Consider the following 55,354-nt stretch of genomic DNA (forward strand, 5'->3'; position numbering starts at 1 on the left):
GAGCTCAACGAGCAGCTCACCTGGGGAGAGCTCTACCGCTTCGTAGAACTGGCGAAGCGCGAAGGCCGACGTCTGAATGAGCAGGTCCGCACCGAGCCAACCGAGAACGGGACCGGCGTAAGCGCGTTCTTCCTCTATCTGGATGACGAAGCACAGGCCGCCGCGACCTTGCTCCCCAAGACGGAACCGGTCCTGAAAAGAGCCAATCCCGCCTAACGGGGCAAGCCGCAGCGGGGAGCCGAGGTCGATCAATCAGCGCACCGTCAGGATGAGGTGGCGGCACGCTCGGCGGCGCTGCGCTCGACGCAGAACTCGTTGCCCTCGATGTCGGCGAGAGTGACCCACCCGGAGCCGTCGGGGCGGCGGTGGTCGCCGACCAGAGTGGCACCAAGGGAGAGCAGGCGCTCGACCTCCTCGTCGCGACCGCGGTCGGTGGGCTGGACGTCGAAGTGGATCCGGTTCTTGACCGTCTTACCGTCGGGCACGGCGACGAACAGAAGAGTGACGCCCTCCGCCTCGACCAGGGCCTCAGGGTCGCCAGGGTGATCATCGTCACCGAGCTTGGCTTCGAGCACCTCCGCCCAGAACGTCCCGAGCCGATAGGTGTCCGCACAGTCGATGGTCACATGACGCACACGAGAAGCCATGGGCAACAGTATGACAAATGACGCATATCAGGTCAGACAGCCACGTCCTAGGGGAACCGGGGATCAGTGCGCATGATGCCAGGGCCGCTGCCTGGCGGAATCGTCGAAATATGGCCGCACTGCTCGAACCAGATGCCAGAGGGGTCGAAATACGCGATTCCACGACGAGCATCACTGATCGCCCGGCGACGGGTCCAGGGTGCAGACCACTGCCTGACCTGGCTTCTCGCACGATCGAAGCCCGTCAGCCGGCCGACGTCGCACGCGCCGGTGTAGCGCCGCAGGAACGGACCTGTGGTCCCGAAGATGGTCACTCCTTCGCCAGCGCGAACGGTCAGCACACGTCACAGTGTCAGTCGACTGTCTGGTTTCAGATCGGCGGTGGATCAGTGGCGAGGTGGCGTGCCGATCGGCAGAAGGGGTCGGCCGCGCGCCCAAGCCGGTGCGCGTCGTCCATACGGCATCAACGCTCGGGGCAACCTGCCCCCATGCAAGCTGGAAGGTCGCGACCAGCCAACCACACATGTTCGTTTCCGAACGCGAGCCTGACCACGAGCCTGGTTGTGGCGTGAACGTGCAGATCTTGAGGGCCAGGCGCACCTGGCGAAGTCCCGGGTGGGTGTTTCGCAGGGCTCACGGGGTGATGCATTCGACTGAGCTCGTACCGAGCGGGCATCGGCCCGGCGGCATGCCCTCTTAGGAGCGGGGGGCCAGGTCCTGAAGGCCGACGACCCGCAGTAGTTCGAGCCGCTGATACGTCTCGGTGCCCGGCCGCGCCGAGTGCACGACGAGTTGCTGGCTGTGGCCGTCGCTGACCAGCACCTCGCAGTCGAGGTCGAGGACGCCGACCACGGGGTGCAGGAAACGCTTCGGCGACGGGCGGCGCACCACGACGTCATGCGACTCCCAGAGTTGCTCGAACTCGTTGGACGCGGCGCGGAGTTCGGCCACGAGGGATGCGGGGCCTGGGTCGTGGGGGCGTGCCGCAGTGACTGCACGCAGGCTCGCCACGTGCGCGCGGGCATGCTCCTCGTGGTTCTCGTGTGGGGCCAGGTCCCGTGCGCCCGGCACCGTGAACCAGCGGCGGATCATATTCGACCCCACGTGGTCGCCGGTCACGGCCACTGACATGGTGTTCTGTGCCAGCATCTGGCCCCAGTCGCTCAGTACCGACGCCGGGATATCGTGCAGCCGGTCAAGGATCAGCAGCAGCCCCGGGCGGACGTGGTCTGAAGAGCCGACGGGGCGGGGCGGCTCCTGGCCCGCTAGGTGGAACAGGTGGTCGCGCTCCGCGTCCGTGAGCCGCAGGGCGCGGGCGAGAGCGGTGAGCATCTGCCGCGACGGGTGAGAGCCGCGGCGCTGTTCCAGCCGCGTGTAGTAGTCCGTAGACATCCCGGTGAGCTGCGCCACCTCCTCGCGGCGCAAGCCCGGAGTGCGGCGCCGTGGACCCGTGTTCAGGCCCACGTCGGAGGGGGCCAGGCGGATGCGGGCGCGGCGCAGGAAGTCGGCGAGCTCGGTACGGTCCACTGTTCGAGGATGCCCTGCTCACGGGCTTGTATCCAGGGTGTGCCGGTCCCTGGATGACCGCGTCTCTCCCGCCGTTCCCCGTCCTTCCGCACGCTTCAAGGGTGGCTACGACGACGAGGAGGCGGCCATGCTGACTTTGGTGACAGGAGCGACCGGCCAGGTCGGGCGGCGGTTCGTGCCGCGGCTGTTGCAGAACGCGGCGCCCGGCGACGAGGTACGGGTCCTGGTGCGGGACGCGGCGCGCGGCGAGCGGTTCGCGGAACTCGGCGCCCAGGTGCTGGTGGGCGATCTGCGGGACGCGGAGGTGCTTGGCAAAGCCACGGCCGGCGTGGACGCGGTGGTGAACGTCGCCGCCGCGTTCCGCGGGGTGCCGGATGAGGAGGCACGGGCGGTCAACCGGGACGCCGCCATCGAACTCGGCCGGGCCGCGGTGGCTTCGGGCGTGCGGCGGTTCGTGCAGGTCAGCACCGGTCTCGTGTACGGCGCGGGGCGCGGCAGGGCGCTGGTCGAGAGCGACGAGACGGTTCCGGGCGATCACCTGTGGGGCGCCTACCCCGAGTCGAAGTGGGAGGCCGAGCGTGCGCTCAGGGCGACGGACGGCCTCGACGACCTCCGCATCGCACGCTTGCCGTTCGTCTACGGCGACGGCGACCCGCACCTGGCCGACGCCATGAAATGGGCGCCGAACTGGCCCGCCATGCAACGCCTGCACATGGGCCACCACCTGGACGTGGCACAGGGCCTGCGGCGACTGCTGTACGCGCCCGGGGCACACGGCGTCTACAACATCGCCGACGACGCCCCGGTCACCATGGTCGACCTCTTCCAGTTCCACGGGCTACCGGTGCCACAGGACGCCTACGACAGGGACACCCCGGATCCGTGGCACAGCGTGATGTCGACGACTCGCATCCGCCACGAACTGGGCTACCGCCCGCTGATCCCGTCGGTATGGACGGCGCGGGACGCGGGAGTGCTGTAACCCCAGACCGGGCGGCGGCCGAGGGTGCGCGCTGCAGCACGCAACGAGAAGCCCAGGCAGATGATTCGTTTCTGACCTGGGCTTTTACCTGGGTGGAGCCTATGGGTCCTGATCTTGGCCGACTCGCTTCGGTGTCGCCTCTCAGGGGTCGTACAAATTTCTGTCGGACTCGAATGCCAGGATCTCCATGGTTCGTCCCTGGAGAGAACAGGATTCCCATGAGCGGCTACGACTGGCTCGATGACGACGCGTTCTGCGCGATCTTCGTTCGCGGCCTCACCCCGCACGAAGCGCTGACCCGCCTTGGCATCGACGTGTTCGACGGCGATGACGAAGAAGGCGAGATCGACGAAGGCCTCATCTGTGCCCGATCGGCCGAGGGCGGGACCATCCTGAACGAGTGGAACGGCTTCGCCGGCACGCTGGACGAGGTGATGCGGCCCTTGTCGGCCGGAACGGCCACGGCGAGTGTCTTCGTCAACGTGAACAGAGTTGCGTCCTTCGACCATTACCTGGACGGCCGCAGGATTCTGTCCTTCGATCCGCTGTACCCCGGCGACGAGGATGGCATCTCGGAGGACTACCTGGCCGACCGGGTCGAGCTCGGGCTGGTTGGCGACAAGTCGGAGGGCGGGCTCGCCGCCGCGCTGCAGCTGGCCGAGCGCATCACCGAGGTGCGGCCGAACGCTTCAAGTGACATCGTGGCCGCCCACGGCGTCATCGAGTACTGAGCAGCAGTGCTCGCAAGCACGGGCTTCGAGAATGAGACGTGGGTAAGCCCGTTACGTGAGCGATCTTGAGAACGGCATCCGGCGCCACTGGGAGGCGTCCGAACGCGGCGACATCGTGGCCGAGCACGCCATCTACGCCGAGGACGCAATCTTGGAGTATCCGCAGTCAGGCGAACGGTTCGAGGGGCGGGCACGCATCCAGGCCCAGCGCGGCGGGCATCCGGCCGAAAGGCACTTCACGGTACGCCGCATCCAGGGCTGCGGCGATCTGTGGGTGAGCGAGTGCCTCATAACCTATGACGGCAAGCCGACCCACTCGGTCAGCATCATGGAGTTCACCGACGGGCTGATCACCCGCGAGACCCAGTATTTCGCCGACCCCTTCCCGGCGCCCCCCAGTCGGTAGCGGTCACCGTTGGACGAGCAGGACCCCACCCGAGGGGACCGCGACCCCATCCGCGAGGGCACCGGCCTGATCGACGGCGTCTGGAACCGCCGCGAGGTCGGCCCCTACCGGTTGCGGGCGGCGACCTCGCCGCGGCAGACCGACTGGCCGCAGATCGCGGCGCCCTACCTGTGGCTCGAACGGCTCAACCCGACCCCGCCCGTACGGCCGGGACCCGCTGATCCGGCACCGCGAACGGGCGGTCCGCGCCCACCTGCTCCAGCTGACCCGCGACGCGGTGGCCGGAGTCGGTCGGGTGGCCGGCCAGGCGAAGCCGTAACGGAAAATGGGCTTTGGCGAGCGAAGCGAGGGCCCTACCAGGGAGCGCGAGGGCCGGAGCGCGACCGCGCTGCCGCAGCCGCCTCGGCTGTGGCACCCCTGTCGATCGTCGTATGCATGGGCACGGCCGTGGCCAGCGGTCCCGGCGACATCGCGCCGACGGGCGGAAGCGTCGCCTACCTCGTCTCGCTGGCCGCGGGTTGCCTCGCCGGGGCGTGGGCGCTCATCACGTCAGCCCGTCCTTCGGCGGTGCGCTGGCTGCTGTACGGAGTGCTCGGTTAATACGCCGCGATCGGCGTGACGCTCGCGGTGACCTGGACCGGGGCCGTGCTCCGCCCCACAGGCCCACTGATCTCCGGTCTCGCCGTGGCCGCTGTCACCGCCGTCATCGGGGTCGCCTGGTGGCGGGCGTCCTCCGCGCTGACGAGGTTCGCCGTACCGGTCGTTCCCCAGCCCGCCGAGCCACCGGCGCCCCTGCGGCCAGGCACGGAGTCGCCACCCGGCCTCGAAGTGCTCAGCCCGCGTGAGCGCGAGGTTCTCTCCCTCGTCGCCACGGGCGCCCGCGATGCGGCGATCGCCGAGCACCTGCACCTTTCGCAGCGCACCGTCGAGACACACCTGCGGCGCATCTTCACCAAACTCGGGCTCGAAAGCGCCGACGGCCGCAATCGGCGATTGCTCGCCGCCCGCGCCTGGCTGGAGGCCGTGGGCACCGACGCACAACACGCTGACGATCGAACGGGCCCAGGCGGTCCTGCCGAAGGGCCGGGCCTAGCCGCGGAACGTGTGCCGGTAGGCCGTGGGGGACACGCCGATCACGGTGGTCAGGTGCTTGCGCATGGACGCGCCGGTCCCGAAACCGGCCTGCTCGGCGACGCGGTCGACGGGGAGGTCGGTGGTCTCGAGCAGGTGGCGTGCGCGTTCGACGCGCTGCTGGATCAGCCACCTGCCGGGAGTCATCCCGACCTCGTCGCGGAAGCGCCGGGTGAAGGTGCGGACACTCATCCGCGCCCGTCCGGCCATCTCGGTGAGCGGGATGGGCCGATGGAGTCGTTCCAGCGCCCAGACGCGGGTCTCGGAGGTGGTGGCCGCCGACGGTTCGGGCACCGGACGTTCGATGAACTGCGCCTGGCCGCCGTCCCGCCACGGGGGCACGACGCAGAGCCGGGCGACCCGGTTGGCCACCTCACTGCCGTGGTCGCGACGCACGAGATAGAGGCACAGGTCGACGCCGGACGCGACTCCGGCCGCGGTGAGCACCTCACCGTCGTCGACGAACAGCACGTCGGCGTTGACCTTGACGCTGGGGAACATCCGCTGAAAGTGCTCCGCTTCGGTCCAGTGGGTCGTCGCCGACCGCCCATCGAGCAGGCCGGCGGCGGCCAGGACGTAAGAAGCGGTGCAGATCGACACTATGCGGGTGCCCGGCCGGAGACGGTCGAATATCCCGGCGACCTCGTCGGAGAGCCGCGCTCTGTCGTCGAGGGGGCCGCAGGAGAACGGGGGGACGACGAGCGTGTCCGCCGTCGCGAGGATCTCGCTGCCGTTCTCGACCGTGACGCTGAAATCGGCGGCGGTCCTGACAGGTCCCCCATCGACGCTGCAGGTGAGCACTTCGTACAGCGGCTCCTCATCGGGGCCGACGGCAGTGCCGAAGATCCTCACCGGAATGCTGAGCTCGAAGGGATAGACCCCGTCGAGCGCCAGGACGACGACGCGATGCATGGCCAGATCCTTGCAAACATTGGCAGTCGGGCCAATCGCCGGGGTGCCCCGGCCTTGGCAGCCTGAGGGACATGAGAATGCGCGCGATCGGCCAGGACTCCCTCGGCGGCCCGGAAGTGTTGAAGATCGTCGAGGTGGGCCGGCCGGAGCCAGGCCCCGGCGAGGTGCTCGTCCGAGTACACGCCACGTCGGTCAACCCGACCGATTTCTGGCACCGGGTGACCGGAGGGCTGGCGGGAGGGCCGATCCGGCTCGGGTGGGACGTCTCCGGCGTGATCGAGGAGGTCGGGTTGGGCGTGACCCTGTTCGAGCCCGGGGAGGAGGTGTTCGGCATGCCGTTGCAGCCACGGCCCGCCGGCACCTACGCGGAATACGTGGTCACCCCCGCACGGCACCTGGTCCGCAAGCCGGCTTCGTTGTCCCACGTCCAGGCCGCCGCGTTGCCGTTGGTCGCGCTCACCGGATGGCAGGCGCTGGTCGACACCGCCCGCGTCCGCCCCGGCCACCGTGTACTGGTCCATGCCGCGGCGGGCGGGGTCGGCCATGTCACGGTGCAGATCGCCAAGGCGCTCGGCGCCTACGTCATCGGCACCGCCAGCGGCCCCAAGCACGATTTCGTACGGGGCCTCGGCGCCGACGAGGTCATCGACCACACACGCACCGACTTCGCCTCGGCGGCCGGTGACGTCGACATCGTGGTCGACACCATCGGCGGCGAATACGGCCCACGCTCTCTCTGGACCCTGCGCGAGGGAGGCATGGTCGTCTCGCTCGCGTCTCCGGCCGAGACCGGGCTGGCGGTCCACGCACGCGCCCTCGGCTTCCGCTCCACCTTCATGATCGTCGAGGCCGACCACGCGGGCATGCGGGAGATCGCCGCTCTGGTGGACTCCGGTCGGCTGACGCCCGAGATCCAGACGGTCCTCCCGCTGGAGCAGGCTGCCAGGGCCCACGAGATCGGCGAAACCGGCCGGACGACCGGCAAGATCGTCCTCACGGTCGCCGACTGACCCCGCCGCCCTGGCCAGGGAGATCGATCGGCAGAAGCGCATCGCCGAACAAGCTGGCGAGGAGCAGCCGTCGTGATGCTGCTGCGGCAGGCCATTGACCGTTTCCGGCGCCCCAAGGGCAACCACCACACGGGCTCGTCCCGGACGGCCCGCCGGGACCGGCGCATCGACTCCTACTCCAGGCACCACTTCGCCGACGAACTCAACGGTGAACATTCCGACTAACTGGTGATTTGGCTGACCTGGCAATGCCAGTTCTGCGCGATGGCTCAATGGCCGATCGACAAGCCCCCGTGGTCACCGCCGCCACTCCAAAGGCCCTTTCGCCCTCACTCCCGAACCGGCGTCCTGTCGCCTCATTGACCGCACAGCTGATGATCAGGCAGCCAGGGGAGTCGGGTGACTGGCTGGGCGAAGCCGTACAGAAAAGGAGCTTTGACGAGCGAAGCGAGCGCTTCCCGAGCGAAGCGAGGCCTTGCCAGGGAGCGCGAGGGGGCGGAGCCCTATCGCAGGGAGCGCAGCGACCCGGAGCGACAGCGACGCCGGACGCGAAGCGGCCAGGGGGAGCGCGAGGGGGCGAAGCCCTCTCGTATCGGGGGGTTCGGGGGGTCGTCCCCCCGTATAAACGAACGAAACGGCCCGTGAAAGCCGCCCCGAAGGGGCGTCGACCACGAGCCGTGAAGAGAGTGGAGCCTAGGAGATTCGAACTCCTGACATCCTGCTTGCAAAGCAGGCGCTCTGCCAGCTGAGCTAAGGCCCCGATTGCGCCCGCGGCGAGCAGACGTCGCTACACGGTAGCAAGGATCTCGATGTGCCCGCCACTCACCGGACGGCGGCCACGTCGCTCCCCATCACGACGGCCGGAAAATCGGCAATCGACTCCAGTATGTGGGTGGCCCCGCCGGCGGTCAGCCGATCGCGGCTGTGCACCCCTGTCAGCACTCCGGCCACCACGGAGGCGCCCGCGCGGCGGGCGGAGAGCATGTCGCTCTCGGTGTCGCCGGCGACGGCGACCTCGCGGACGTCCTCGATTCCCAGCTTCATGACCGCGGTGAGGATCATGTCGGGGTAGGGCCGCCCACGGCCGCAGTCTTCGGGCGAGAGGGCGAGGTCGACCCGGTCGTACCAGCCGAGGGAGCCCAGGATGCGTCCCATGGTTCCTCGGGAGAAGCCGGTCACCAGGGCGATCTTGATGCCGGCGCCGCGCAGCTTCTCGAGTGCTTCGACCGTTCCGGGGAGCGGCGTTACGCCGGCACGCTCAAGCGATCCCTCGTACGAGCGCTCGAAGGTCAGGTTGGCGGCCTGGGCCTGCGCTTCGTTGTCGGGGAAGATCCCCCGGAATACGTCGATCTTGGGGCATCCCCGGGACCGGTGCACATGCACCATCGCACGTGCGTATGCACTGGTCCCGGGAACGATTCCCTGCGTCGCGATCGACTCGGCGAACGCCCGTTCGACCAGGGCGATGTCGCCGATCGTGGTGCCCGCCAGGTCGAGGCAGGCCAGCTTGATCACGAAGATCAGTTCTCGCTGCCGGTCGCCTCGGTCCAGAGGTCGAGCTCGGCCCGATCGGCCTGGACCTTGCGCCAGAAGAGCAGACCAACGACGGCAACGATGGCAAGAAGCAGCAGCTTCTTCATAGTGATGACCCCATTTCCCGGGTGAGACAAACGCCCGGTTCCGCCCCCGGGCCGCGCGCCGAATACAACACTTTATCCCCCCGATGATTTCAGCCGCGAAAGCCGTACCGAGGAGGGCTCTGCTATCAGCGAAAGAGACGAGACCCCAGGTGAGCCACGAGCTTAGCCCCGCACCAACCCCTGCGTCAGCCGCACTCCGGTCCCTCCGGAGGCCCCACGAATCCCGCCGATACCGGCTCCCACACTCCCACAGTCGCCCACGCGATCGGCACCGAACCGGCCCATCCGGGACATCCGGCTTGACGCCCGAGACCGATTCCAGGACTCGAAACGAACAGGCCGAGACCCGTGTCCAGGACCTCAGTCCATCATCGCGTCATGGAAGGCGGCCCGTAGTTCCTCGCAGCCGATACCTGTACAGGACCTCCGCACTGCTCTGCGGCTCCCCCTCCGCATAGCATCACGCAGTCGCGGAGCACCCCTGTATCAGTCTGCGATACGAACCTCAGCCCTCACGTCCTCATCCTGTAACCAACTGCGCAGACTCAGGCAATACACCAGGCTCAACGAGATTCGTGCTGCCGCGACTACGACGCGCCGCTCATCTGCAACGTGCGCCTCCAGCTTCGGGTGCGCCTCCAGCTTCGGGTGCGCCTCCTTCGGCTACAGCGCTCTTGCACCCCTCGTCTCTCAAAGGCTGCGCCTCTCAACTTGAGGGTGCTCCGCGCCGCTTCAGACGTTACGTCTCCCAGCCTTCGGTGATTGAGGAAACCCGAGGCACCAACCAGAGACACCGCCCGGCGGCACCCCGGTCACCACCTTCAGCCCCGGAATAACGCCAGACATGTTCGCCGACTTCACGGCATCAGCCCCGCGACAACCCCACCGTCAACCGCACCGTAGTCCCCTCAGGCGCCGTGCTCACCACGATCGTCGTCAGCCGGTGCATCAGCCAGAGCCCCCGCCCGCCCGTAGCAGTCCGGGACGGCCCTTCGCCGATCCCCGGCCCCCCGTCCGACACCTCGCACAACACCCGCTCGCCCTCGCGCCACAACCGCAGCTCCCGGGGCGACTGCGCGTAGCGCAGCGCGTTGGTCACCGCCTCGTGGACGGCGAGGACGAAGTCGTCGAGGCCCAGCCCCGACAGGCCCACCGCCCCGGCGCAGTCGTGCACGCGCCGCCGGATCTCGGGCACGGTCATCTGGTCGAGGTCGAGCGACAGCAGGAGGTCGTTCGCCACCGGCACCGCCTCCTGGGGTTTTCGACTACCGCCCAGCCTAGGCCAGTTGACGCCCGATCTCCGCGAGCATCTCCTCCTGATCGTTGACCAGCCGGCGGGCGAGGTCGGCGGTCGGGAAGTGGTCGCCGACCGCGAGCACGATCCGGCCGATCGTCATGCCGGCTTCCAGGTGCCGGGACATCAGGCCGTACCAGGCGTTGTCGAAGGCCTGGCCGGTGAGGCCCTGCAGTTTGGCGAACTCCGCGTCGGTCACGTTGCCGGGGCCGATGGGGCGGGCGCCGCCGGGGGGTTCGGCGACTTCCCAGGTGGAGAGCCAGTTCGCCATCATCTGCAGGTCGGCCGGGCCCTGGGCCCTGATCTCGGCCGAGGCCGCCTTGACCCAGTCGCTGTACGCCCGTCCCTTGGCCATCTCGGCCAGCTGCAGCGTCTGCCGGTGGTGGGGAATCATCTCCAGGGAGAACCGCACGTCTGGATCCGCCGGATCCGTACCGGAACACGCGACGACCAGCATCAGTACGAGGCTGGTCGCCAATAGCCGAATCGCGCTCATCAGCCGGAGGTACGTGTGATGACCCGGTCAGGTTCAGGTTCTACGGTGGAAAGGCCAAAACCAGGGCCAGGAAGATGGAGCGGGTGTGGACACGATCAAGCGTGAACGGGAACTCGATCTCCGTCAGCTGCTCGCCGGTCTGACGGCGGTCCGCGACGGCGACTTCGGCACCCGGCTCCCCACCGACGACGGCGACGGCCTGCTGAAGGAGATCGCGACCGTCTTCAACGGCATGGTCGACCAGCTCTCCCTGTTCACCAGCGAGGTCACCCGCGTCGCGCGTGAGGTCGGCACCGAGGGCCAGCTGGGCGGGCAGGCCGACGTGCCGGGCGTCTCAGGCACCTGGAAAGACCTGACCGACTCGGTGAACGCCATGGCCGGCAACCTGACCGACCAGGTGCGCGACATCGCCCAGGTGGCGACGGCGGTGGCGAAGGGCGACCTGAGCCGCAAGATCACCGTGGACGTCCGGGGCGAGATCCTGGAGCTGAAGAACACCCTCAACACGATGGTGGACCAACTTTCCAGCTTCGCCGACGAGGTCACCCGAGTGGCCCGAGAGGTCGGCACCGACGGTCGGCTCGGCGGCCAAGCCGACGTGAAGGGCGTCTCGGGCACCTGGCGCGACCTGACCGACTCGGTGAACTTCATGGCCGGCAACCTGACCGACCAGGTGCGGTCGATCGCGCAGGTCACCACGGCCGTGGCGAAGGGCGACCTGTCGCAGAAGATCACCGTCGACGCCCGGGGCGAGATCCTGGAGCTCAAGAACACCATCAACACGATGGTCGACCAGCTCAGTTCGTTCGCCGACGAGGTGACGAGGGTCGCCCGCGAGGTCGGCACCGATGGACGCCTCGGCGGCCAGGCCGACGTGAAGGGCGTCTCCGGCACCTGGCGCGACCTCACCGACTCGGTCAACTACATGGCCGGCAACCTCACCGACCAGGTCCGCAACATCTCCCAGGTGGCCACGGCGGTGGCCCGGGGCGATCTGTCCCAGAAGATCACCGTCTCCGCGCGCGGCGAGATCCTCGAACTCAAGAACACCCTGAACACGATGGTCGACCAGTTGTCCAGCTTCGCCGACGAGGTGACGAGGGTCGCGAGAGAGGTCGGCACCGAAGGGCGCCTCGGCGGCCAGGCCGACGTGAAGGGCGTCTCGGGCACCTGGAAGGCCCTCACCGAGTCGGTCAACGTCATGGCCGACAACCTCACCGCGCAGGTGCGCTCCATCGCCGAGGTCACCACGGCGGTCGCCAAGGGCGACCTGACCCAGAAGATCCGCGTCGACGCCCGCGGCGAGATCATGGAGCTGAAGGAGACCATCAACACGATGGTCGACCAGCTCAGCGCCTTCGCCGACGAGGTCACCCGCGTCGCCCGCGAGGTCGGCACCGAGGGCAACCTGGGCGGCCAGGCCACCGTGCGGGGCGTGTCGGGCACCTGGAAGGACCTGACCGACAACGTCAACGTGATGGCGTCCAACCTGACCAGCCAGGTGCGGTCGATCGCCCAGGTCGCCACGGCGGTCGCCCGGGGCGACCTCAGCCAGAAGATCACCATCGAGGCGCGGGGCGAGGTCGAGGCGCTGGCCGCGACCCTGAACCGGATGGTCGACACGCTGAGCGCCTTCGCCGACGAGGTCACCCGCGTCGCCCGCGAGGTCGGCACCGAGGGCCAGCTGGGCGGCCAGGCCCGGGTGCCCAACGTGGCCGGCACCTGGAAAGACCTCACCGACAACGTCAACTCGATGGCCAACAACCTGACCAACCAGGTGCGGAACATCGCCCAGGTCACCACGGCCGTGGCGCAGGGCGACCTGACCAGGAAGATCGACGTCGACGCCCGCGGCGAGATCCTGGAGCTGAAGACCACCATCAACACGATGGTCGACCAGCTCTCCAGCTTCGCCGCCGAGGTCACCCGCGTCGCCCGCGAGGTCGGTTCGGAAGGCCGGCTCGGCGGCCAGGCCGAGGTCGAGGGCGTCTCCGGCACGTGGAAGCGCCTCACCGAGAACGTCAACGAGCTGGCCGGGAACCTTACGCGCCAGGTGCGCGCCATCGCCGAGGTGACCAGCGCCGTGACCTCGGGCGACCTGACCAGATCGATCACCGTGGACGCCTCCGGCGAGGTCGCCGAGTTGAAGGACAACATCAACTCGATGGTGAAGTCGCTGCGCGAGACGACGCTCGCCAACAAGCAGCAAGACTGGCTGAAGACCAACCTGGCCGGCATCTCGGGCCTGACCCAGGGCCACCGCGACCTCGCGGTGGTGGCCGAGCTCGTCATGAACGAACTGGCCCCGCTAGTCAACGCCCAGTACGGCACCTTCCTCCTGGTCGAGGAGACCGGCACCCTCCAGGTGGTCGGCAGCTACGGCCACAGCGACCATGACCGCCGCTTCGAGTTCGGCGAGTCGCTCGTCGGCCAGGCCGCCGTCGCGAAGCAGCCGATCCTCGTCGAGGACATCGCCCCCGGCTACCTGACGATCTCCTCCAGCCTCGGCGCGGCCGGCCCGGTCAACCTGATCGTGTTGCCGATCGTGGTCGAAGACCAGGTCCTGGGCGTGATCGAGCTGGCCAGCCTCAACCGCTTCACCGCGATCCACCGCACCTTCCTGAGCCAGCTGGTCGAGACGATCGGCGTGAACGTCAACACGATCGTCGCCAACGCGAGAACCGACACCCTGCTGGTCGAGTCGCAGCGTCTGGCCACCGAGCTCCAGGTCCGGCAGGAGGAGCTCCAGCGCTCCAACGCCGAGCTGGAGGAGAAGGCCGAGCTGCTGGCCCAGCAGAACCGCGACATCGAGACGAAGAACAGCGAGATCGAGCAGGCCCGCCAGGAGCTCGAAGACCGCGCCCAGCAGCTCGCGCTGGCGTCCAAGTACAAGAGCGAGTTCCTCGCCAACATGAGCCACGAGCTGCGTACACCCCTGAACTCGCTGCTCATCCTGGCCCAGCTGCTCGCGCAGAACCCGGCCCGCAACCTGACCGCCAAGCAGGTCGAGTACGCCAACGTCATCCACTCGGCCGGCACCGACCTGCTCCAGCTGATCAACGACATCCTCGACCTGTCGAAGATCGAGGCCGGGAAGATGAACATCACGCTGGAGGCCATGCCGCTGCGGCAGCTGCTCGACTACGTCGAGGCGACCTTCCGGCCGCTGACCACCGAGAAGGGGCTGCGCTTCGACGTGGTCGTGGCGTCCGACGTGCCGGCGCAGCTGCTCATGGACGAGCAGCGGCTCCGCCAGGTGCTCAGGAACCTGCTGTCGAACGCCATCAAGTTCACCGAGCGCGGTTCGGTCGAGCTGCGGATCGAGCGTTCGCCCAACGACATGCTGGCCTTCCACGTCGTCGACACCGGCATCGGCATCGCCGAGGGCAACCTGTCGCAGATCTTCGACGCCTTCCAGCAGGCCGACGGCACCACGAGCCGCCGCTACGGCGGCACCGGACTGGGCCTGTCGATCAGCCGCGAGATCGCGGCGCTGCTCGACGGCGAGATCAGGGCGGTCAGCAAGCTCGGCGAAGGGTCGACGTTCAGCCTGTTCATCCCGCTGGCGGAGGCGATGACGGTGAGCCAGCCGCCGCGCCTCGACCCGCCGCGCCGGATCGTGCGCATCCCGCTGACCCGCGAGGGCCGCCACCTGCTGGTGGTCGAGTCGCGCCCGAACGGCCTGCTGGCCCAGCTGGCCGAGTCGGTGGTCGCCGACCTCGGCGAGTCGCACGGCCCGGTCTGGGTGTCGACGGCCAACGATCCCGATTCGGCGATGACCGCGCTGATGCAGGGCGGCTACCAGTGCATCGTGCTCGACCTGGGCATGCCGCAGGACGCCGCCGCCGAGTTCCTGCGCCGCCTCGACGAGCACCACGCCCTGCGGGAGCTCCCGATCCTGGCCCACCACACCCGGACTCTCACCCGCCCGCAGGAGAACCTGCTCCAGGGCCGGTCGAACACCCAGCCGCTGGAGCGCCTGCCCAGCCTCGACGAACTGCGCGAACGCATCACTTTGCACCTGACCGCGCAGGATCCGGGCGCGGTGCTGCCGCTCGTGGAGGCGAGTCCCGACGAACGTCCACAGGCTGTGGAAAACGTCGACACCGGCCTGGTCGGCCGCAAGGTTCTGGTGGTGGACGACGACGTCCGCAACGTCTTCGCGCTGACCAACATCCTGGAACTGCACGGAATGCAGGTGTTGTACGCCGAGAACGGCCGCAAGGGCATCGAGGTGCTGGCCCGCCACGAGGACGTCGACCTCGTCCTGATGGACATCATGATGCCCGAGATGGACGGCTACGCCGCCACGGCCGCCATCCGCAAGATGCCGCGCTTCGCGCACCTGCCGATCATCGCGGTCACCGCCAAGGCCATGCACGGCGACCGTGAGAAGACCCTGTCGGCGGGCGCCAGCGACTACGTCACCAAGCCCGTCGACGCCGAAGAACTGATCACCCGCATGCAGCAGTGGCTGGAGTTCTAGGGAAGGGTCAGCCGGAACAGCGCGCCGCGCGGGCTGTCCTCGATCGTCAGCGTGCCGCCGTGGGCGACGACGATCTCCCGCGCGATGGCGAGCCCGAGCCCGGCCCCGCCGGCGTCGCGGTCGCGCGCCTCGTCGAGCCGGGTGAACCGGTGGAAGACGGTCTCCCGGTGTTCCTCGGCGATGCCCGGCCCGTCGTCGAGCACCTCCAGCACCGGGCCGGGCGCGACGCGTACCGAAACGCTCGACGAACGGTGCCGCACGGCGTTGGCGATCAGGTTCGTGATCACCCGGGTGAGCTGCGCGGGGGAGCCCTGCACCACCACGCCGGGCGCGATGTCCAGATCGATCGGTACGGGGCACCGCAGCGCCTCCTCCGTCGCGAGTTGCCCCAGATCGACCTCCTGGAGACGCAGCGGCTCCCCGGCGTCGAGCCGCGCCAGCACCAGCAGGTCGGCGGCGAGCGACTGGAGCCGGGTGACGTCGGTCAGCGACTCCTTGGCCAGCGCGGGGGCGTCGCGTTCGCCGAGCTCCAGCCGGGTGCGCAGGGTGGCGATCGGGCTGCGCAGCTCGTGGGCGGCGTCGGCCACGAACCGTTTGTGCAGGCCGACGGCGCTTTCGAGGCGGTCGAGGGTGCCGTTGACGGTGGTGGCCAGGGCGGCGATCTCGTCGCGGGCGTGCGGTTCGGGCACCCGCTGGTGCAGGTCGCGGGCGGTGATGTCGGCCAGTTTCGCGCGGATCGCCGACACCGGCGCGAGCGCCCGGCCGACCGAGAACCAGGTCAGCGCGGCCACCATCGCGAGCAGCACCGGGATGCCGACGACGAGCACCCAGGTCAGCGTCTGCAGCGCCAGCTGGGTGGGCGCCAGCGAGGCGCGGACCGAGACGGCCGTGGTCGCGTCGAGGGCTCGGGTGGCGGTGACGTAGCCGTCTCCGGCGGCCACGGTCCCCACGGGCAGGGCCGCATCGAGCTGCCCGACGATCACGTTCGGATCGGTGATCGAGATCGAGCCGCCGACCGCCCGCGCCTCAGCGGCGTCGACGGGCCGCCATCCGGTGACGCCGGCGGCGACCAACTCCCCCGGCTGGGTGATCACGACCGTGCCGGCGGAGGTGGCCGTGAGCCCGGCGACCTGGCCGGCCGCCGAGTCGGCCCTGACCCCATGGATCGGGCCGAGCGGCTGAGCGGGCGCAGGCGACGTGACCTGGCGGAGCGGCTGAGCAGGCGCAGGCGACGTGACCGGGATGAACGGCTCGGCCGGGGCGGCGATCAGCGTGGCGACCTGGTCGGCGCGGCGGCCCGCCTCGTCGGCGGCGCCGGTGACCAGGCTGGTGCGCAACACCCCGACCAGCACCGCGGCGGCGATCCCCAGGGCGGCGGCCACGATGACGGTGACCGTCACGGTGGCGCGCAGGCGTACCGACCAGCCGCTCATGACTCGAGCCGGTAACCGGCGCCCCGGACGGTGACCAGAGACGTCCGGCCGAAGGGCGCGTCGATCTTGCGGCGCAGGGCGCTGATGTAGACCTCGATGATGCTCGGGTCGCCGTCGTACGCGAAATCCCACGCCTGGGCCAGCAGGTCGGCCTTGGAGACGACCTCCCCCGGACGTCTGGCCAGCGCGTGCAGCACGGCGAACTCCTTGGGCGTGAGGGCGATGCCGACCTCGCCCCGGCGGCAGCGCAACCCGGCCGGGTCGACGACCAGGTCGCCCACGGTCAGCGCGACCGGCCGGGCCGACTTCCCGCGCCGGACCAGCGCCCGGAGCCGGGCCAGCAGGACCACATAGGAGAACGGTTTCGACAGGAAGTCGTCGGCGCCGGTGTCGAGGGCCTCGGCCTCGTCGTATTCGCCGTCCTTGGCGGTGAGGATCATGATCGGGGTCCAGTTGCCGTCGTCGCGCAGGCGGCGGCAGACGGCGTAGCCGTTGAGCCGGGGGAGCATCACGTCGAGCACGATCGCGTCGTAGTCGTGCTCCCCCGCCAGCCAGAGCCCTTCGGCGCCGTCGTGCGCGACGTCGACCGCGAACCCCTCGTCGGCCAGCCCCGACTTCACCAGGTCGGCCAGACGCCGTTCGTCCTCCACCAGCAACACGCGCATCCGGCCAGCCTGGCAAAGGGCACCTAAAGCCAACCTGAAGAAGCGCCCTTCAGCCTGGCTTCAGGTACGCGCCGCCAGTGTGGCTGATCAACCGAACGAAGGAGATGTTCCACGTGAAACACCGCCGCCTGGCCGTTTCCGGCCTGCTGGCCCTGGCCGTGACCTTCGGCGTGACCGGTGCCGCCAACGCCACCGACGACGCCCCGACCCTCAAGCCGGTCGGAGGCTCCATCGCCTGCACCGCCGGGGGCGAGGGCATCGAGATCAAGGAAGGCGTCGTCACCATCGACGGCAAGGAGGTCGCCAGCCTCTCCGTCACCAAGGCCATCCCGGCGATCCCCGCCGAGCCCGGCGCACAGGCCGGGGGAGAGAACGTCGCATCAGCGGTCCCGGCCCCGCCCGGCGAGGCGGGCAAGCCGACCGACGTGGTGATCGCCGCTCCCCTCACCGGAGAGGCCGGGGAGAACGGCGGACCGGTGACCCTGCCCGCACAGCCGCTCCACGGCAAGGTCATCGCCGCGATCCCGGCGGGCGAGGCAGGCGTCAAGGCAGGAGTCGACGCGGCGCAGCCGGCCGCTCCTGAAGGCCCGACGCACACCACCGCCGACGAGTCCGGCGACGCCGGACCGTCGTTCTCCGGCGACGGTCCCGACGCGCCGGAGGGCGCCAAGGTCGTCTGCTTCGCCGCCGCGGTGCCGGCCGGTTCGGCGGTCCCCGCGGCTCCCGAGGCCCCCGCCGAGGACTGACCCGGCTAGAACTTCGGGACGAACCGGCCCGTCCGAGCCATGTAGGCGGTGAAGGCCGCCCCGTGCACCCGGGCGAGGTAGGGCTCCTCGACCACCCGGACCTGGATCTCGACCGCCACGACCAGTGAGAGAAGGGCGGCGAGCGAGACCCAGGTCGGCACCAGCAGGGGGAGCCCGATCAGGGCGACGACCATCGCGGTGAAGATCGGGTTGCGGACGAGCCCGAAGACGCCGGTCGTCACCAGGTCGGTGCGTTCGTCCGCGTCGACGCCGACGCGCCAGGAGGCGCCCATGGCGTGCTGCGCGGCCAGGGTCAGGATCAGCCCGGCGACCGCGAACAGGAGCCCGACGGCCATAGGCTCCCGCGCCGCCGGGGTGATCCCGGCCAGTTCCAGGACCGGCGCGGCCACCGTGAGCGCGATGCTCAGGACGAAGAGCATCCCGCCCCACCAGCCGAGGCTGAGGACCGGCTCTCGGATGCCGACGAAGCCGGTGCTCCCGGTGGCCCGCCATTGGGCCCAGCTCCGGTAGCCGAAGGCCAGGACCAGGCCCAGGCCGTAGATCAGTAACGCGGGGAGACTCATTCCTCGCTCCGGTGGACGGGGCCGTGGGGGTCGGCGCAGTGGCCGTCGCCGATGGTCAGCATGTCGGGGTGAGCGTGGTCGACCTGGAGGGTGGTGTGCTCGATCCCGTAGGCGTCGTGCACGAGCTTCTCGGCGGCCGACCGGGCCGCGTGGCAGTCGGAGCCGGGGGTGACGAGGATGTGCGCCGAGAGGGCGGCGTACCCGGAGGTGACCTCCCAGATGTGCAGGTCGTGCACCTCGACGACGTCGGGGAGGCCGGCCAGCCGGCGGCCGGTCTCGGCGGGGTTGAGGCCCACGGGGGCGGCCTCCATGAAGACCCGGCCGGCGTCGCGGACCAGCCCCCACCCGGCCTTGACCATCAGCAGGGCGACGACCAGGGCGGCCACGGCGTCGGCGCGGGACCAGCCGGTGAAGTAGACGACGAGACCGGCGATCGTGGTCGCGATGAACGCGAACAGGTCGTTGAGGATGTGCTGGTAGGCGCCTTCGACGTTGAGGCGCGACCGGTCGGCCTTGCGCAGCAGCCAGGTCGCGATCAGGTTGATCACGATGCCCGCCAGGCCGGTGAAGACCACGAAGAGGCCCTCGACCTCGGGCGGGAAGATGAGCCGCCGCACGCCTTCGTAAACGAAGAAGGCGGCCAGCAGCAGCAGGGTGATGCCGTTGATCTGCGCCGAGATGATCTCGGCGCGTTTGAGGCCGTAGGTGAAGCCGCCCATCGGGGGCCGGGCCGCGATCCGCATGGCGACGAGGGCGAAGAAGATGGCGAACGCGTCGGTCAGCATGTGACCGGCGTCGGTGATCAACGCCAGCGATCCGGCGATGAAGCCGATGACCACCTCGACGGCCATGAAGGCGACGATGAGCGCCAGCGCCGCGCTCAGATATCGCCGGTCGGCGTCCTGCGAGACGGCGTGGCCATGCCCGTGCCCGTGGTCACTCACTGGTCTTCCCGTCGTGTCGCATGTGCGTGATGGCCAGGTCGAACAGCAGCCGCACGTGGGAGTCGGCCAGCTGGTAGTAGGCCATCCGGCCGGCCCGCCGCACCTTCACCACCCGGTGGCTGCGCAGCAGCCGCAACGCGTGGGACGCCGCCGACATGCTCTGCCCGGTGGCCGCCGCCAGGTCGCACACGCACATCTCGCCGCCTTCGAGCAGGGCGGCCAGCAACCGGAGCCGCCCGGGATCGGCGAGCAGCCCGAACACCTCGGAAAGGTCACCGACCAGGTCGTCGTCGGGCATCACGGAACGGACGTGGGCCACTCGCTCGGCGTCGACGCACGCGTCGGGGGCGATGGCCACTGCGACATTTGAACGATTATTCATACGTCGATGCTAAAACAACGGGCCGCCCCCCGGAAGGGGACGGCCCGCGGTTGGTTGTGGACTACCCGTCAGAAGCGGTTGTAGTAACCGCCCAGCTGGTCTCGGTAGAGCGGGTCCTTGAAGGTGGTCTCGTCGTACTCGGGAGCGTTCTTGATCTCTTCCTTCGTACGCGCGATGAAGACCTTCTGCTGCTGCGGGTCGATCTCGGTGACCGTGCCGGCAGGCAGGACGACCTTCTTACCGAAGATCCAGGGACCGGTGTCGACGACGAGATAGCTGTCGCCCACCTCGTAGTTCGACTCGTCCACTGAGCCGATCTTTCCGTCTGTCGCCTCGACCGTGAATCCGGTCACGTCCAGGGTCGTGGTGGGATCCTGTACGCCCTGACGGTAGGTCCAGAGGTTGTCGTTCGGCTGCATATGCCTTCGCTCTCCTTTGTGGGGGTTGCGGTTGTGGCACTGCACCTACTGCCCGGCCGAACCGCGTTAAACATGCCGTTTCGCGGCGATCGTCCCGGGCAACCCCTGACTGGAAGGGGGCGAACCACCATGACAGAACCCGATGACCAGGGCATTCAGGACGTCGATCTCGACGCCGAAGACCTCGTCGAGGACACCGACCACCCGATCGGTCTCGATGAAGACCCCGACGACGACTCCCTCGACCGGCGGCTGTCCGCCGAGGAGCCCGAGGCCCATCTGCACCACGCCCGCGAGGAGCGCGAGGGGGCCGGCCGGCTGGTCGATCCCGACGAAGGAGCACGTGAGGACGTCGACGACGAACTCGTGGGCGAGGACGCGGGAGACGACGGCGGGCGTTATTCGGCCGAGGAAGCGGCGATGCGCGTGGAACGCGATATGTGATCTAAACCACAAATCCGGAAATGTCGGGTCATGATCCGCGTGGGTGAGCCTCGTCCCATAACATCCGTTACAACCGAGGCTGCAGCCGCGAAGGAGAAGGACGTGACGTCCGAGGAGCAGGCCCCTGCGGGAATCGACCCATCGGTTCCGAGCGTGGCCCGGATCTACGACTACTGGCTCGGCGGCAAGGACAACTTCGCGTCCGACCGCGCGGCGGCCGACAAGTTACTCGAATTCGTGCCCGACGCCCGGGAGATGTGCCGGGAGAATCGGGCCTTCCTCACCCGGACGGTCTCACTGATCGCCGGCGAGGGCGTCGACCAGTTCGTCGACATCGGCAGCGGGCTGCCCACCCAGGACAACACCCACCAGGTGGCGCAGCGCGTCAATCCCGACGCGCGGGTCGTCTACGTCGACAACGACCCCATCGTGCTGGTGCACGGCCGGGCGTTGCTCGAGGAGAACACGAACACCCGGGTCGTCGACGGGGACCTGCGGAAACCCGGGGCGATGCTCGCCGATCCCGAGGTGACCGAGCTCGTCGACTTCAACCGGCCGGTGGCCGTGCTGCTGCTTTCGATCCTGCACTTCGTCAACGACGACGACGAAGCCAGTGCGATCATGGCGGAGATCCGGTCGAAGCTGGCGCCCGGCAGCTACGTGGTGCTGGCCCACGGCTTCCCCGGTGAGATGAGCGACGAAAAGCTCGAATCGGTGCGGGAGGTCTATGCGAAGACCGCCCCCGGCGGCGTGACCGGACGCTCCCGCGCGCAGATCGCGAGTTACTTCGAGGGTATGGAGGTCGTCGAGCCCGGAATCGTGCCCAGCGAGGCCTGGCGCCCCGACGTTCCGTGGGACGTTCCGGTCGACTTCACCAAACACAGCGTGCTCGGAGTGGTCGCGCGGGTGCGTTAGGCCATGACCAGGTGTTCGGGTGCGCGGTGCGGGATCGCGACCGTGCAGTCGGGCATCAGCAGACCGGTGTCGTCGAACAGCACGACGCCGTTGCACAGCAGGCTCCAGCCCTGTTCGGGGTGGGCCGCCACGACGTGGGCGGACGAGCGGTCGGAAGCGTAAGCGGACGGACAGTGCGGCTGGTGCTGACACATGATGGGCACCTCTCCCCAGGTGGTGCGGTTTGTTGTTGCTCTGTTGGCCTCAGAAGGGCAGGAGACGACCTGACGGAGTGCGAAGGTCGAGGCTCGGCTTGGGCGCCTTCGGCGGCTTCGGCTGGATGCGGATCTGCTTCATCCTCATCACGATCCCTTAGCTGTAGGTCGGACCGACTCGGACGTGCACCCCTTCATCATCTCAACCGCGACCGACAGTTTCCTCGTCTTTTTGCGGGTTCGGGATGCTTCTCCGGGCTGAGTTGCGGCCCACGGACTTATCGCTTCAATCGTGCTAACGGATGACCTTCAGGTCGTAAAGGTTCAACTCTCTTGTCGATCAAAGCCAGGCGACTCGCGGCTGTCGCCGCGTCCCTCGTGATCGTCGCTTCCGGTCTTGCCGTTCGGGCGGTCTTCGAGGGACCCTTCGCCAAATACTGCGGCACTTCGTTGTACTCATCCTTTATAACCACTTTTGCCCTTGCATGGTTCCCACGGACGCGACCTTTTGTCGCCGCTGGGGCCTCAGTGATCTTCTGCTGGGCCGTCGAGTTCACGCAGCTCACCCCCCTTCTGGCGGAACTCGCGGCCCGATTCCCCGTATCCGCAGTGGTTTTCGGAACCACCTTCAATCTTCCTGATCTTTTCTGGTACGTCGTCGGCGCCCTCGCGGCGGCCGGATTTTTTACCTGGCTGGAGCAGAAGAATTCGAGGGCAAAGGATGACGATCGTTGACGATCTTTGACCCGAGCCGCGAAGGCCACCAGATTCGGTCTCCGGCGTCGATCGTGAGGGCCGTCAGGAGCACCGACCTGACCACGAACGTGTCGAGCAGCACGCCGAAGGCGACGATGAATCCGATTTCGGCCAGCACCACCAGAGGCAGCACCCCGAGGACGGCGAAGGTCGCGGCGAGCACCACGCCGGCCGAGGTGATGACCCCGCCGGTGGCCGACAACGCGATGAGCGCGGCCTTCCTGGTGCCGTGTTCGGCGGTCTCCTCGCGGACGCGGGTGATCAGGAAGATGTTGTAGTCGACGCCCACGGCCACCAGGAACACGAACGCCAGCAGGGGCACGCCTGTTTCCGTCGCGGCGAACCCGAAGACGTGCGTGAAGATCAGGCCCGAGACCCCCAGCGTGGCCGCGAACGAGAGCACGACCGTGGCGATGACCAGCAGCGGCGCGACCACGGCCCGGAGCAGGATGCCCAGGATGATCACGATCACGACCAGGATGAGCGGGATGATCAGGCGGGCGTCGTGTTCCGAGGCGCGTTCGGCGTCGAGGGCCTCGGCGACGGTGCCGCCGACCTGCGCGCCGGGGATCTCCCGGAGCCGCTCGACGGTCTCCGGGTCCGTGACCGAGCCGTTGATGAGGGCGTTCGGCCCGGCCACGACCGGCTCGGCGACCGACGTCACGCCGGGGTCGGCTTCCAGGGCGGTCTTGACCTGGGCGGCCTGCCCGGCGGGGGCGATGACGACCAGGGAGCCGTCCTGGGTGGCGGGGAAGTTCTTGGCGAGCAGTTCTGCGCCGATGACGGAGTCGGGGCGGCCCCGGTAGGTGTCGGCGTCGGCCAGGGGGCCGATGGTGATGACGCTGAGCGTGGCCGCCATGCCGGCCAGCACGACCGTGGTGATGATCCAGGTGCGCCGGGGGCGGCGCGCCACCGCCGTGCCGATGCGGGTCCAGATGCCGGCCGAGGTCTCCGCGGTGCCGTACCGGGGGATGCGGGGCCAGAAGACCCCGCGCGGGACCAGCACCAGCAGGGCGGGCAGCAGCGTCAACATGGCGACCAGGGCGCAGACCACACCGGCGGCGCAGACCGGGCCGAGACCGCGGGTGGCGCTCTGGTCGGCGGCGAGCAGGCAGAGCAGGGCCGCGACGACGGTCGCGGCGCTGGCCACGATCGCGGGGGCGGCGCGTTTCCAGGCCACGGTCATGGCCGTCACCCGGTTCTCGTGCCGGGTGAGCTCCTCGCGGTAACGGGCCACGAGCAGCAGGGCGTAGTCGGTGGCGATGCCGAAGACCAGCACGAGCAGGATGCCGCCGCTCTGCCCGCTGACGGTGAAGTCGGCGTAGCGCGCCAGCAGGTAGGCGCCGGCCTGGGCGCTGACCAGCGCGGCCCCGGCCGAGAAGAAGGGGATGAGCCAGAGCAGCGGCCCCCGGTAGGTGAGCAGCAGGACGACGATGACCACGATCGAGGTCGCGATGAGCAGCGTCAGGTCGATGGAGCCGAACACCTCGATGGCGTCGGCGCTCTGCCCGGCCGGACCGGTGACGTAGGCGCCCGGCCCGGCGAGTTCCCTGAGCCGGTCGACCTCGGCGGTCAGCGATTCCAGGTCACCGCCCTCCAGCGGCACCACCGCCCGCACCACGTTCCCGGACGCCTCGGCCCGTGGGAAACTCTCCCGGACCTCCTCGACCGACTTGTCCTCCCAGACGATGATCGCCGGGATCTGGCCGCCTTGGGCGAAGGCCCGCCTGGCCTGCTCGACCTGGGTCGACTCGGCGCTGGCCGGCAAATAGGCCGAGGGGTCGTTGTTCCTTACCTCCTCGAGCTTCCCGCTCAGCATTCCGGCTCCGGCCAGCAGAACCAGCCAGATCGCCAACGTCAGCCATGCCCGTTTCATGGGTGCTCTTTCTCCTCGTCAAAGCTAAGGGACCTTAGCATCACCTTCGCGGGACCGACCGCTGCGGTTGCACCGGAGAATCGTTCATATGGACGACCTGCCCACCTGGCCCACCGGACGTCTGCTGCTGGTCGCCGCCCGGCTGGTCGAACGCGAGTGGAACCACATCCTGGCCGGTCACGGCCTCACCCACGCCGGCTTCCTGGTGCTGCACACCCTGGCCGAGGGGCCGCTGGCCCAGCGCGAACTCGCCGTCCGCACCTACGTGGAGGAGCAGACCATCGGCCCGGTGCTCGAACGCCTCGAACGCGCCGGGCACGTGACGAGGGAACGCGACCGGGCCGACCGCCGCCGGGTCGTGGTGACCAGAACCGCGTCGGGCGCCGAGGTGTACGACGCCCTCACGGCCGCCGACGCGGCGGAATCGATCATCACGGTCCGGGATCTGGGGGCGTTCCGTGATGACCTGATGAGGATCATCACGAAGATCCGCCCTACGTAGTCACGTACAACGAGATGGCGAACGGGCGGTCGGTGTCCTCGACGACCTGTTCGGCCGCCAGCTTGAGGCTGGCGTCGAAGAAGCGGTGCAACCGGCGGGCCTCCGGCCACGGGTGCACGCTGAGCAGCACGGCCTCCGGCCCGAGCAGCCCGCAGAGCCGCGCCGAGGCGTCCTCCAGCCGGCCGCCGAGGTAGTAGAGGGTCTCCGAGCAGACGACGAGGTCGTAGCGCCCGGTCAGCGAGAACAGGTCGGCCTGCAGGAAACGCACGGACGGCGCGTTACGACGAGCCCGGGTCAGGGCGGTCTCGGAGATGTCGACGCCGGTGATCTCGGCGTCGGGGCGGGCCGCCGCCAGCATGCCGGTGAAGACGCCCTCGCTGCACCCCACGTCGATGATCGTGCGGTAACCCCGGTCGGGCAGCGCCTTCAGGGTCTCCTCGTACTTGCGCCGCTCGTAGGGGCTCGTCGCGTGGAGCCAGGGGTCGGGGCTGCGGTGCCACCAGTCGAAGTAGTGCCGGAGGACGAGGGACTGCCGATGGGGCGTGAGCAGGGAGATCGTCCGGAAGAGGGTGCGGTGGAGCAGGTCGGAGAGCTGGGCCAATGCGCTTCCTCTCGAAGGGGATGTAAAGAAAACTAGACACGATGTACAAGTTGCTTTACCTTCAAGCTATGACAATGCTGGAAAAACGGGCATGGGTCTACCTGTTCGTCACCCTCGTCATCTACGGGGGCTACGTCGTGGTGATACTCAGCCGGAGCGGCGCCGTGCCGCTCACCGAAGTCGACTATGTACCCCTCCTGCTGTGGTCCCTCGGCATTTCCATCGGGTCGTCGATCGTGGTCGGCATCGTCGCCGGGATGATCGGCGACCGGAGCACCCGGACCGACGTCCGCGACAAGGAGATCGACCAGCTCGGCGACCGGATCGGGCAGGCGTTCACCGTCATCGGGGCGCTCGGCGCGTTCGTGCTCGCGCTCGTCGAGGCCCCCTACTTCTGGATCGCCAACACGATCTACCTCGGGTTCGCCCTGTCGATGATCGTCGGCTCGCTGGCCAAGATCGTCGCCTACCGCCGAGGCGGGTTCCAGGAGTGGTGAAACCCACGAAGGTCACCAACACGATCCGCGCGCTGCGCTTCGCCAACGGGGAGATGACCCAGGCGGAGCTCGCCGACCGGCTCGGGGTCACCCGTCAGACCGTCATCGCCATCGAGGCGGGCCGCTACTCGCCCTCGCTGGAGATGGCCTTCCAGATCGCCCGCGTTTTCGACGTCTCCTTGGAAGAGGTGTTCCAGTACCCGTGAAAGCCATGGTGCACAGGACGTACGGCCACTTAGAGCAGGCCGAGCTGCCCGTTCCCGTCGTCCAGGACGACGAGGTCCTGATCCGCGTCAAGGCCGCCGGGGTCGACCCCGGCGTCTACTACCGGATGATGGGCGTCCCCTATCTCGTGCGGATGATGGGCTTCGGCTTCACCCGGCCGAAGCAGCCGGTCGCCGGCGGCGACGTCGCCGGGGTGGTCGAGAAGGTCGGCGCGAAGGTCACCCGCCTGAAGGTCGGCGACGAGGTCTTCGGCACCTCCGAGGGCAGCTTCGCCGAGTTCGTCGTCGCCAAGGAGGGCCTGCTGGCCCACAAGCCCGCCAACGTGAGCTGGGAACAGGCCGCGGCCGTGCCCACCTCGGCCACCACCGCGCTGCGCGGCGTCAAGGCCGCGGGCCCCGGCAAGAAGGCGCTGGTCGTGGGGGCCGCCGGTGGCGTGGGAACGTTCCTGGTGCAGCTCCACGAGGGAGAGGTCACCGCCGTGTGCAGCGGCGGAAAAGCCGATCTGGTACGGCAGCTCGGCGCCGCCCACGTCGTCGACTACACCACGGACGACCTCGGCACCGGCACCTACGACGTGGTCTACGACGTCTACGGCGGCCGCGACATCAGCGTGCTGCGCCGCCGGCTCACCCCCGACGGGAAGCTGATCCTGCTCGGCGGGAAGCCGAAGGGGAAGGTGATCGGCATCGGCCGGACCCTGCGCGCGATGCTGCTCAACCCGTTCATCCGGCAGCAGATCGTGATGCTGTTCGTCTTCCCGACCACCCAGGAGTTCGAGGAGCTGGGCGAACGTCTCGCCGACGGCACGCTGGTCCCCGCGCTCGACCGGACCTTCCCGCTGAGCGAGACGAAGGAGGCCATCGCCCACGTCATGGCCGGCCGAGCGAAGGGGAAGAGCGTCATCACCCTGTGAAAGTCGCCACCTCCCTGATCAGCTCGTGCACGCGGGCAGCCTGATGCTCCAGGCCCATCCCGACCTCTCCCAGTAGTTCCGCCGCGGCCCGCAGCAGCTCCTCGGCCCGCCGCTCCCGGCTCTCCGCCGCCGCCATCACCTTGGCGGGATCGACCGTCACCATCGCGGACAGCCGCTCGTTCTCCTGGTGCAGCCAGCGCAGGCTGCTCTCCACCTCGTTGAGGAACACGTCGACCTCGGCCAGGTCGTATCCCTCACGCAGTCGTCCGGTCGTGAACACCTTGGTCCGCACGTCCTCCGGCGTCAGCACCATGTCGGGTCAGCCCTTTCTCGCTACCGCGTCTACCAGATAGTCACGCTGTGGCAGGGTCAGGTCGCCCACGGTGGACGACTCGGGGATGCCGTGAGCGGTCAGATCCCGCCCGGCCAGCCGGCCCCGGAGCAACCACCAGATCGAGGTCTGCCTGGTCAGCCGGTCGGTGCGGGCCAGGATCTCGGCCAGGCTCAGGCGTCCGGTGGTCAGCGCCCAGCGCAGCTGGGAGCGGTCTTTGGGGGTGAACGCCGGGGCGGGCTCGGGGAGCGGCAGCGGGATCGCCACCGGCCGCCGGATCATGGCGGCCACCGGCGTGGTCTCGCCGGCGGAGACGGGCATCCACTGGGCGACGGCCAGGGTGGCGGCCAGGGCCGCGGCGACGCCGCCGGCGGCCACCGCCGCCCGCCGGGGCACCCGCCCGGTCTCACCGCCCGCCAGGCGGAAGCCGACCAGGGCGGTGCGCAGCAGCACTCCGGCGATCGTGCCCAGCAGGATCGGCGTGGCCTGCGGGGGGATCGGGCTCATCTCGGCGATGAGGATGCCGACGACCGGGCTGAGGCAGGCCAGCACCATCCAGAAGGCGATCTTCCGCCCGGCCAGGTCGAGCATCGCCGTGAGGGCCAGGCCCTCGCTCAGCGAGTGGATCAGCAACGCCAGCAGCACCACCAGGGAGGCGCCCGACAACGTGAGACTGGCGCCCTCGATCGCCCGGTGGATGGCCAGCGCGATGGCGGTGCCGGTGCCGCCGAACAGGGCCGCCGTGGCGACGGCCTTCACCCGGCGATGAACCCCGGCGGCGTGCCGGGCGGCCTCCTTCGGGTGTTCGTGGGCGCAACCCTCACGCGTGAAATAGGTGATCACCGCGAAACCGAGGACGATCGACACGCCGAGCACCCACAGGGGCACGTTCTGCTCGATCGCGTCGTCGACCGCGTCGGGCAGGATCTCGCCCAGCGCCGTGACCAGCATCAACGCCGACGCGATCGCCAGGCCGACGCTCACTTTGGTGGAACTCCGCCGGGCCAGCCATGACCCGGCGAGCGTGGCCACCGCGATCAACACCGCCTCGAGCCATACGGACATGACCATTCAACACCTCTCCGCAGCACAATGACCTGCGATGATTACGGAGAGTAGATAGCCATGTGACGCTCGGTTTACACATGTGATCAAGTCTTCAAACGACCAGCCGCAGTGCGCGGGGGCACACTGCGGCTGGTCGATCACTCGTGACGCGGCGGTCCGGGCGCGGCCGGTCGGCGCCGATCGCGGCGGGGGCCGGGAGCGGCGGCCGGTGCCGGCCAGGCGGAGCCGTAACGGAAAGAAACTACGGGTGCAGCTGGGTGCAGACCGCCTTGACCTCGGTGTACGCCTCCAGGACCTCGTGGCCCATCTCGCGGCCCCAGCCGCTCTGCTTGTAGCCGCCGAACGGCAGTGCGGCGTCGAAGACGTTGTAGCAGTTGATCCAGACCGTGCCGGCGCGCAGCCGCTTGGCCAGCGCGTGGGCCTTGTTCACGTCGCGGGTCCAGATGCCGGCGCCGAGGCCGTAGGCGGTGTCGTTGGCCTGGGCGGCGAGTTCGTCGAGCGAGGAGAACGGCGAGGCGACCACGACCGGCCCGAAGATCTCCTCACGGACGATCGACATGTCGGGCGTGGTGTCGGTGATCACGGTCGGCTGCACGAAGTAGCCCCGGTCGCCGTGGCGCTGGCCGCCCGCGACGGTCCGGGCGCCCTCGGCGCGGCCCGACTCCAGGTAGCCGGTGACCCGGCGGAACTGCTCGTCGGAGACGAGCGGGCCCATCTGGGTCTCGGGGTCGAGGCCCGAGCCGAGCTTGATGCCGCGCGCGATGTCGGCGACCCCGCCGACCACCTCGTCGAAGCGGCTCTCGTGGACGAACAACCGCGACCCGGCGACGCAGCACTGGCCGTGGTTGAAGAAGATCGCGTTGGCCGCGCCCGGGATGGCCAGAGCCGGGTCGACGTCGTCGAAGACGACGTTGGGGCTCTTGCCGCCGAGTTCGAGGCTGACCTTCTTCAGGTTGCCCGCCGCGGCCTGCACGATCAGCTTGCCGACCTCGGTCGAGCCGGTGAAGGCGACCTTGTCGACCCCGTCGTGGGCGGCCAGGGCGGCCCCGGCGGTCTCGCCGTAGCCGGGCAGCACGTTGACCACGCCGTCGGGCAGGCCCGCCTCGGCCATGATCTCGGCCAGCCGGAGAGCGGACAGCGGCGTCTGCTCGGCGGGCTTGAGGATGACCGTGTTGCCGGTGGTGAGCGCGGGCCCGAGCTTCCAGGCCGCCATCAGCAGCGGGAAGTTCCACGGGATGATCTGCGCCACCACGCCGATCGGCTCTCTGAGGGTGTACGCGTGGAACTCCGACCCCGGCATGTAGGGCACGGAGAGGCTGATCGTGTTGCCCTCGATCTTGGTGGCCCACCCGGCCATGTAGCGGAACAACTCGGCCGCGAGCGGGATGTCGGCGGCGCGGGCGACCGCGTAGGGCTTGCCGTTGTCGAGCGATTCGAGCTGGGCGAGCTCGTCGCCGTACTGCTCGATCAGGTCGCCGATGCGCCAGATGATCCGGCCTCGCTCGGAGGCGGTCATGCGAGACCAGGGGCCTTCCTCGAAGGCAGCCCGGGCGGCGCGCACGGCCCGGTCGACGTCTTCCCTGTCGGCTTCGGCGATGTGGGCGAGTGTGTCGCCGGTGGCGGGGTTGGGTGTCGCGAAGGTGCGTCCGGAGGCGGCGTCGACCCACTGGCCGCCGATGAACAACTGGCGTGGAGTCGAGATGAAGTCCTGAACGCTCTTTTCCAGGGTGACCGTCATCAGCGTCGGTTCCCTTCCTACTAGACGTAGTCACCATCTGACTACTCGGTAGTGGACTCCGCAAGTTTCAGGGCTGCCACGGCCGTCTCATATCGCCACGCCGCGACCGCCTGTTCCAGGCCCTGGGCGGATTCCCGCAGGTCGAGGCGGTGTGCCACGATGGGCCGCAATGTTTCGGCCTGGGCGGCGAGCAGGTTCCGGGGGTCCGTTCCGGCCCATTGGAGCAACGCGAGTTTCACCAGGAACTCGGTCCGGATCTCCCTGACCCGGACCACGGGCGTGGCCAGCCACTCGGCGGCGCGGGCCGCCCCGGCGGGGGTGACGCGGAACGGCCGGCGGGCCGGGCCCCGGCCGGGTTCGACCCCGGCCTGCTCGGCCAGGCCGCGGGCCACCAGCCCGTCGAGGGCGCGGTAGACGAGGGGCCGCGGGATGGGCATGACCCGGCCGATCGGTCCCTCGGGCGCGGTGAGGCGGGCGAGGGCGAAACCGTGGGCGGGTCCGTGCGCGAGGAGGCAGAGGACCACCCACTCGGAGTTGTTCACAGGCGACAGCGTAGTCTCAATGTGACTATGAAGCCCCAGCCCAACGCGATCTGCATCGGTGGCCCGTGTCACGGGCTGCTGCTGACGATCACGCAGGAGATCGGGATCCTCGACGTCGAGGAGTCGCGCTACCGCGTGACGACCCGGCGTCTCCATCATCCCTCGTGCCGCGAACCCTTCGTCGTCCTGGCCTGGGCCGAAGAACCGGCCTGAGCTCACCCGCAGGTCGGCCGGTAGTCCAGCGACGGGATGTGCCGGGCCCACTCCTCCCGGGTGAGGTCGCGGCCGATCTCCCGGCACAACGCCGCCGTCAGCGCCTCGGGGCGGAGCGACCAGCGGATGATCCGGCCGTCCTCTCCCCCGGAGACGAGCTCACCCCCGGCGGTGAAGGCCAGGCCGCGGATCGGCGCGGTGTGGCCGGTCAGACGGGTGGTCACCGTCTTCGTCGCCAGGTCCCACACGATCACCGTGTGGTCGTCGCCGGCCGAGGCGAGGGTTCTCCCGTCGCGGCCGAAGGCGAGCACCTGGACGGGGGCGGTGTGGCCCGTCAGGGCGGCGCCCCTCTCCTCGCCGGTCGCGGCGTCCCACATCCGGATCGTGTGGTCGGCGCCCGCCGTGGCGATGGTCGTCCCGTCGGGGCTGAAGGCCACGTCGAGGATCGAGCCCTGGTGGGTGCGGAGGCCGCGCACCTCCTTGTCGGCGGTGAGGTCCCAGACGAGCAGGTCCCCGGCCGGGCCGGTGGAGGCCAGCAGGGGAGCCGCCGGGCTGAAGGCCAGGGCCGAGGCCAGCTGGCCCGGGAGCGGCGCCTCCTTCAGGTCGGCGGTCCGCCAGCGGAAGCGGCCCAGGGCGGTGGCGGCGACGTAGCGGCCGCCGGGCTGGAAGGCGACGTCGGTGGAGGCCCCGAGGCCCGGGTACGCCGTGGTGGCGATCTTCTTCCGGCTCTCCAGGTCCCAGACGGTCAGGGTGTGGCTGCGGGTGACCGAGGCCAGTGACCGGCCGTCGGGGCTGAACGCGACGGCCCGCACGTGATCGGGATGGTCGGGCAGCACCGCGACGGGCGTGCCCGCCGCGTCCCACAAGCGGACCGTGGCGTCGCTGCCCGCCGAGGCGATCAGGCGGCCGTCGGGGCTCGCCTCGATGTCGTTGACCGCCGCACTGTGGCCGGTGAACGGGGGGACCGGCTGCTGCCTGACGACGATCGTGCGGCCCAGCCCGGCCGAGGCCAGCAGGGTGCCGTCGGCGCTCATGGCCATCGACAGGGCCTCGGTGCGGCTGCGGTCCTGGTAGGTGGCGACCGCCGCCAGGCGGGTCAGGTCCCAGACGGTGATCAGGCCGTCTTCGTCGGCGACGGCGATCCGGCCCTTGGCGGGGGCCGACATGTCCCAGGTGTAGGGCGAACGTTTCGGCAGGCTCGCCAGGGGAGTGATTGCGGTGGTGGTGACCCGCCAGAGGCGGACCCCCTCGTGGGCCGAGCCGGTCGCCAGGGTGCCGGTCTCGGCGTCGAAGCCCAGGCGGTGGACGTTCTCGACGTCGAGCCGGCCGACCCGCTCCCCCGACGCGACGTCCCAGACGATCGGGTGGTCGGCCCCGCTGACCAGCACCTTCCCGTCGGGGCTGAAGGCCAGGGCGGCGATCTCGGTCTGGTGGCCCTTGAGGATGCGTGAGGTGTCCCCGGCCACTTCCACGTCGGCGCCGTCGGCGAAGGCCAGCCGCTCGCCGTCGAAGGCGAGCGCGTCGGTGAGCCGGGCGCGTTCGAGGCGGCGGACCTCCGCGCCGGTCGTCAGGTCGCGCACCACGACCACCCCCGGCGAGGCCAGCAGGGCGGGGGAGCGCACGACGGAGGCGAGGTACCGTCCATCGGGGCTGAACGCGACCGCCCGGCCGTGGCCGCCGCCGGGTTCGGCGAACCGGGCGATCCGCGCCTTGGTGCGCGGGTCCCACAGGGTGATCGAGCCGTCCTCCCCCGCGGCCGCCAGCCGGGAGCCGTCGGGGCTGAAGGCGACGCCGAAGACCGCCGGGCCCTCGGCGTTGAGCTCGATCGGCCGCCGGGCCGCCGCCGCCACGCTCTCCAGGCCGCCCCGGGTCTCGGCCTCGGGATTCAGCCGGTACGCCGCCACCGCCAGCAGCCCCGCGAGGTCGGGATCGGTGGCCAGCAACGACCGGGCCAGCAGCGAGACCTGGCGGGCGGTCGCGGTGAGCTGCTGGAACCCGGCCTCGGCGGCCTCGTCGAGCGCCACCACACCCCCGGTCACCGCGAGCAGGAAGAGCACTGCCAGCGCGGCGAGCAGGCGGTGCAGCCTGCGGGTCCCCCGTCTCTCCTGGTCGTGGCTGGCGGCCAGGAACGCCGACTCGACGTCGTTGAGGTCCTGTGGGTGATCGCCGGCCCAGGTGCGGGCGGCGAGCAGGCGTACACCTCGGTAGAGAGCCCCTGGGTCGCGGCCGAGGTCGGCCCAGGTCTGGGCGGCGTCGGTGAGGCGGCGGTGCACGAACAGGCTCTCGCGGTCGTCGCTGAGCCAGCCGTGTAATCGGGGCCAGGCGCGGATCAGCGCCTCGTGGGCGACGTCGACGCCGTCCTCGGCCAGCACGACCAGCCGGGCGGCGGCCAGCCGGTCGAGCACCCGGGCGACCACCTCGGGCCCGGCCACCCCGGTCAGCTCCGCGCGCGCGATCGGCCGCCGGGTGTCCTCGGTGCCGTCGCCGAGGGCGGTCAGCCGCAGGAAGATCCGCCGGGCGGCGTCCTGTTCGGCGGGGGAGAGCTCGCCGAAGACCCGTTCGGCGCTCTGCGCGATGGCCCCCCGCACCCCGCCCGCCGCCTGGTATCCGGCCAGCGTGAGCCGGGCGCCCTCGCGGTTGCGCCAGGTCTCCATCAGGGCGTGTGAGACGAGGGGCAGGCTGCCGGGTTCCCCGGCCGCGTCGGCGACCAGCGTGGCCGGGAGGTCGGGGTCGACCGCCAGCCCGGCGAGCTCGGCCGGGCCGGTGACGATCTCGCGCAACCCGGCCGGCGGCAGCGGGCCGACGAGGAGCTGGGCCGTGCCGATCGCGTCGGCCAGGCCGGGGAACCGGGTCAGGTGGGCGAGGAAGTCGGCCCGCACCCCCAGCACCAGGCGCGCGTCGAGGTCGAGCAGTCCGGCCACGAACGCGCGGCGTTCCTCGTCGTCGGTGCAGAGGGTGAAGACCTCCTCGAACTGGTCGACCACGACCAGCGGCTCGTCGGCGATCTTCGCCAGGCTCTCCAGCGGGAAGGCCCCCGGCGTCATGATCAGCGCCTCCCCCGGCCAGCTCCCGAGCAGCCCGGCCCGCAGCAGCGACGACTTGCCGCTGCCCGACGCGCCGTAGACGCCCACGACCGGCCGGGTCTCGACCAGCTCGCGCAGCCGGGCGGCCGGCTCCGACCGTCCGAAGAACCACTCGTGGTCCTCCGGCTGAAAAGCCGTCAGTCCCCGGTACGGGCACACGTCCGACACCACGCGGCGCACCTGCGGCAGCAGATCGTCGTCGCCCCGGAGCATGGCCTCGTGGAGCCGCTGCAGCGCCGGCCCCGGCTCGATGCCGAGCTGATGGTCGAGCTGCTCGCGGGTCTCCCGGAACACCTCCAGGGCCTCGGCCTGCCGGCCCGACCGGTAGAGCGCCAGCATGAGCTGCCCGCGCAGGCTCTCGCGGAACGGATGTTCCCTGGTCAGCGCGGCCAGTTCGGCGACGACCTCGGCGGGTCGGCCCAGCGCGAGCTCCGCCTCGGCCAGTTGCTCGGCCGCCACCAGCCGGGCCTCCTCCAGCCGCCGGGCCTCCTCGGCGACCGGGGGCGCGTCGAGGAAGCCCGCGAACGCGGGCCCCCGCCACCGGCCGAGCGCCTCCTTCAGCAGGTCGCGGGCGGACTCCAGCTCGCCCGCCCGCAGCGCCTCGGCGCCCCGCCCGGCCAGCTCGTCGAACCGGGCGGCGTCGAGGCCGGCCGGATGGATCGCGTAACCGCCGCCGGACTGCCCGGCCACGAGCTCGGCGCCGAACGCGCGGCGCAGCTGATGGACGTAGAGCTGCACGTTGCGCCGGGCCGAAGCGGGGGGACGGTCGCCCCAGACGGCCGTGATGAGCCAGTCGATCGTGACCGGCCGGCCCGCCTTCGACAACAACGCGGCGAGCAGCAGCAGATATTTAGGCGCACCGGTGACGGGAGTGGTCGTACCGTCACGGGTCACCGAAAGCGGCCCCAGCACCCTGAATTCCACGCGACATGCATCCTTGTCCGGCTGATGATGATCTGTCAATCGCGACGTAAAGATCCCCGGCGAACCGCCTCTGACGTCGCAGAATGCGCCATATGACCAGCATCCTGCGGTGGATCAGAGAGCGGGACCCGGAGCTCAACACGATCCGCAAGGGCGCCCGCGCGGCGGTGATCATGCCGGCCGCGTTCGCGTTCTCCGACCTCGTCGTCGGCAACCCGGTGATGTCGATGTACGCCTCGTTCGGCTCGTTCGCCCTGCTGCTCATGGTCGACTTCAGCGGCTCCACCCGTGACCGGCTGACCGCGCAGTTCTGGCTGGTGCTGGCGGGCACCGTGCTGATCACCGTCGGCACGCTGGCCTCCCACGCGGTGGTGACGGCCGTGCTGGCGACGGTGGCGGTGACGTTCCTGATCCTGTTCTCCGGGGTGGTCAGCTCGGTGCTGGCCGGGGCCTCGACGGCGCTGCTGGTCTCCTACGTGCTGCCGGTGACGATCCCGGCCCCGCTGTCGGCCCTGGACGACCGCCTCTACGGCTGGTGGCTGGTCGGGGCGGCGTCGATGGCGGCGATCGTGCTGCTGTGGCCCGCCCCCACCCGCGACCCGCTGCGGCCCAAGATCGCCCATGCGCTCAGGCTGCTGGCCGAACGCGTCAAGGTCGAGGTGGCCTGCGTCTCCGGCGGGCTCCCCCTGAGCCGGAACCCGCCGCTGCGCGCCCTCGCCGAGGAGGGCGACGAGGCCGTGCGGGAGATGAAGTCCACGTTCTGGGACACGCCCTACCGCCCGGCCGGGTTGACCACGACCGGCCGCGCCGAGGTGCGCCTGGCCGGTCAGGTGGTCTGGCTGCACTCCGTGCTGGAGCGGGAGCCGTTCGAGAGCGGGCCCGGCCCGATCGACCCGGCGGTCTGCGCGGTCGAGACGGCCGCCGCCGAGGTGCTCGAACGTGCCGCCGCGCTGCTGGAGTGGGCGGGCCCCGGCGACCGGCTCGACAACGAGACCCGGCGGCTGATGGAGGCCCGGCGGGCGATGGAGCGCGAGGTCACCGGCGCTCAGGTCACCGGCGACGCGGCGGCGTTCGTGGCCTCGCTCGAACCGTCGTTCCGGGCCCAGGAGATCAGCTTCGCGATCTCGGCCATCGCGGCGAACGTCGAGATCGCGGTGGCCGCCGAGGCGCGGTCGTGGCGCGACCGGTTCCTCGGCAGGCAACCGGCCGGGTTCTCCACCCGCCTGTCGTCGGCCCGCGCCCGCGTCTCCGCGCACGCCGAGCGCCACTCGGTGTGGTTGCGCAACAGCATCAGGGGCGCCGTCGCGCTCAGCATCTCGGTGCTGGTCGCGACGGTGATCGGGGTGGAGCACTCGTTCTGGGTGGTGCTCGGCACGCTGGTCGTGCTGCGCTCGAACGCGGTGACGACCGGGCAGAGCGCCCTGCGCGCGCTGGCCGGGACCGCCATCGGGTTCGCCATCGGGGCGTTCCTGTTGTGGGCCGTCCACGGGCACACGGTCTTCCTGTGGATCCTGCTGCCGATCACGATCCTGGTCGCCGGGCTCGCGCCGACCGTGATCTCTTTCCTGGCCGGTCAGGCGGGCTTCACCGTGCTGCTGCTGATCCTGTTCGAGATCGCCGCGCCCACCGGCTGGCGGACCGGCCTGATCCGCCTGGAGGACATCGCGGTCGGCTGCACCGTCAGCCTGCTCGCCGGGGCCCTGTTCTGGCCGCGCGGGGCGCGGGCGGCCCTGGGGCGGTCGCTCGACGAGGCGTTCACCGACAACGCGCGGTACTTCCGCGACGCCGTCGACTTCTGCGTCACCCGCTGCGACGTCGCGGCCGTCTCGCCCTCTCCGAACGACGCCCGGTCGCAGGCGCTGGCGGCGGTGCAGCGGCTCGACGACGCCTTCCGCGGCTACCTGGCCGAACGCGGCACCAAGCGCATGCAACTGTCGGACGCGTCGTCGCTGGTCGCGAGCGTGACCGTGCTCCAGTACAGCGCGGAGGCCATCGTCGACCTGTGGAGCCGCGACGACGGCGTCGTCGACCGCGACCGCAGCGCGGCCCAGCTGGAGATCGTCACGGCCGCCGACCCGGTGGCGACCTGGTTCGAACGGGCCGGTCAGGCGCTCGGCCGCGAGGCGCCCGTGCCCGAACGGCTGCCCTACGACCAGGCCGCCGAGACCCGCCTGATCGCCGCGGTGAGCCGCGACCTCAGCGACGACGACGGCAGGGCGACGGCGACCGGGGTCAGGATCGTGTGGACCGCCCACCACGTCGACGCCGCCCGCCGGCTGGCGGACGGGGTCGCCGAGGTGGTGGAACAGGTCCGCTAGACCGGGCGGCCGACGTTCTGCGCGTACTGGCCGCCCCAGTTGCCCGGCGGGGTGTAGCGGGCGACGACGTACTTGGACGCCCTCGGGAAGATCGTGTTGGCCGGGCACTGCCCGACCGCCACGGCCAGGCCGGTCGACGACTTCCAGACCACCTGGGTGAAGTGGCCGGTCGCGGCCGAGAAGCCGGGCTTGTTGTAGTCGTAGTACCTGGCCTCGTCCATCCAGGCCTTCACCGCGTCCCGCACGATCGTCGCGTCGTCGGCGACCTTGGTGGAGGCGTAGAGGTTCTCGCCGTACTGGCCGGCCGGGTTGGAGTGCTGGAACCGGCAGGCGTTCGCCCAGGCCTGGGTGGCGGGCAGCAGACTCGGGTTCCAGACCAGGGGACGGGCGCCGTACTGGGCACGGGCCGTGTTGTGGCTGCTCAAAGCGGCGTCGATGACGGTCTCGGCGCTAGCCGGGGCCGGGACGGCGGCCAGGGCCGCCGCGACCACGAGGTATTTGATCACGGCATCAAGTCGTAGTCGCGGCGCACCCGGCGTTCAATCATCAGGACGCGGCCTTGACCGCACCCTGGTAACGGGCCACCACGAACTTGGTCGGCGCGGCGAAGATGGTGCCCGCCGGGCAGTCGGCGATGGCGATCCCCAGCCGTCCCGTCTTCGCCCCGATGGCCTGGATGTAGTAGCTGACGTCCTGGGCGTAGCGGTGGTTCTTCACGTCGAACTTGGCGGCCTCGTTCGCCCACGACACGACGGCGTCGCGCAGCACGGTCGCGTCGTCGGCCTGGCTGGTGGTGACGTAGAGGTTCTCGCCGTAGCGGTCGTCGTGGTCGGAGGGGGCGAACGAACAGGTCCGGGCGTGCCACTTGGCGTCCTCACGGAGGGTGGCGTCCCATTCGACCGGGCCGATGCCGTAGAAGGCGCGGGCCTCGTTGTGGAAACCGACGGCGTGGCCGGGCACGGGGTCGGCCGAGGCCGGGAGGGCCGGGGCGAGAGCGGCGAGGGTCGCGATGACGAGATATTTGATCACGACTCAATGTGATCGTTGTGACTATCCGTGATCAACCTAGACAACGTCAAAGTCCGCCATCATGGCCATGTCCTCGTGCTCCAGGTTGTGACAGTGCAGCATGTATCGCCCACGGTGACCGTCGAACCGCACGGCCACCTCGACGGTCTCATAGGGTCGCACGTCGACCGTGTCCTTCCAGCCCTGGTCCTCGCGGCCGAGGATCTTGAACCGGCCCAGGTGGACGTGGACCGGATGGTGGAAGTCGCTCGAGAACCGCCAGATCTCGGTCGTGCCCAGCCGGGGCGCGGCGACGGACCGTCCGGGGACGTAAGGGCGGCCGTTGATCGTCCAGGCGCCGTCGTCGACGCGGAAGTCGAAGGTCCGGCGGGCGACAGGGTTGTCCACAGGCTGTGGATCCGTCAGCCTCGGCGGCACACGGCTGTCGTCCGGGGCCTTGTGGGTCACCGTGAACCGCATGACGTCTACCCCGAGCAGGTCGGTCAGCGTGACATGGGAGCCGACCGGATAGCGGGCGAAGTCGACGATCACGTCATAGCGCTCACCCGGGGCGATGGTGATCGTGTCCCGGGTCAGCGGCCGTACCAGCAACCCCTGGTCGCTGCCGATCTGGGTGAACGAGCCGCCGGGCCGCAGCGCCAGCCGGTAGCGCCGCGCGTTGGAGGCGTTCAGCAGCCGGAGCCGATATCTGACCGCCGCCACCTCCTGATACGGCCACGGCACCCCGTTGACCAGCACGACGTCTCCTTCGACGCCCTCCATGAACTCCGGCCGCACCCCATGGCGGAGCAGGAGCGTGGGGTCGAGCGACGGGTAGCGGAAGGACCCGTCGGCCTCGAACGACCGGTCGCAGATCATCAGCGGCAGTTCCCGGTCTCCCGCCGGCAGCCCGAGCTTCTCCTCCTCGTCGTCCCTGATCAGAAAGAATCCGGCCAGGCCCTTGTAGACCTGCGGCGCGGTGAAGTCCATGCGGTGATCGTGATACCAGAGCGTGGCGGCCGGCTGGTCGAGCGGGTAGACGTAGTCCTTGGCCCGGTCGTGCAGGGTGTACCCGCCGTGAGCGTGCCGGGGGCTGACCGAGCCGACGACCAGGTCGGTCGGGTAACCGTCGGAGTCGGCCGGCGTGACGCCCCCGTGCAGGTGGGTCGAGGTGGGCACGGTCAGTTCGTTGCGGATGGTCACCACGGCCGCGTCGCCCCGTCTGAGGTCGAAGGTCGGGCCGGGCCAGGTGCCGTCGTAGCCCCAGATCTCGGTGGTGGTTCCGGGGATGATCTCCGTGCGGGCCGCGCGCTGGGTGACGACGTACCGGCCGGGGCTCGTCGGCTGCGCCGTCTTCGGCAGCACGAGGGGCCGGGCGAACTTCGGGGGCGGCGGGAGCGCGCTGGTCAGCCGTTCACCGGAGACCTCCACGCCGCATCCGGCCACCAGCAGCAGGCCGAGGAAGCCGCGCCGCGAGATCATCGTGTCACCCGCCAGACCAGCAGCGTCATGACCGCCGACGCGCCGAAGATCGACATCCCGAGCGGGAAGTGCACGGCCAGATCACGCGACATGCCGACCCAGATCTGCAGCGACTCGGCCGCGATGAGCGCGCTCGTCGCCCAGAACGGCCACACCACCCGACCTCGCCGCCAGAGGAAGACAGCCGCCACGAACTGCACGAGCAGCAGCGAATAGGTGATCCCGGCGTTGCTCTCGTGCCAGCTCAGCAGGTCGGCGTCGCCGGTCACGAACAGCCCGGCGAGCAGCGCCTGACCGAGCACCCCGGCCAGGTGCAGGACCGAGGTCACTCGGATGGTCCATCTCATGGTCGCCAATGATGGACCAGCCGAAAATCCGCAATCGTCATACCCCGGCATTGGCCGCGAAGTACATCCCGGGATGTACGCCCTCCTCCCGGTTCTGTCCTACCGTGACAGGCGTGGTGCCCTGGAAGAACGACACCGTGCTCGCCCTGCTCGTGCTGACCCTCGGCGTGGGCGGGACCTACGGCCGGCTGTCCAGCTCGGGGCTGGTCGAGCGGCCGATCGACACGCTCGGCCTGATCCTGATCACGGTCTCGTCGGCGGCGCTGGTCTGGCGGCGCACCGCTCCCCTGGCGGCCGGATGGGTAACCGTGGCGTGCGCGGTCCTCTACTACGGCTTCTCGTACCCGGGGGTGTTCGCCGCCGCGCCCGTCCTGATCGTCGTCTACACCGCCGCGAGCCTCGGCCGCCGGAGACTGGCCGTCGCGCTCATGGTCGCGCTGGCGGCCGGGGTCGGTGTGATCGCCGCACTGTCGGCCACCGACCCCGAGCCGGGCGGGCTGAGCCTGCTGAGCGGCTGGCTGGTGGCGGTGTTCGTGCTCGGCGAGGTCACCCGGAGCCGCCGCGCCTATCTGGAGGAGGTCGAGCACCGCGCGGCCGAGGCCGAGCGCACCAAGGAGGAGGCCGCGTTGCGCCGGGCCGGTGAGGAACGCCTGTGGATCGCCCAGGAGCTCCACGACGCGCTGACCCACACGATCTCGGTCATCAACGTGCAGACCTCGGTGGCGCTGGAGATGCTCGACCGCTACCCCGCCCAGACCCGCGCCTCCCTGCTGGCCATCAAGGAGTCGGGCCACGACGCCATGCGGGAACTGCGGTCGACGTTGGGGGTGCTGCGGCAGCCCGGCAGCCCGTCGTCGGGGCTGGCCCACCTGCCGAGGCTGATCGAGCAGGCCGAGGCGGTCGGCCTGTCGGTGCGGTCGACGGTGACGGGGGAGCCGGTGGAGTTGCGGCCGGAGGTCGATCGGGCGGCGTACCGGATCGCGCAGGAGGCGTTCACCAACGTGCTGCGGCACGCGGGACCGGCCACGATCACGCTCACGGTTTCACATGAAACCAGCCGCGTGGTGCTGACGATCGCCGACGACGGCACGCCGGGCGAGGCCGAACCGGGCATGGGCCTGATCGGCATGCGTGAACGTGCGGTCGCCGTCGGCGGCTCGCTGGAGGCCGGGCCCCGGGAGTCCGGCGGTTTTCTCGTACGAGCGGAGCTCCCCCGGTGATCCGGGTCCTGCTGGCCGACGACCAGCCGCTGATCAGAGCCGGTTTCCGGGCCCTGCTGGAGCTGGCCGACGACATCACGGTCGTGGGGGAGGCGGGCAACGGCGGCGAGGCCGTGCAGTTGTGCCGGTCGCTGCAGCCCGACGTGGCGCTGCTCGACGTGCGCATGCCCCTGATGGACGGCATCCAGGCGACCCGCAAGATCGGCGCCGACCCCGAACTTGCGGACCTGAAGGTCGTCATCCTGACCAACTACGCCCTCGACGAGTACGTCTTCGCCGCCCTGCGCGCCGGGGCCAGCGGCTTCCTGGTGAAGGACATCGAACCGGCCGACCTGCTCCAGTCGGTCAGGGTGGCCGCCAGGGGAGAGGCGTTGCTCCCCCCCGCCGTGACCAAACGCCTCATCGAGGAGTACGTCGCCACCCCGCCCCGCCCGACCCCCGCCCCCGGCCTGGCCAGGCTGACCGACCGGGAGCGGGAGGTGTTGCGGCTGGTGGCGACCGGCAGGTCGAACGAGGAGATCGCCGGCGACCTCGTCATCTCCCACGCCACCGTGAAGACCCACGTGAGCCGGATCATGGCCAAACTGCTGGCCAGGGACCGCGCCCAGCTGGTCGTCCAGGCTTACGAGAGCGGCCTGGTCACACCCGGCTGACCTCGCGCTCGACCGGCTCGGCCAGGTGGTGGCGGAGCTTCTCGCCCTCGACGTCGAGGTCGGGCAGGATCTTGTCGAGCCAGCGGGGGAGCCACCAGGCGGCCCGGCCGAGCATCGACATGACGGCCGGCACCAGCGTCATGCGCACCACGAACGCGTCGATCAGCACGCCGATCGCGAGCGCGAAGCCCATCGACTTGATGATCGGGTCGTCCATGAACACGAACCCGCCGAACACCGAGGTCATGATCAGCGCGGCGGCGGTGACGACGCGGGCGTTGTGACCCATGCCGTTGATGGTCGCCTGGCGCGGGGTGTCGCCGTGCACGAAGTCCTCCCGCATGCGGGAGACCAGGAAGACCTCGTAGTCCATGGCGAGCCCGAACAGGATGCCGATCAGCAGGATCGGCAGGAAGCTGACCAGCGGGCCGGGCTGCTCGACGCCGAGCAGGCCGGCCAGGTGGCCCTCCTGGAAGATCGCCACGGTGATGCCGAACGTCGACCCGACCGTCAGCAGGAAGCCGAGCGCGGCCTTGATGGGCACCAGGATCGAGCGGAAGACCAGCATCAGCAGCAGCACCGACAGGCCCACGACGAGCAGCAGGTAGACCGGCATGGCCTCGCCGAGCTTGTCGGAGACGTCGATGCCCAGGGCGGTCGCGCCGGTCACCGCGATCTCCGCGCCCGAGATGCCGGCCAGCTTGGCCCGGATGTCGTGCACGGCCTGCTCGGTCTCGGCCGAGGTCGGGCCGTTCTTGGGGATGATCGCGACCAGGGCGGTGGTGCCGTCGGCGTTCGGCTGCGGCGGGGTGGCCGCCAGCACGCCGGGCACCTGCATGATCATCTGAGCGGCCTGCCCGGCCACCGCGGTGGTGGTCGCGGCGTCCTTGGTGGTGACGACCGCGATCAGCCGCGAGTTGAAGCCCTCGCCGAAGCCCTCGCTGGTCAGGTCGTAGGCGTCGCGGGCCGGGCTGCCGGGGGCGGCCGAACCGGTGTCGGGCAGGGCCAGCCGCAGGTCCTGGGCGGGCAGCGCGAGCGCGCCGAGCCCGGCGATGCCGACCAGCAGGATCGGGATGCCGAACCGGGTGACGAGCCGGCCCCAGGTGTAGCCGAAGCCCTCCTTGGTCTCCCCCGAGCCGTTGCGCTGTTTGCGCGGCAGCACCTTCTCGCCGGCGAACGCGAGGATCGCGGGCAGCAGGGTGATCGCGACGAGCACGGCCACGGCGACGGTCCCGGCGGCGGCCAGACCCATGACGGTCAGGAACGGGATGCCGGCCACGAACAGGCCCGCCAGCGCGATGACGACGGTGGCCCCGGCGAACACGACGGCCGAACCGGCGGTGCCGGTGGCGCGGCCCGCGGCCTCCTCGCGGTCGAGCCCCTCGGTGAGGAACTGGCGGTAGCGGGAGGTGATGAAGAGGGAGTAGTCGATGCCGACCGCCAGCCCCAGCATCAGGGCGAGGACGGGGGTGACCGAGGTCAGCTCGACGACGCCGCTGAGGGCGTACAGCCCGCCCATGCCGACGCCCACCCCGACGAGCGCGTTGAGCAGCGTCATCCCGGCCGCGACCAGCGAACCCAGCGTGATGATCAGCACGACGGCGGCGATCAGCACGCCGATCGCCTCCGACCCGCCGACCTCGGGCGGCGCCCGCAGCACGTCACCGCCGTGCTCGATCCGCATGTCCTGCACGGAGGAGCCGACGTTGAGGTAGGCGTCGCGGGTCGCGTCGCTCAGATCCTCGGCGGTGCCGGAGAACTGCACCGTGATCAGCGCGTAGCGGCCGTCGGGGGAGACCGACCGGGCCTGGAACGGGTCGACCGCGGCGACCACGCCCGGCACCGACGCGGCCTCCTTCACCACGGGCGCGACCGCGGCCGGGTCGAGCTTGGCCCCTTCGGGCGCCGCCAGCACGATCGTGCCGGTGGCCCCGCTGGCCTGCGGGAAGTCGCGGGCCAGGGCGTCGAGGGCACGCTGGGACTCGGTGCCCGGCATGCTGAACTTCTCGCTCGACGGCCCCATGAACAGGACCGCACCCGCCCCCATCAGCGCGAGCAGCAGCACCCAGACGGCCACCACCCGCCCCCGGTTGCGGAAGGAGAACCGGCCGAGCCGGTAGAGCAAGGTCGCCATGAAAGCTCTCTTCTAGGAGGACAGGCCGAGCGTGCGGAACGCTCCACTGGTCAGTTCCGAACGCATGGTCTCGTCGGGGATCGAGACCCCCCGGGCCGTCGTCAGGAAGATCCCCAGCAACGCCATCCAGCCCGCCACCCTGGGCTCCTGCTCGGGCACCCGGCCGACGAGCGCGTCGACGAGTGACTCGGTCACGTCGTCGACGCAGGGCAGATCGGGGTGGTCGAGCATGGTGTCGACGTCGAGCAGCAGGATCTTGACCTGGCTACGGAAGCGGAGCGACATGTCGACCACACCGGCGACGGCGGCCCGGACGGCCTCCTCGCCGGACAGGGGCGCCAGCCGCTCAAGCAGCGTCTCGAACTCCTGCCCGACGGGGGCGAAGAGCTCGCTGAGGATCGCGTCCTTGTTGGTGAAGTGATAGAGCAAGGACGCCTTCGAGCAGCCCACATCCGACGCGATGTCCTGCAGCGACGTGCCCCGGAAGCCGTGCGCGGCGAAGAGCCGCGCGGCCGAGTCGAGGATGTCGGCCCGCATCGAGGTCGCGGATCGGGTCATGGCATCACAATAACTGACCGATCGGACAGATCTGTCCGATCGGTCAGCCGCTTAAACGAAACGCTGCACGAAGTTCAACGCGGTGTCACAAACCTCACGCCAGCCCGAGTCGATGGTGAGCGAGTGCCCCCGGTTCGGGATCTCCACGATCTCCGTCACGTGGTGCTCGTTCCGGTGCTGGATCTTGTACGACGCGTTGGCGATCGCCCACGGAACCGTGTGGTCCTTCTCTCCCGACACGATCAGCAGCGGCCCCCGGTCTTCGGCCTGGCTGTCGACCTTCACCTCCGACCAGGGGTTGAAGTTGGCGACCGCGGCCTGGAACAGCGGCGCCCCGGGGGCCGCGACGGCGAACTCGTCGAACAACTCCCGGGCCTCCTCTTCGGTGACGGCGTTCGCGAAGGCGTACCGGAACTGCTCGAAGGTCAGCGGCACGGCCCGGTGCCGGTTGGCCGGGTTGCCCAGCACCGGCGCGGAGGCCCGCAGGGTCGAGAACGGCAGCGGCAGCACCCCCTGGAACGGCGCGGGGTCGACCGCCACCGACGCGCAGGCCAGCCCCCGACCGGCGAGAATCTGCGTGAGCAGCCCGCCGAACGAGTGCCCGATGATCACCGGCTTGCGGTCGAGCCCGCCGATCAGGTCGGCGAAGTGGTCGGCGACCTGCCCGACGGTCTTGTCGGCGAACACCTCGGGGTGCTCGCGCGCCTCCTCGACGGTGTGCGGATCGTCGGGCCACCCCGCCTGCACGGGCGCGAACCCGGCTTCGGCGAAAACGGTCGCCCACCGATCCCAGCTGTTCGGCAACAACCACAATCCGTGGACGAAGACAGCGGGGATCTTGCCGGTCGCGTTGGCCTGTTCGACGAGTTCAAGGTCGTGGCTCATGGCGGATGCTCCTAGAGGATCTTGAGGGGAGAGCCCATGAACCTTACCCCCCTGACCTGTGACGACCTCGACGCCGGGGAGGGCACGTTCGATCGCCACGCCCTCCCCCTGACGCCCTAACGGCCGGGATGCAGGACGACCTTGGTCCAGCCCTCGTCGCGGGCGTCGAAGTGGCGGTAGCCCTCGGGCCCCTCGCTGAGCGGCAGCTCGTGCGAGACGATGAACGACGGCTTGGCCCTGCCGGTGTGGATGAGGTTGCGCAACCGCCGGTTGTACGCCTTCACGTTCGCCTGCCCGGTCCCCATCGTCTGCCCCTTGAACCAGAAGTGCCCCATGTCGAAGGGGATCTTCCCGGCCCGAGCGGCCTCGTCGGGGTTACCGGGGTCGTCCGGCAGGAACAGTCCGACGACGCCGATGCCGCCGGTGGGCCGTACCGACATGACGACGCTGTTCAGCGCCGCGTCCGAGTGTTCGGTCCCCTGCGGATCGTGCGCCTGGTAGCCGACGCACTCACACCCCCGGTCGGCCCCCTCGCCCGCGGTGAGGTCGAGCACCTGCTCCACCGCCGACCCCTGGGAGTCGTCGATCGGGATGCAGCCGATCTTCTCGGCCACCTTGAGCCGGTCGGCCTGCCGGTCGACGATCATGACCTTGCTCGCGCCCTTGAGCAGCGCCGAGTAGGCCGCCATCTGGCCGACGGGCCCCGCGCCGTACACGACCACGGACTCGCCCGGACGCAACCCCGCCAGCTCGGTGGCGTGCCACCCGGTGGGGAAGATGTCCGACAACATCACGTAGTCGTTCTCCTTCTCCCGCGCGTCGTCGGGCAACCGCAGGCAGTTGAAGTCGCCGTAGGGCACCCGCAACAACTCGGCCTGCCCGCCCTCGAAGGGCCCCATGCCGGCGTAACCGTAAGCGGCCCCCGCCACGCCCGGATTGACGGTCAGGCAGAAGCCGGTGAACCCGGTCTCGCAGTTCTTGCAGTGCCCGCAGGCGATGTTGAACGGCAGGCACACCATGTCGCCCACCGTGACCCGGTCGACCGCCGACCCGACCTCGATGACCTCCCCGAGGTTCTCGTGGCCCAGCACGCGGCCGGTCTCCATGCTGGTGCGGCCTTCGTACATGTGCAGGTCAGAGCCGCAGATGTTGGCGGCGGTGACCCGTACCAGGACGTCGGTCGGGCGTTCGATGCGAGCGTCTGGAACTTCCTGGACGACGACCTCCCGGGGGCCCTCGTACACCAGTGCCTGCATGATCACACCTCCGAATTCGTCGATGATTCATGCGGCAGGTGCCCGCCGGGCATGGACGAGTACCCCTTTATGCGGCAAAAGTCCCTTTAGTACGCCAAAACGGCCCAGACCTGAGGAGGTCCGGGCCGTTTCATCAGCGGTTAGTTGTGGTGCCAGCCGCCCCAGCCGAAGCTGCCGTTGTGGCCGTAGCCGCCGCGGACGCGGAAGTCGTCGACGTGCTTGCCGAAGACGATGTGCTTGGACAGGAAGCTCTTGGTGTTGTACCGCTTGTAGAAGAACCACTTCCCGTCGTTCTTGTAGTAGACGTCGAAGAAGCTGTAGTCACGGTCGTTGTGGTCGCGGTCCCACATGCGGAAGTCGAGCCAGTAGCGGCCGCCGCTCTTGCCCCAGCGGTAGTCGAAGCGACCGTCGCCCCGCTCGAAGCGGTCCCAGCTGGAGCCGTACTGCGCGGCCGACGCGGAGGTCGACGCGGTGGTGGCGGATGCCGTGGCGGCCGGTGCGATAGCAACCCCCGTGGCTGCGATGCCGGCGAGAACGGTTCCGGCGAGCAGCTTGCCGATCGTGTGCACTGTTTCCTCCGTTGTGTGGGTGCCCGGCGTTTCTCCGGACACCGCAGACGTTAGGAGCGGCCCCCGGGGGCCTTCTGCGCACAAAGCCACACAAACCCCCGAGTGCGTACTACTGCACACGCGAGCGGCCCAAGAGCCCTCTGGCAGTATCCGGAGATGCGTTTTCTCTACCTGGCCAGGCATGGCGAGGCGACCCCCGACGAGACCGGCCTCACCGACACCGGCCGGCGCCAGGCCGAGCTTCTCGGCGAGCGGCTCCGCGATCTGCCGATCCAGGTGATCCACCACGGCCCGCTGCCAAGGGCGGCGCAGACCGCGTCGATCGTGTCCGCGCACCTGCCCGGCGTGCCGGTGCACGTCTCGGAGGCGGCCGGCGACTACGTGCCCTGGTTCCCCGGCCCCGACGCGTTTCCCGGGGAGGACCGCGAGATCGGCCCGGCCCTGGCCCGGGAGGCCGAGGCGACCTTCACCGGCGTGACCGACGAGCCGCGCACCGAACTGGTGATCACCCACGGGTTCCTGATCGCCTGGCTGGTCCGGGCGGCGCTGGAGGCCCCGGAGGCCCGCTGGATCGGGCTGAACTCGGGGAACACGGGGCTGACCTGCATCCGCTACAGCCGCGACCGGCCACCCGCGCCGCTGTTCTTCAACGACATGGGCCACCTGCCACCCGAGTTGCGCTGGACCGGTTTCCCTCCTGCCCTGCGCCCGAGCGGCACCGACTGATCTCGGCTCAATCGTGGGTGGCTTATGTGGAGTAATGCACGCTCGGGGGTTTGTGTGGCTTTGTGCGCAGAAGGCCCCCGGGGCCGCTCCTAACGTCTGCGGTGTCCGGAGAAACGCCGGGCACCCACACAACGGAGGAAACAGTGCACACGATCGGCAAGCTGCTCGCCGGAACCGTTCTCGCCGGCATCGCAGCCACGGGGGTTGCTATCGCACCGGCCGCCACGGCATCCGCCACCACCACCGCCTCGGTATCCCAGGCGGGTTCAAGCTGGGACCGGTTCGAGCGCGGCGACGGCCGCTTCGACTACCGGTGGGGCAAGAGCGGCGGCCGCTACTGGCTCGACTTCAAGATCTGGGACCGCGACCGTCGCGACCGTGACTACAGCTTCTTCGACGTCTACTACAAGAACGACGGCAAGTGGTTCTTCTACAAGCGCTACAACACCAAGAGCTTCCTGTCCAAGCACATCGTCTTCGGCAAGCACGTCGACGACTTCCGCGTCCGCGGCGGCTACGGCCACAACGGCGACTTCGGCTGGGGCGGCTGGCACTTCCGTTAATCACCAAGACGGGGAGCGCTGATCGAAGGGCCCGGACCACCACGGTCCGGGCCTTCGTCATGCCCGGACGTACGTCGAGAGGGCGCCGCGCAGCAGCGGCCGCGCCGCCACCGCGACGAGCACCGCAGCGAGGACCCCCATCCCCGCCATGACCACGGCCCTGCCGGCGGCCCAGCCGAGCCACTGAACCTGGTAGATGTCGATGGTGGTGACGACCACCACCGCGACCCCGGAAACGGCCGCCACCACGCAGACCGGCGACGCCGCGATGACCGCCTGCCGCACGAGCACCCCGCCCAACGCCCCTTCCGGCACCCCCGAAGCGGCCAGCGCCGAGAACGAGCGCCGCAGGTCGATCAGCTCCTCCGCCTGATGCACCACCAGAGCGACCGCCGAGGTCACCAGGGCCACCAGGAGCGCGACGTCCACCAGCGCATGCGCCTGCGAGTAGCCGACGACGGCCTGCTGCGCCCCGGCCATCGCACCGAAGAACACCGTCAGGCTCACCACGGCCAGCGCCCTGGCCCACGCCCGCGGATCGGCCTCGACCAGCCGCGCCGCCAGCAGCGCCTCCGCCGACCGAGCCCGCCGACCGACCCGGCGGGCGTGAGCCCTGATCGCCCAGGTCGCCGCTAAGGTCACCCCGAACAACAGCAGCACCAGCCCAGCCGCCATGAGCACCACGGACCCGTACGCGCCGACGTACGGGAACTTGCCCTTCACCACGGCTCCGAGGACGAAGCACCCGACACCCATGCCGAAGAGGAGCAGGTCCCGCATGCGCGGCCCCCGCATCCGCACCCGGCGGACCACCCCCAGCGGAGAGGCGACGACGTGGCGACCGGCCCTGGCCCCCGACACGACCCCGCCGAGCGTCACCACGACCACGACCACCGGCACGGGAAGCAGCGGCCCGGAAAGATGGCTGACCACATAGATCACGCCGCCACCGAACGACCCGCCCAGCGCCAGCAGCCCCCCTTCGAGAGCCCCCAGCCTTCGCACGTCACCCGGCGATGCCCCCGCGAGCCGCAGCGCGGCCAGCCGCCGCTCCCTGGTCGCCGAGGCCAGCCGGTTGGCCTGGTGGAGCAGCCCCGCGACCGGCACGGCCAGCAACGCCAGCCCGAGCCCCGTCAGCGACCCGCCCTCATCGTCGAAGTCCGCCAGGCTGACGGCGGTACAGACCAGGAACGCCGCAACCGCCGCTCCTGCGGCCACCAACCAGGCACGCACCCGCTCGGCCCGCGAGCGCCCCCTGTTCAACATCCGTAAGACAGTGATCACCGCTGCACCCCCGCCAGCACCGATCCGTCGCGCAGCGCGACCTCCCGGTCGGCATAGGCGGCCACCCGATTGTCATGCGTGACCAGCACGACAGCGGCACGCCCGGCGCGAGCCGCGCTGATCAGCGCACTCATCACCTGCTCCCCGCCAATGGTGTCGAGCGCACCCGTGGGCTCATCGGCGAAGACCACCCGCGGCCCGGTCACCAGCGCCCGCGCAACGGCGACCCGCTGCCGCTGCCCCCCGGACAGCTCGCCGATACGCTGATCGGCACAGCCGGTCACCTCCAGCCGGGCCAGCCACTCCGCCGCCGCGGCCATCGCCTCCTGCCTGCCCCGCCGGCTGAACAACAGCGGCAGCGCCACGTTCTCGACGGCAGTCAGCTCAGGCACCAGCTCCCCGAACTGAAAGACCACCCCGAAGCTCTCCCGCCGCACCTTGGTCGACTCCGGCTCGGGCAGCGCGTCGATCCGCCTGCCATCAAGCAGAACCTCACCGGATTCGGGCCGGACCACCCCCGCCAGACAGTGCAGCAACGTCGACTTACCCGCCCCGCTCGGCCCGGTGATGGCGACGACCTCCCCCTCAGAGATCGTCAAGGAGACGTCGTCGAGCGCCCTGGCCTGCCCGAACGACTTGCCCAAGCCCCTGCCCTCAAGCATCGTCGTGCTCCTTCATCCGCGCGAGCGCGGTCTCGATCCAACGCAGATCAGCGTCAAGATGGTGCAGGGCGTAGTCGGCCGCCAGCACCTGAGCCGGCGACCCGGACGCCTTCTCGGCGGTCAACTCCCGCATCCGGGCCAGATGCGCCTCCCGCTGCCGCACCAGGTATCCGTCGGCGTCCTTCCCCGCAACGGCAACCCGCGCGAACAGAGGACTGGCGACGTAAGGCGCCGAAGGCTCAACGGCGTTCAACCACCGCTCCAGCTCAGCCCTACCGTTCTCGGTGATCGCATAGAGGACGCGCTCAGGCCCACCCTCCTGCCGCGTCTCAGCCACCTCCGCCAGGCCATCGCGCTGCAGGCGCTGCAACGTGGCGTAGACCTGCCCATAGGCCAGCGGCTTGGCCCCGGCGAGGCGATGATCGTGCTCCTTCTTGAGCTCATAACCATGCTTCGCCCGCTCAACAAGAAACCCGAGCAGCACATGACCAGTCGTCATGGCCGCGACTATACACTCAATGAATAGTCAGGTCAGGTGGCCGAACCCAAGCGAAGCGAGGCCCTGTCGGGGTGGACGTCAGGGCGCTTCGTCGGCGTTGGGCACAGTCTCGGGTGAGCCGCGCTCACGAAGACGCCTCTTGTCGTGGGGACAGTGAGACCGCCGGCACGGTTGTGGCTGGCCTGGTCGATGCTGAGCGGTCATGAACACTCCTCAATGCACACCGACGAGCTGGTCGAGCACTGGAGATGATCCTGCACGAAGAGCGCGACGCCACCCGCCTCGGCTTGCGCTCTTACCGATCCACGCTGCGCATGTGGGAGACGAGGCTAGAGTGGCCGGATTCTCCAGGAAAGGATCATCATGCTCAGCATTGTCCGGCGCTCTTCCCTTGCAGGCGCGCTCGCGATGAGCCTCGCCGTGTCCACCATCGGCTTAGCACCTCCCTCGGCCGCGGCGACACCGCCATACGGACTCCTCAAGCTGGTCTTCAGGTGTGCCCACGTGGGGGGCGTGTCGGTCACGGTCGCGGGTCCGGGCGTCGCGGGCAGCGTGCGCGACGACAACGGCACGCACTACTTCCGGGGCCGGCCCGGCGCCTACCGGGTGAAGCGCCTTGCGAACGGACGGATCGCACCGAGATCCAGGCTCATTCAGATCCCGAAGTCCTCGACCCGCACCGTCAACGTCTGCTCCCTCAAGTGGCCCGGGCGCCCGTGACCCTGGGCCGCCTTTATCGCGTCGGGCCCATGGTGCGGGACAAGACCCGGTCAGACTGGATGTAGGCGGCGCCCCAGGTGACACGGACGACCGGGTCGCCGACGCCATGACCACCGTCCGGGAGTGCGGTGTCGGCGCAAGAAGCCCGAGATCCGTGACGCGGACGCCCGGCGGTGTGCTCGGATACCCCGGCCCGATCGAGCGCCGCCCGGCACGCCGAGGCTGCCCCCGCCGCAGCGGGGGCAGCCGATATCAGAACCAGTTCTGTGCCGATCCTGCGTGGATCAACAGCGGAACAAGACCGGCCTCTCATGGGCCGGCCCCGTTCGGCTACAGCCGGATGTAGAGGCGGCGGCCCGCCGCGCGGAAGCCGATCCGCTCGTAGACCCGCCACGAGTCGTCACCCGACGCTTCGAGCCAGGCCAGGTCGGCGCCCGACTCGAAGATCTGCCGGCTGAGCGCGGCCGCGATGGCCCCGCCGAGACCGCGACGCCGGTAGGGCGCCCGCACCCCAATGCCCGCGATCTCGCTGACCCCGCCGCCGGGTGGGACTGCCTGGCCCGCACCGACGCAGGTGCCGTCCGAGGCGAACGCCGCCATCTCGAAGCCGCCCTGCTGCCGCAGCGTTTCGAGACGGTCGACGTCGACGTCGCCCACCTCGAACACATGACCGAATGCCTCGCCCTGGGCGGCGACCATCGCCGCCCGCTCGGCTCGGTTCTCCGGTTGTCGCACGACGAAGCCGTCGACCGGCGGCGGCGAGACGAAGGATTCGGGCGAGCAGGTCAGGAACTCGTGCCGCTCCTCAACCATGAAACCGGCCGCGAGCAGCAGCTCCTCAAGGCCGGGGGTGCAGTTCACGACATACTCCAAACGGGGCCGTCGTGACGCGGAGCGGAACGCGCTCACCAAGCTCTCGACGTCGGAGGCGGTGATCTCCGTGCCAGGGCGTGGTGTCGCGTAGTTGATGTTGGGACTGTCGGTCGCCGGGTCGAAACCCAGGATAAACGGCCCCGATTCAACGGCGGCCGGACGGCGGGAGAGGTTGGTGACGACAGACTGCTGGATGCGAAGATCCACAGACAAAGCGGAAAGTCCTTTACGGCATGAGAAATGGAATCACGACAAGACGTCGGACCGCCGCGACAGGCGGCCACTGGGCACACCCGTGATCACAGGCTTCATTCCCTCATGCAGAAGACGCCCGCACGCGCTGCGCGAGCGCCCAAAGATTACCAGGATCAGCGGCAACTTGACCTTCGCGATATGTCATCGTGGTCGTGCCCCTCATGACGAAACCCGGCCTGCGGGCAGCCTGATTTACGCGGTGTGCCCCGGCCCGTCGCCGTGCCCACGACCGGGCGGCCGCACATACTGCTCGCGATCCTGCCAGCTGAGCGCCTATCAGACCCGGACCGCTTCACCCAATCAGTCACCCATCGGCCGGGGCGTTTTCCCCTGATCCGGGCTACTGCTCGCTTGTTCGTTGTGCCTCGGCGAGAGCGTCGCGCAGAGCGGTGGCGTGACGGGATCTCCGTATCCTGAGGTACTCGGGTGGCCGCAGAAAGTCGAGTAGCCGCCCAGGCGAAGCCGTAACAGAAAAAGAAAGAAATTCCACCCGAGCGAAGCGAGGCTCTCCAGGGAGCGCGAGGGGCGGAGCCCTTCGCCAGGGAGCGAGAGCGACCCCGGAGCGCAGCGACGCAGGGACGCGAAGCGGCCAGGGGGAGCGCGAGGGGGCGAAGCCCTCTCGTATCGGGGGGTTCGGGGGGTCGTCCCCCCGTGTAAACGACGAAGGAGACCGTGGGGAAGTTGGCCGAAGGCCAACAACCACAGGTCTCCTACTCTCCGAGTGGGGCTACCAGGACTTGAACCTGGGACCTCTTCCTTATCAGGGAAGCGCTCTAACCGTCTGAGCTATAGCCCCTCGTCAACCAGCTAGTGCGTGGCGACGAGGTAAAGCTTACCGTGTTCCGCGGTGTGGTCGCACCGCGGAATCACGACTGCGACTACTCGGCTTCGGAGAAGGTCACTTCGACGCCGCCCACGAGGTCGGCGCTCAGGTTGTAGATCACGGCCCCGAGCGTGGAGAGCGCCGTGATGAGCACGACGTTCACCGCGCCGAGGAGAGCCGTGTACCCCAGGATCCGCACCGGCTCGAACCACGTCGCGATGTTGAACGAGGCCGCGGCCCCGCCCTCGCCCTGGGTCAGCTGGTTGACCGCCTGGACGAACGCGTCGAAGACGCCCATGGCCGACAGCACCCCGTAGAGCACCGCCACGGCCACGAACAGCACGACGAAGCAGACCAGGGAGACCACGAAGCTGAACTTCATGGCCGACCACGGCTCGACCCGGCGGAGCACCAGGTGGGCCTTGCGCGGGGCCCGTCCGGAGGAGTCCTTCGGGGCGGAGGAGGTGCCGATGACGGGCCGTTCGGCCGTCACCGGCTCGACCGGCGCCGGACGGGACGCGGTCACGATCGGCTCGGGGGCCGAGACCGGCGTGGGCAGGCGGGGCGCCTTGTAGGCGGCCGTCGGCTCGTCGCCGGCCGGGTGCTTCTGGTCGCCGTTGGACGACTGGGGCCGCGACCACGGCTTGTTGTCGTTGCCCACGGGGCGGATGCGGACGGTGGAGTCGTCGGTCTTGGAAGGCTCGTCCCTGGGAAGGTCACGGCCGGTCTGAGGCGCCTTGGGCGTCTCCCGCTTGGGGGCCTGGGCAGGCCCCTGGGCCGGCGTCGGCCCAGCGGTCTTGGGGGTCTCGGCCGTGTCGTCGTTCTTCTCGTCGTCGATCCGGGCGGATACCCCGTCGCGCATCGACGACGAGGCAGCCGAGGTAGACGCGGGTTTCTTGGCCGCCCCGGTGTTCTTCGTCTTGCCCGAGTTGGTCATTGCTCGTCTCCTGCCCCGTTCTCAGTCTCCACCGCTTCGGCAGTCTCCAACGCTTCGGCGTTCCGGGCTAGGGCCACCACGCTGTCGCCTTCCGCGAGATTCATCAGTCTGACCCCCATCGTCTGGCGGCCGGACTGCTTGATCTCGGCGGCACTGGTCCTGATCACTCCACCGGCTGAGGTGATCGCGAAGACTTCGTCCTCGGGTCCCACCATGACCGCTCCGACCAGCTTGCCACGGGCACTGACTATTTTCGCCGTCAGTACGCCCTTTCCGCCCCGGCCTTGCAGCGGATAGTGCTCAACCGGTGTGCGCTTCGCATACC

59 protein-coding genes, 2 tRNA genes and 1 pseudogene (1 of these 62 cut by a window edge) are annotated in these 55,354 nt (G+C 69.7%); 24 read left to right on the forward strand and 38 right to left on the reverse strand.

Annotated elements, in window-relative coordinates:
- A partial coding sequence (locus AW271_RS40920; RefSeq protein WP_169806409.1) for a hypothetical protein occupies positions 1-216 on the forward strand: 216 nt, incomplete at its 5' end.
- A gap of 47 nt (positions 217-263) precedes the next feature.
- On the opposite strand, the gene AW271_RS29360 is transcribed toward AW271_RS40920, so the two are convergent.
- Both AW271_RS29360 and AW271_RS29365 read right to left on the reverse strand, forming a co-directional pair.
- Positions 264-647: a VOC family protein gene (locus AW271_RS29360; RefSeq protein WP_062340856.1), complete on the reverse strand. Its 384-nt coding sequence runs from the start codon at positions 645-647 to the stop codon at positions 264-266.
- Positions 648-1,343: 696 nt separating this feature from the next.
- On the reverse strand, positions 1,344-2,174 hold the full coding sequence (locus AW271_RS29365) for a helix-turn-helix transcriptional regulator (RefSeq protein WP_062340857.1): 831 nt from the start codon (positions 2,172-2,174) through the stop codon (positions 1,344-1,346).
- Between the two features lie 127 nt (positions 2,175-2,301).
- Between AW271_RS29365 and AW271_RS29370 the strand changes: the two genes are divergently transcribed.
- The 5 genes and pseudogenes from AW271_RS29370 to AW271_RS42975 form a co-directional block, all read left to right on the forward strand.
- Positions 2,302-3,156 (forward strand): NAD-dependent epimerase/dehydratase family protein, encoded by an 855-nt coding sequence (locus AW271_RS29370; RefSeq protein WP_062340858.1) that lies wholly within the window; start codon positions 2,302-2,304, stop codon positions 3,154-3,156.
- Positions 3,157-3,374: 218 nt separating this feature from the next.
- Positions 3,375-3,887: a DUF6461 domain-containing protein gene (locus AW271_RS29375; protein ID WP_062340859.1), complete on the forward strand. Its 513-nt coding sequence runs from the start codon at positions 3,375-3,377 to the stop codon at positions 3,885-3,887.
- A 55-nt stretch (positions 3,888-3,942) separates the two neighbouring features.
- Positions 3,943-4,293 (forward strand): nuclear transport factor 2 family protein, encoded by a 351-nt coding sequence (locus AW271_RS29380; protein ID WP_062340860.1) that lies wholly within the window; start codon positions 3,943-3,945, stop codon positions 4,291-4,293.
- A 408-nt stretch (positions 4,294-4,701) separates the two neighbouring features.
- Positions 4,702-4,893: a hypothetical protein gene (locus AW271_RS40205; protein WP_218008211.1), complete on the forward strand. Its 192-nt coding sequence runs from the start codon at positions 4,702-4,704 to the stop codon at positions 4,891-4,893.
- Between the two features lie 228 nt (positions 4,894-5,121).
- Positions 5,122-5,253 (forward strand): annotated as a pseudogene (locus tag AW271_RS42975) (response regulator transcription factor); the annotation flags it as partial.
- 129 nt (positions 5,254-5,382) lie between these two features.
- Here AW271_RS42975 and AW271_RS29390 read toward each other — a convergent pair.
- The gene (locus AW271_RS29390) at positions 5,383-6,336 is read right to left on the reverse strand and encodes a GlxA family transcriptional regulator (protein WP_062340862.1); all 954 of its coding nucleotides are present in this window, start codon (positions 6,334-6,336) and stop codon (positions 5,383-5,385) included.
- A 77-nt stretch (positions 6,337-6,413) separates the two neighbouring features.
- On the opposite strand from AW271_RS29390, the gene AW271_RS29395 reads away from it, so the two are divergent.
- A complete protein-coding gene (locus AW271_RS29395; protein WP_062340863.1) occupies positions 6,414-7,346 on the forward strand; it encodes an NADP-dependent oxidoreductase in 933 nt (310 codons plus the stop codon).
- A 72-nt stretch (positions 7,347-7,418) separates the two neighbouring features.
- Complete coding sequence (locus AW271_RS40210) at positions 7,419-7,571, forward strand: hypothetical protein (protein WP_157554740.1); 153 nt, start codon at positions 7,419-7,421, stop codon at positions 7,569-7,571.
- A 462-nt stretch (positions 7,572-8,033) separates the two neighbouring features.
- Here AW271_RS40210 and AW271_RS29400 read toward each other — a convergent pair.
- The 5 genes from AW271_RS29400 to AW271_RS29415 all read right to left on the reverse strand — a co-directional run bounded on the left by AW271_RS29400 (position 8,034) and on the right by AW271_RS29415 (position 10,737).
- Positions 8,034-8,106, reverse strand: a tRNA-Ala gene (locus AW271_RS29400).
- Positions 8,107-8,168: 62 nt separating this feature from the next.
- On the reverse strand, positions 8,169-8,861 hold the full coding sequence (locus AW271_RS29405; RefSeq protein ID WP_083977427.1) for an HAD-IA family hydrolase: 693 nt from the start codon (positions 8,859-8,861) through the stop codon (positions 8,169-8,171).
- 5 nt (positions 8,862-8,866) lie between these two features.
- The gene (locus AW271_RS41675; RefSeq protein WP_212735470.1) at positions 8,867-8,986 is read right to left on the reverse strand and encodes a DLW-39 family protein; all 120 of its coding nucleotides are present in this window, start codon (positions 8,984-8,986) and stop codon (positions 8,867-8,869) included.
- An 865-nt stretch (positions 8,987-9,851) separates the two neighbouring features.
- The gene (locus tag AW271_RS29410; RefSeq protein ID WP_062340865.1) at positions 9,852-10,226 is read right to left on the reverse strand and encodes an ATP-binding protein; all 375 of its coding nucleotides are present in this window, start codon (positions 10,224-10,226) and stop codon (positions 9,852-9,854) included.
- Between the two features lie 37 nt (positions 10,227-10,263).
- Positions 10,264-10,737, reverse strand: coding sequence for a DUF305 domain-containing protein (locus AW271_RS29415; RefSeq protein ID WP_169806410.1), 474 nt, complete (start codon positions 10,735-10,737; stop codon positions 10,264-10,266).
- Positions 10,738-10,870: 133 nt separating this feature from the next.
- Here AW271_RS29415 and AW271_RS29420 point away from each other — a divergent pair, with 133 nt between their 5' ends.
- Positions 10,871-15,262 carry a HAMP domain-containing protein gene (locus AW271_RS29420; protein ID WP_062341030.1) on the forward strand — a complete coding sequence of 1,464 codons (4,392 nt, stop codon included), beginning with the start codon at positions 10,871-10,873 and terminating at the stop codon, positions 15,260-15,262.
- Here the strand turns inward: AW271_RS29420 and AW271_RS29425 are convergent.
- Complete coding sequence (locus tag AW271_RS29425) at positions 15,259-16,695, reverse strand: sensor histidine kinase (RefSeq protein WP_062340867.1); 1,437 nt, start codon at positions 16,693-16,695, stop codon at positions 15,259-15,261. The two genes, AW271_RS29420 and AW271_RS29425, sit on opposite strands and share 4 nt — an antisense overlap.
- Positions 16,692-17,360, reverse strand: coding sequence for a response regulator transcription factor (locus tag AW271_RS29430; RefSeq protein ID WP_062340868.1), 669 nt, complete (start codon positions 17,358-17,360; stop codon positions 16,692-16,694). The genes AW271_RS29425 and AW271_RS29430 overlap by 4 nt, the downstream gene beginning before the upstream one ends.
- A 113-nt stretch (positions 17,361-17,473) precedes the next feature.
- On the opposite strand from AW271_RS29430, the gene AW271_RS29435 reads away from it, so the two are divergent.
- Positions 17,474-18,106, forward strand: a complete 633-nt coding sequence (locus AW271_RS29435) for a hypothetical protein (protein ID WP_157554742.1) — start codon at positions 17,474-17,476, stop codon at positions 18,104-18,106.
- Positions 18,107-18,111: 5 nt separating this feature from the next.
- Here AW271_RS29435 and AW271_RS29440 read toward each other — a convergent pair whose 3' ends face one another.
- From AW271_RS29440 to AW271_RS29455, 4 genes are all read right to left on the reverse strand, one after another.
- A complete protein-coding gene (locus AW271_RS29440; protein WP_062340870.1) occupies positions 18,112-18,690 on the reverse strand; it encodes a methyltransferase family protein in 579 nt (192 codons plus the stop codon).
- Positions 18,687-19,634: a cation diffusion facilitator family transporter gene (locus AW271_RS29445; RefSeq protein ID WP_062340871.1), complete on the reverse strand. Its 948-nt coding sequence runs from the start codon at positions 19,632-19,634 to the stop codon at positions 18,687-18,689. The genes AW271_RS29440 and AW271_RS29445 overlap by 4 nt, the downstream gene beginning before the upstream one ends.
- Positions 19,627-19,992, reverse strand: a complete 366-nt coding sequence (locus AW271_RS29450; RefSeq protein ID WP_275935787.1) for an ArsR/SmtB family transcription factor — start codon at positions 19,990-19,992, stop codon at positions 19,627-19,629. The genes AW271_RS29445 and AW271_RS29450 overlap by 8 nt, the downstream gene beginning before the upstream one ends.
- A 92-nt stretch (positions 19,993-20,084) precedes the next feature.
- On the reverse strand, positions 20,085-20,435 hold the full coding sequence (locus AW271_RS29455; RefSeq protein WP_062340873.1) for a hypothetical protein: 351 nt from the start codon (positions 20,433-20,435) through the stop codon (positions 20,085-20,087).
- 129 nt (positions 20,436-20,564) lie between these two features.
- Between AW271_RS29455 and AW271_RS29460 the strand changes: the two genes are divergently transcribed.
- Together AW271_RS29460 and AW271_RS29465 are read left to right on the forward strand one after the other, a co-directional pair.
- Positions 20,565-20,879: a DUF5709 domain-containing protein gene (locus tag AW271_RS29460; RefSeq protein WP_062340874.1), complete on the forward strand. Its 315-nt coding sequence runs from the start codon at positions 20,565-20,567 to the stop codon at positions 20,877-20,879.
- Positions 20,880-20,981: 102 nt separating this feature from the next.
- The gene (locus tag AW271_RS29465; protein WP_062340875.1) at positions 20,982-21,794 is read left to right on the forward strand and encodes an SAM-dependent methyltransferase; all 813 of its coding nucleotides are present in this window, start codon (positions 20,982-20,984) and stop codon (positions 21,792-21,794) included.
- Here the strand turns inward: AW271_RS29465 and AW271_RS29470 are convergent.
- A complete protein-coding gene (locus AW271_RS29470) occupies positions 21,791-21,988 on the reverse strand; it encodes a DUF5999 family protein (protein ID WP_062340876.1) in 198 nt (65 codons plus the stop codon). The two genes, AW271_RS29465 and AW271_RS29470, sit on opposite strands and share 4 nt — an antisense overlap.
- A gap of 333 nt (positions 21,989-22,321) precedes the next feature.
- Between AW271_RS29470 and AW271_RS39040 the strand changes: the two genes are divergently transcribed.
- On the forward strand, positions 22,322-22,723 hold the full coding sequence (locus tag AW271_RS39040; protein ID WP_083977435.1) for a ribosomal maturation YjgA family protein: 402 nt from the start codon (positions 22,322-22,324) through the stop codon (positions 22,721-22,723).
- Here AW271_RS39040 and AW271_RS29475 read toward each other — a convergent pair.
- Positions 22,674-24,620, reverse strand: coding sequence for an MMPL family transporter (locus tag AW271_RS29475; protein WP_062340877.1), 1,947 nt, complete (start codon positions 24,618-24,620; stop codon positions 22,674-22,676). The genes AW271_RS39040 and AW271_RS29475 overlap by 50 nt on opposite strands.
- Before the next feature lie 88 nt (positions 24,621-24,708).
- Here AW271_RS29475 and AW271_RS29480 point away from each other — a divergent pair, with 88 nt between their 5' ends.
- Positions 24,709-25,122 (forward strand): MarR family winged helix-turn-helix transcriptional regulator, encoded by a 414-nt coding sequence (locus tag AW271_RS29480; protein ID WP_062340878.1) that lies wholly within the window; start codon positions 24,709-24,711, stop codon positions 25,120-25,122.
- Here the strand turns inward: AW271_RS29480 and AW271_RS29485 are convergent.
- Positions 25,115-25,723, reverse strand: a complete 609-nt coding sequence (locus tag AW271_RS29485) for a class I SAM-dependent methyltransferase (protein WP_062340879.1) — start codon at positions 25,721-25,723, stop codon at positions 25,115-25,117. The two genes, AW271_RS29480 and AW271_RS29485, sit on opposite strands and share 8 nt — an antisense overlap.
- Positions 25,724-25,791: 68 nt before the next feature.
- Here AW271_RS29485 and AW271_RS29490 point away from each other — a divergent pair, with 68 nt between their 5' ends.
- From AW271_RS29490 to AW271_RS29500, 3 genes are read left to right on the forward strand one after another with little or no spacing between them, the layout of a single operon-like run.
- Positions 25,792-26,220 (forward strand): hypothetical protein, encoded by a 429-nt coding sequence (locus AW271_RS29490; protein ID WP_062340880.1) that lies wholly within the window; start codon positions 25,792-25,794, stop codon positions 26,218-26,220.
- Positions 26,217-26,426, forward strand: coding sequence for a helix-turn-helix transcriptional regulator (locus AW271_RS29495; RefSeq protein ID WP_425460169.1), 210 nt, complete (start codon positions 26,217-26,219; stop codon positions 26,424-26,426). Before AW271_RS29490 ends, AW271_RS29495 begins: the two co-directional genes overlap by 4 nt.
- A gap of 5 nt (positions 26,427-26,431) precedes the next feature.
- Positions 26,432-27,358: an NAD(P)-dependent alcohol dehydrogenase gene (locus tag AW271_RS29500; protein ID WP_062340882.1), complete on the forward strand. Its 927-nt coding sequence runs from the start codon at positions 26,432-26,434 to the stop codon at positions 27,356-27,358.
- Here the strand turns inward: AW271_RS29500 and AW271_RS42980 are convergent.
- From AW271_RS42980 to AW271_RS29520, 4 genes are all read right to left on the reverse strand, one after another.
- On the reverse strand, positions 27,348-27,671 hold the full coding sequence (locus tag AW271_RS42980; RefSeq protein ID WP_062340883.1) for a DivIVA domain-containing protein: 324 nt from the start codon (positions 27,669-27,671) through the stop codon (positions 27,348-27,350). The genes AW271_RS29500 and AW271_RS42980 overlap by 11 nt on opposite strands.
- 6 nt (positions 27,672-27,677) lie before the next feature.
- Complete coding sequence (locus tag AW271_RS29510; RefSeq protein ID WP_157554744.1) at positions 27,678-28,754, reverse strand: ZIP family metal transporter; 1,077 nt, start codon at positions 28,752-28,754, stop codon at positions 27,678-27,680.
- Between the two features lie 244 nt (positions 28,755-28,998).
- On the reverse strand, positions 28,999-30,495 hold the full coding sequence (locus tag AW271_RS29515; protein WP_062340885.1) for an aldehyde dehydrogenase family protein: 1,497 nt from the start codon (positions 30,493-30,495) through the stop codon (positions 28,999-29,001).
- Between the two features lie 41 nt (positions 30,496-30,536).
- Positions 30,537-31,037: a PadR family transcriptional regulator gene (locus tag AW271_RS29520; RefSeq protein ID WP_062340886.1), complete on the reverse strand. Its 501-nt coding sequence runs from the start codon at positions 31,035-31,037 to the stop codon at positions 30,537-30,539.
- Positions 31,038-31,064: 27 nt separating this feature from the next.
- Between AW271_RS29520 and AW271_RS40930 the strand changes: the two genes are divergently transcribed.
- Positions 31,065-31,250, forward strand: a complete 186-nt coding sequence (locus tag AW271_RS40930) for a hypothetical protein (RefSeq protein ID WP_062340887.1) — start codon at positions 31,065-31,067, stop codon at positions 31,248-31,250.
- A gap of 2 nt (positions 31,251-31,252) precedes the next feature.
- Here AW271_RS40930 and AW271_RS29530 read toward each other — a convergent pair whose 3' ends face one another.
- Positions 31,253-35,257, reverse strand: coding sequence for an nSTAND1 domain-containing NTPase (locus AW271_RS29530; RefSeq protein WP_062340888.1), 4,005 nt, complete (start codon positions 35,255-35,257; stop codon positions 31,253-31,255).
- A 92-nt stretch (positions 35,258-35,349) separates the two neighbouring features.
- Between AW271_RS29530 and AW271_RS29535 the strand changes: the two genes are divergently transcribed.
- Positions 35,350-37,575, forward strand: coding sequence for an FUSC family protein (locus AW271_RS29535; RefSeq protein WP_062340889.1), 2,226 nt, complete (start codon positions 35,350-35,352; stop codon positions 37,573-37,575).
- Here AW271_RS29535 and AW271_RS29540 read toward each other — a convergent pair.
- From AW271_RS29540 to AW271_RS29555, 4 genes are read right to left on the reverse strand one after another with little or no spacing between them, the layout of a single operon-like run.
- Entirely contained in the window at positions 37,572-38,081 is a 510-nt protein-coding gene (locus AW271_RS29540; protein WP_062340890.1) for a CAP family protein, read from the reverse strand. The two genes, AW271_RS29535 and AW271_RS29540, sit on opposite strands and share 4 nt — an antisense overlap.
- A 40-nt stretch (positions 38,082-38,121) precedes the next feature.
- Complete coding sequence (locus AW271_RS29545; protein WP_062340891.1) at positions 38,122-38,604, reverse strand: CAP domain-containing protein; 483 nt, start codon at positions 38,602-38,604, stop codon at positions 38,122-38,124.
- A gap of 36 nt (positions 38,605-38,640) precedes the next feature.
- Positions 38,641-40,065 carry a multicopper oxidase family protein gene (locus AW271_RS29550; protein ID WP_062340892.1) on the reverse strand — a complete coding sequence of 475 codons (1,425 nt, stop codon included), beginning with the start codon at positions 40,063-40,065 and terminating at the stop codon, positions 38,641-38,643.
- Positions 40,062-40,412, reverse strand: a complete 351-nt coding sequence (locus tag AW271_RS29555) for a hypothetical protein (RefSeq protein ID WP_245653267.1) — start codon at positions 40,410-40,412, stop codon at positions 40,062-40,064. Before AW271_RS29555 ends, AW271_RS29550 begins: the two co-directional genes overlap by 4 nt.
- Before the next feature lie 113 nt (positions 40,413-40,525).
- Between AW271_RS29555 and AW271_RS29560 the strand changes: the two genes are divergently transcribed.
- Entirely contained in the window at positions 40,526-41,632 is a 1,107-nt protein-coding gene (locus tag AW271_RS29560) for a sensor histidine kinase (protein WP_062340894.1), read from the forward strand.
- The gene (locus AW271_RS29565) at positions 41,629-42,285 is read left to right on the forward strand and encodes a response regulator (RefSeq protein ID WP_062340895.1); all 657 of its coding nucleotides are present in this window, start codon (positions 41,629-41,631) and stop codon (positions 42,283-42,285) included. Before AW271_RS29560 ends, AW271_RS29565 begins: the two co-directional genes overlap by 4 nt.
- On the opposite strand, the gene AW271_RS29570 is transcribed toward AW271_RS29565, so the two are convergent.
- From AW271_RS29570 to AW271_RS29590, 5 genes are all read right to left on the reverse strand, one after another.
- Entirely contained in the window at positions 42,272-44,419 is a 2,148-nt protein-coding gene (locus AW271_RS29570) for an MMPL family transporter (RefSeq protein WP_062340896.1), read from the reverse strand. The two genes, AW271_RS29565 and AW271_RS29570, sit on opposite strands and share 14 nt — an antisense overlap.
- 12 nt (positions 44,420-44,431) lie before the next feature.
- Positions 44,432-44,977: a TetR/AcrR family transcriptional regulator gene (locus tag AW271_RS29575; protein ID WP_062340897.1), complete on the reverse strand. Its 546-nt coding sequence runs from the start codon at positions 44,975-44,977 to the stop codon at positions 44,432-44,434.
- 51 nt (positions 44,978-45,028) lie between these two features.
- Complete coding sequence (locus AW271_RS29580) at positions 45,029-45,862, reverse strand: alpha/beta hydrolase (protein WP_062340898.1); 834 nt, start codon at positions 45,860-45,862, stop codon at positions 45,029-45,031.
- A 116-nt stretch (positions 45,863-45,978) separates the two neighbouring features.
- Positions 45,979-47,118: a glutathione-independent formaldehyde dehydrogenase gene (locus tag AW271_RS29585; RefSeq protein ID WP_062341031.1), complete on the reverse strand. Its 1,140-nt coding sequence runs from the start codon at positions 47,116-47,118 to the stop codon at positions 45,979-45,981.
- Positions 47,119-47,258: 140 nt separating this feature from the next.
- Entirely contained in the window at positions 47,259-47,687 is a 429-nt protein-coding gene (locus AW271_RS29590) for a hypothetical protein (RefSeq protein ID WP_062340899.1), read from the reverse strand.
- A gap of 156 nt (positions 47,688-47,843) precedes the next feature.
- On the opposite strand from AW271_RS29590, the gene AW271_RS29595 reads away from it, so the two are divergent.
- Positions 47,844-48,413: a histidine phosphatase family protein gene (locus AW271_RS29595; RefSeq protein WP_062340900.1), complete on the forward strand. Its 570-nt coding sequence runs from the start codon at positions 47,844-47,846 to the stop codon at positions 48,411-48,413.
- A 143-nt stretch (positions 48,414-48,556) separates the two neighbouring features.
- Positions 48,557-48,976 carry a hypothetical protein gene (locus AW271_RS29600; protein WP_062340901.1) on the forward strand — a complete coding sequence of 140 codons (420 nt, stop codon included), beginning with the start codon at positions 48,557-48,559 and terminating at the stop codon, positions 48,974-48,976.
- Between the two features lie 57 nt (positions 48,977-49,033).
- Here AW271_RS29600 and AW271_RS29605 read toward each other — a convergent pair whose 3' ends face one another.
- The 3 genes from AW271_RS29605 to AW271_RS29615 are packed head-to-tail and all read right to left on the reverse strand — an operon-like array spanning position 49,034 to position 51,421.
- Entirely contained in the window at positions 49,034-50,242 is a 1,209-nt protein-coding gene (locus AW271_RS29605) for a hypothetical protein (RefSeq protein WP_157554746.1), read from the reverse strand.
- 14 nt (positions 50,243-50,256) lie between these two features.
- Positions 50,257-50,922 (reverse strand): ABC transporter ATP-binding protein, encoded by a 666-nt coding sequence (locus AW271_RS29610; RefSeq protein WP_062340903.1) that lies wholly within the window; start codon positions 50,920-50,922, stop codon positions 50,257-50,259.
- Positions 50,915-51,421: a PadR family transcriptional regulator gene (locus AW271_RS29615; protein WP_062340904.1), complete on the reverse strand. Its 507-nt coding sequence runs from the start codon at positions 51,419-51,421 to the stop codon at positions 50,915-50,917. Before AW271_RS29615 ends, AW271_RS29610 begins: the two co-directional genes overlap by 8 nt.
- Before the next feature lie 363 nt (positions 51,422-51,784).
- On the opposite strand from AW271_RS29615, the gene AW271_RS40215 reads away from it, so the two are divergent.
- Positions 51,785-52,141: a hypothetical protein gene (locus AW271_RS40215; RefSeq protein ID WP_157554748.1), complete on the forward strand. Its 357-nt coding sequence runs from the start codon at positions 51,785-51,787 to the stop codon at positions 52,139-52,141.
- 330 nt (positions 52,142-52,471) lie between these two features.
- Here the strand turns inward: AW271_RS40215 and AW271_RS29625 are convergent, their stop codons facing one another.
- The 4 genes from AW271_RS29625 to gyrA all read right to left on the reverse strand — a co-directional run.
- On the reverse strand, positions 52,472-53,221 hold the full coding sequence (locus AW271_RS29625) for a GNAT family N-acetyltransferase (RefSeq protein WP_062340906.1): 750 nt from the start codon (positions 53,219-53,221) through the stop codon (positions 52,472-52,474).
- A gap of 770 nt (positions 53,222-53,991) precedes the next feature.
- Positions 53,992-54,065, reverse strand: a tRNA-Ile gene (locus AW271_RS29630).
- A gap of 82 nt (positions 54,066-54,147) precedes the next feature.
- Entirely contained in the window at positions 54,148-55,029 is an 882-nt protein-coding gene (locus AW271_RS42600) for a DUF3566 domain-containing protein (RefSeq protein ID WP_245653268.1), read from the reverse strand.
- Positions 55,026-55,354 carry the final stretch of a DNA gyrase subunit A gene (gene gyrA, locus AW271_RS29640; RefSeq protein WP_062340907.1) on the reverse strand. The gene runs 2,191 nt beyond the window's last position, so only the last 329 of its 2,520 coding nucleotides appear in the window; its start codon lies off the right edge, out of view; its stop codon occupies positions 55,026-55,028. The genes AW271_RS42600 and gyrA overlap by 4 nt, the downstream gene beginning before the upstream one ends.

The sequence above is a fragment of the Herbidospora sakaeratensis genome (assembly GCF_001570525.1).
In the GTDB taxonomy this organism is placed as follows: domain Bacteria; phylum Actinomycetota; class Actinomycetes; order Streptosporangiales; family Streptosporangiaceae; genus Herbidospora; species Herbidospora sakaeratensis.

Excerpts from the sequence above, each read along its gene's own strand:
- AW271_RS29360 (WP_062340856.1), bottom strand. The coding sequence starts at position 647 with ATGGCTTCTCGTGTGCGTCATGTGACCATCGACTGTGCGGACACCTAT.
- AW271_RS29370 (WP_062340858.1), top strand. The coding sequence starts at position 2,302 with ATGCTGACTTTGGTGACAGGAGCGACCGGCCAGGTCGGGCGGCGGTTC.
- AW271_RS29375 (WP_062340859.1), top strand. The coding sequence starts at position 3,375 with ATGAGCGGCTACGACTGGCTCGATGACGACGCGTTCTGCGCGATCTTC.
- AW271_RS29390 (WP_062340862.1), bottom strand. The coding sequence starts at position 6,336 with ATGCATCGCGTCGTCGTCCTGGCGCTCGACGGGGTCTATCCCTTCGAG.
- AW271_RS29395 (WP_062340863.1), top strand. The coding sequence starts at position 6,414 with ATGCGCGCGATCGGCCAGGACTCCCTCGGCGGCCCGGAAGTGTTGAAG.
- AW271_RS41675 (WP_212735470.1), bottom strand. The coding sequence starts at position 8,986 with ATGAAGAAGCTGCTGCTTCTTGCCATCGTTGCCGTCGTTGGTCTGCTC.
- AW271_RS29415 (WP_169806410.1), bottom strand. The coding sequence starts at position 10,737 with ATGCTGGTCGTCGCGTGTTCCGGTACGGATCCGGCGGATCCAGACGTG.
- AW271_RS29425 (WP_062340867.1), bottom strand. The coding sequence starts at position 16,695 with ATGAGCGGCTGGTCGGTACGCCTGCGCGCCACCGTGACGGTCACCGTC.
- AW271_RS29430 (WP_062340868.1), bottom strand. The coding sequence starts at position 17,360 with ATGCGCGTGTTGCTGGTGGAGGACGAACGGCGTCTGGCCGACCTGGTG.
- AW271_RS29440 (WP_062340870.1), bottom strand. The coding sequence starts at position 18,690 with ATGAGTCTCCCCGCGTTACTGATCTACGGCCTGGGCCTGGTCCTGGCC.
- AW271_RS29455 (WP_062340873.1), bottom strand. The coding sequence starts at position 20,435 with ATGCAGCCGAACGACAACCTCTGGACCTACCGTCAGGGCGTACAGGAT.
- AW271_RS29460 (WP_062340874.1), top strand. The coding sequence starts at position 20,565 with ATGACAGAACCCGATGACCAGGGCATTCAGGACGTCGATCTCGACGCC.
- AW271_RS29470 (WP_062340876.1), bottom strand. The coding sequence starts at position 21,988 with ATGTGTCAGCACCAGCCGCACTGTCCGTCCGCTTACGCTTCCGACCGC.
- AW271_RS29475 (WP_062340877.1), bottom strand. The coding sequence starts at position 24,620 with ATGAAACGGGCATGGCTGACGTTGGCGATCTGGCTGGTTCTGCTGGCC.
- AW271_RS29480 (WP_062340878.1), top strand. The coding sequence starts at position 24,709 with ATGGACGACCTGCCCACCTGGCCCACCGGACGTCTGCTGCTGGTCGCC.
- AW271_RS29490 (WP_062340880.1), top strand. The coding sequence starts at position 25,792 with ATGACAATGCTGGAAAAACGGGCATGGGTCTACCTGTTCGTCACCCTC.
- AW271_RS29500 (WP_062340882.1), top strand. The coding sequence starts at position 26,432 with ATGGTGCACAGGACGTACGGCCACTTAGAGCAGGCCGAGCTGCCCGTT.
- AW271_RS42980 (WP_062340883.1), bottom strand. The coding sequence starts at position 27,671 with ATGGTGCTGACGCCGGAGGACGTGCGGACCAAGGTGTTCACGACCGGA.
- AW271_RS29510 (WP_157554744.1), bottom strand. The coding sequence starts at position 28,754 with ATGTCCGTATGGCTCGAGGCGGTGTTGATCGCGGTGGCCACGCTCGCC.
- AW271_RS29515 (WP_062340885.1), bottom strand. The coding sequence starts at position 30,495 with ATGACGGTCACCCTGGAAAAGAGCGTTCAGGACTTCATCTCGACTCCA.
- AW271_RS40930 (WP_062340887.1), top strand. The coding sequence starts at position 31,065 with ATGAAGCCCCAGCCCAACGCGATCTGCATCGGTGGCCCGTGTCACGGG.
- AW271_RS29535 (WP_062340889.1), top strand. The coding sequence starts at position 35,350 with ATGACCAGCATCCTGCGGTGGATCAGAGAGCGGGACCCGGAGCTCAAC.
- AW271_RS29550 (WP_062340892.1), bottom strand. The coding sequence starts at position 40,065 with ATGATCTCGCGGCGCGGCTTCCTCGGCCTGCTGCTGGTGGCCGGATGC.
- AW271_RS29555 (WP_245653267.1), bottom strand. The coding sequence starts at position 40,412 with ATGAGATGGACCATCCGAGTGACCTCGGTCCTGCACCTGGCCGGGGTG.
- AW271_RS29570 (WP_062340896.1), bottom strand. The coding sequence starts at position 44,419 with ATGGCGACCTTGCTCTACCGGCTCGGCCGGTTCTCCTTCCGCAACCGG.
- AW271_RS29575 (WP_062340897.1), bottom strand. The coding sequence starts at position 44,977 with ATGACCCGATCCGCGACCTCGATGCGGGCCGACATCCTCGACTCGGCC.
- AW271_RS29580 (WP_062340898.1), bottom strand. The coding sequence starts at position 45,862 with ATGAGCCACGACCTTGAACTCGTCGAACAGGCCAACGCGACCGGCAAG.
- AW271_RS29585 (WP_062341031.1), bottom strand. The coding sequence starts at position 47,118 with ATGCAGGCACTGGTGTACGAGGGCCCCCGGGAGGTCGTCGTCCAGGAA.
- AW271_RS29595 (WP_062340900.1), top strand. The coding sequence starts at position 47,844 with ATGCGTTTTCTCTACCTGGCCAGGCATGGCGAGGCGACCCCCGACGAG.
- AW271_RS29605 (WP_157554746.1), bottom strand. The coding sequence starts at position 50,242 with ATGTTGAACAGGGGGCGCTCGCGGGCCGAGCGGGTGCGTGCCTGGTTG.
- AW271_RS29610 (WP_062340903.1), bottom strand. The coding sequence starts at position 50,922 with ATGCTTGAGGGCAGGGGCTTGGGCAAGTCGTTCGGGCAGGCCAGGGCG.
- AW271_RS29615 (WP_062340904.1), bottom strand. The coding sequence starts at position 51,421 with ATGACGACTGGTCATGTGCTGCTCGGGTTTCTTGTTGAGCGGGCGAAG.
- AW271_RS40215 (WP_157554748.1), top strand. The coding sequence starts at position 51,785 with ATGCTCAGCATTGTCCGGCGCTCTTCCCTTGCAGGCGCGCTCGCGATG.
- AW271_RS42600 (WP_245653268.1), bottom strand. The coding sequence starts at position 55,029 with ATGACCAACTCGGGCAAGACGAAGAACACCGGGGCGGCCAAGAAACCC.